The organism is Nocardia amamiensis NBRC 102102, assembly GCF_001612745.1.
GTDB classification, from domain to species: Bacteria; Actinomycetota; Actinomycetes; order Mycobacteriales; family Mycobacteriaceae; genus Nocardia; species Nocardia amamiensis.
Genome location: NZ_BDBA01000076.1, coordinates 1 through 54319, shown reverse-complemented (window position 1 = coordinate 54319; position 54319 = coordinate 1). Strand labels below are relative to the sequence as shown.

Sequence of the window (54319 nt, the reverse complement as noted above, 5' to 3'; positions counted from 1 at the left end):
GAGGCGGACGCGGCGCGGCGTGCCGCGGTGGCCACCGCGGACAACCTGCGTGCCGAGCACAAGGCGATGGGCAAGCTGATCGGAAAGGCGAGCAAAGAGGAGCGTTCCGCGCTGCTCGCGCAGGCCGGCGAGATGTCGGTCAAGGTCAAGGAGGCCGAGGCCGCACAGAACGCCGCCGACGCCGACCTGGACGCCGCGCACCGCGCCATCTCGAACGTGGTGCAGGAGGGCGCTCCCGCGGGCGGCGAGGACGATTACGTCGTGCTGCAGACCATCGGCACGCCACGGGAATTCGACTTCCAGCCGAAAGACCACCTGGAGCTGGGCGAGTCGCTCGGCCTGATCGACACCGAGCGCGGCGCGAAGGTATCGGGCGCCCGGTTCTACTTCCTCACCGGTTACGGTGCGCTGCTGCAATTGGGCCTGCTGCAATTGGCCGCGCAGCGGGCGGTGGCCAACGGCTTCACCATGATGATCCCGCCGGTGCTGGTGCGTCCGGAGATCATGGCGGGCACCGGGTTCCTCGGGCAGCACTCGGCGGAGGTCTACCACCTCGCCGACGACGATCTCTACCTCGTCGGCACCTCGGAGGTGCCGTTGGCGGGCTACCACTCCGACGAGATTCTCGATCTGAGCGGCGGACCGAAGCGGTATGTCGGCTGGTCGTCGTGTTTCCGCAGGGAGGCGGGCAGCTACGGCAAGGACACCCGCGGCATCATCCGGGTGCACCAGTTCGACAAGGTGGAGATGTTCGTCTTCACCACGCCGGACCAGGCCGACGCCGAACATCAGCGGCTGCTCGGCTGGGAGCAGGAGATGCTCGCGGCCATCGAGGTGCCTTACCGCGTGATCGACGTCGCGGCGGGCGATCTGGGCAGTTCGGCCGCGCGCAAGTTCGACTGCGAGGCGTGGGTGCCCACCCAGCAGACCTATCGGGAACTCACCTCGACCTCGAACTGCACCACCTACCAGGCCCGCCGGCTCGCCGTGCGCTATCGCGACGAGAACGGAAAGCCGCAGATCGCCGCCACTTTGAACGGCACGCTGGCCACCACCCGCTGGATCGTTGCGATACTGGAGAACCATCAGCAGGCCGACGGGTCGGTCCGGGTTCCGTCGGCGCTGGTGCCGTTCGTCGGCACCGAGGTCCTGCGGCCGCCGAACTGACGACGAGCGAATGACGGACAGGTGAATAGCTACCGGTTCGCCGTGCCGGATTCCCAGGATGTGGCAACCGGCGGGATTCCTTATGTTTAGGCTATTCCTCGTGCGAGGAATCGGGTCTCGCGGCGATACCCGGACTCGGGTGCGGGCCGCATCTGCGCTGGCGACAGCTATGGTCATGGCTCGGACCACCGGGGCGTTCTACGTCATGGGCGGCGTTCTCGGCCTGCTCATCACCGCGATCGCCCCTGGTGAGGAGGGTAATCGGCCTCTGGTCGGCGGGGCGGCGGCGGTAGCGCTGGTGCTCGGTCTGACGCTGCTCGCGTGGGGGCCGAGACTGCCGCATTCGATTCACCACGTCTACGTCGCGATCGCCACGGTGCTGGTGACCATCGCGGTGCACTCGTTCCCGAACACGGTCGGCGCGATCAGCCTGGCGTCGTTCTACGTGTTCGTCGCATGCGACGCCGCACTGTTCTTCGCCTGGTCGCAGGCGGCGGCCCACATCGCGTTCGCGTTGGCGCTGTGCTTATGGGTGCTGCCCGCCCGGCCGGTGACTCCGGGGCTGCCGTGGTGGTCGGGCTTGATTCCAGCCGGTGTGACCTTCGGCGTCGGCATCGTCGTCGGCATCCTGACCAGGATGGCGTCCGAGGCCGACATCGATGTGCTCACCGGCCTGCTCAACCGTCGCGGCTTCGATCGTGCGCTCAACACCGCGATCGAGCAGGCCACCCGGTCCGGGCAGGGCCTGGCTCTGGTGCTGGTCGATCTGGACCGCTTCCGCAAGATCAACGACCATCTGGGGCACCGCGCGGGCGACGCCGTCCTGCAGCGGGTGGCCGACACCTGGTCGAAACTGCTCGCCCCCGATCAGCGTCTGGCCCGTTACGGCGGGGACGCGTTCGCGTTATTGCTGCCGAACACGACCGAGCAGGCCGCGATCCTGCTCACCGAACGACTGCGCGCGGCGGTGACCACCGGCTGTTCGGCGGGTGTGACGTCCTGGCAGCCGGGGGAATCGGGCTCGCTGCTGGTCAGCCGCGCCGACGTCGGCCTGTACCGGGCCAAGCAGGCCGGGCGCAACCGGACGGTGCTGGAGTCCTCGCGCCAGTTGCCGCTAGCGGTGGAGCTGCGCGAGGCGATCGATCGCGGCGCGCTCGACGTGCACTACCAGCCGATCGTCAGCCTGACCGAGGGTGGCGGCAAAGCGGTCGGTGTGGAGGCGCTGCTGCGCTGGTCGTCCAGCGCGCAACCGGACGTCACGACCGAGGGCCTGATCCGCGTCGCCGAGGAATACGACCTCATCTCCGACCTCGACGAGCTGGTGCTGCGCCGGGCCTGCGCGGACGCCGCGCGGCTGCAGGAGACCTTCGCCCAGCTCGACTTGACCCTGAACGTGAACGTCAGCGGACTCGAGCTGGCCGAGGCCGGTTATGCCGACCGGGTGGCCGGCATTCTCGCCAGTACCGGCTGGCCCGCCGATCAGCTCGTGCTCGAGGTGACCGAGAGCGAGCTGGCGGCCGAATCACAGACCGCGATCACCAATCTGCACACCTTGCGCGAGCGGGGCGTGCGCATCGCCATCGACGATTTCGGCACCGGGTACTCCTCGCTCAGCAGGCTGGCCACTTTGCCGAGTGACATTCTCAAAGTCGACCAGTCCTTCGTCGCCGCGATCCGCTCGGACTCGCCCGCGCCGCCGCTGCTCGGCGTGATCGCCGCCCTGTCCAGCGCACTGGATCTCCAGGTGATCGCCGAGGGGGTCGAGACCGAGTACCAGGCCGCGGTGCTGACCGAACTGGGCTTCGCGCTCGCGCAGGGCTACCACTACAGCGACTCGCATCCGGTGTCCGAGCTGATCAGCGACCTCAACGAGAATCAAGGCCGGGTGGGTATCGGTACCACGGATCGGGAACTGGGCGACGGGGACTCGGTCCACGCCAACGGCTGGGTGCCGCTGCACTGAACCTCCGCTCCGGCTGACCTCTCCGCTCGCCCTGCCCACCTGATGCCGCTGTCCGGCCAGGCCATGGCGTCGTGCAGATCGGCGACGCCGCCAGCAGATGTCCTGACGCCGCGCTCGTTGTCGGGTGCCAGGGCTGATCCGATCGCCGCACCGACTTCTGTGACGCCGCCCGGTTAATTCCCTTGACGCCGCATGGCGATCGTGAGCATGCTGACGGCATGCGTTTGCTCATTTACGGCTATTGAGCCCCGGGATCGCGGCGCGCCCATTCAACGGGTAGCGCGCACTATCTCAGCCTGCGCTCGCTGACAGTTCGCGCCGTGCTCTTCACGAGCATCGGTGAGCTGATTCCGCTCTACGCGCTGTATGCCCTGCTGTTCGCCGACCACGGCATGAGCACGGGCCAGATCTCGCTGCTGTTCGCGGTCTGGTCGGCGACGGCGTTCCTGCTCGAGGTGCCCTCCGGGGCGTGGGCCGACACGGTCTCACGGCGCGGTCTGCTCATGCTGAGCGGTGTGTTGCTGACCGCGGGCTTCACTGTGTGGACCGTGGCGCCCTCCTTCCTGGGCTTCGCCATCGGATTCGCGCTGTGGGGTACGTCGGGCGCTTTGGCATCCGGCACGTTCGAGGCGTTGCTCTACGACGACCTCGCCGCCCGCGGCGAGTCCGCGGCCTACCCGCGCATCCTCGGCTACACCCGCGCGGGTGCGGAAGCGGCCGTCGTCGTCGCCATCGTCGCGGCGACCCCGCTCTATCTCTACGGCGGTTACGCGCTGGTCAGCTGGTCCAGCGTCGCCATCGCCGCCCTGCACACGGTGATCGCGCTGACGTTGCCCACCGCGCCTAAGGCGGTGTCCGCGGTAGACGTCGACGACCTGGAAGACGTCGTACCGGAGTCGTCCGGAGACGACGGCGCGGCGCGATCCGGTGCCACGCATACACCAGTGCCCCATACAGATCCAGCTGACTCAGCCTTCCGCGTCGATACGGTGTCGATCGAAAATGGCAGCACAGGTCCCGTGGACTCGGACCTCATGGTGGGCGCGGGTACGCGGGCCGCTGCCCGAGACGCCACCCACGGAACCCCTGCCGGTGGCACAAGCGATGCGGATCGGCCGGTAAGCCCTTCTGTTTCGGGTGTCGGTGAGCGAAATGCCTTGCCGGAGGGCGTGGTCGAGCAGCCGCGGCCATTTGCTCGATACCTCGGCATGCTCAAAGCCGGTATCGGGGAAGCAGTCCGGGTTCGGGCCGTGCGCTATGGCGTGCTGCTGGAAGCCTTGCTGTTCGGCATCACGGCTTTCGATGAATATTTCGCTCTGCTCGCGCACGAAGCGGGCGTCTCCACCGCGGTGGTGCCGCTGCTGGTCGGTCTCACCGTGCTCGGTTCGCTGGTCGGTTCCGTGCTCGGCGGGCGGACCGAAGGGATATCGGGCCGGACCATGGGGATCGCGATGGGTATCGCCGGTGCGCTGTTCCTCGGGGGCGCGCTCGTCGCGGGGCTCGCGGCCCGGCGGCCCGACGTGATGTATCCGCTGACGGCTCTCGGATTCACGGCAATCGGCATCTCCTACGGCATCGTGCACAACGCGGTGGTCATCGCGGGCGCCCGTCTGCAAGACGCCATCGAGGGCCCGGCCCGCGCCACGGTCACCTCCGTGTCCGGCCTGCTGAGCGAGGTGGTCGCACTCGCGGTCTTCGGCTTCGCCGCCGTGGTGACCATCTGGTACTCCATGTCCACGATGCTGGCCTTCCTCGGCGTCGCCATGCTCGCCATAGCCGCCCTGGCACCCCGCTGGCTCCCACGCCGCCGGTGAGCGGCACATCACGGAGACCGCTCTCGCGTTTTGCCGCAGTGAGGTGCCACTCGAGTTGGGCGTTGAGCTTGCCCCGGTAGCGTGCGGGCTATGACCGTGCAGGTGAGGCTGGGGCTGGTCTTCGGGTTCGGGATCGGCGCGGGTGTCGCGGTGCAGGGGAGGATCAACGGTGCGCTCGGTGCACGCCTGCAGGATGGGATCGCGGCGGCCACTATCAGTTTCGGTACGGGGCTCCTCGTGCTCGCGGTGGCCTTCGCGGTCAGCGGGCGACTGCGTGAGGGTGTGCGGCAGGTGCGGCGGGCGTTGGCAGAAGGTGCGCTGCGGCCGTGGCAGCTGCTCGGCGGCCTGTGCGGCGCGTTCTTCGTCGCATGCCAGGGTCTCACCGTCGCGGCCATCGGCGTCACCGCGTTCACCGTGGCCACCGTCGCGGGCCAGCTGCTCAGCAGCCTGGTCGTCGACCGTCTCGGTCTCGGCCCGGGCGGGCGCACGCCGGTCACCGCGGTGCGTCTGGCCGGTGCGGCACTCGGCGTTCTCGCGGTGCTGGTTGCCGGACTCGGTCACGGCCGCGCCGCAACGGGTGGCCTCTCCGTGCCGGAAGCGCTGCGCGATGCGCCGACCGCGCTGCTGATCGTGCTCCCCGCGCTGGCCGGAATCGGCCTGGCCTGGCAGCAGGCGGTGAACGGCAAGGTCGGCGCCGTCGGCGGTCCCATCTCGGCGGCCCTGGTCAATTTCTGCGTCGGTCTGTCCGCGCTGCTGGTCCTCGCTGTTACCGTGATCGCGACCTCCGGTGGTCCGGCGGAGCTCCCTACCGAGCCATGGCTCTACCTCGGCGGGATCATCGGCGTGGCGTTCATCGCGCTGGCCGCCCTGACCGTCCGCTGGATCGGTGTGCTGCTGCTCGGCCTCACCTCGGTGGCGGGACAACTGCTGTTCGCACTGGTCCTCGACCTGCTCACGCCGACAACGGCGGGCCTGTCGGCGACCGCGATCATCGGTTGCGTGCTGACCCTCGTTGCGGTCGGCGTCGCCACTCGATCTCGGTCCTGACAAGCCTGGTCGAGTCATTCATGTTCGAAGTGCATGACTGTGGCATGGTGCGCTCATGCTGATCGAATACGGGGTGTGGGTTTCGCGGCTCGCTCTGTGTGCCGTGTTCGGATTGTCGGCGTGGGGCAAGCTGGCGGATCGGAGCGCGACCCGGCAGGCGGTGGGGGACTTCGGGGTGCCGCTGCGCTGGGTGCCTGCCGTGGCCTGGGGACTGCCGGTCGCCGAGGCGGTGATCGCTGTCGTTGCGCTGCTTCCGTGGGCTTCCGGTGTCGCCGCGGTGGCGGCACTGCTGTTGCTCGGCGTGTTCACGGTGATGATCGCGCGCCTGTTGCGGCGTGGTGAGCGGCCTTCGTGCTCGTGCTTCGGAACCGCGAGCGCGGCGCCGATCGGGCCGAAGACACTGGGACGCAACGGTGTTCTGGTGGTGCTCGCCGCGGCGGTCGGTGTAGGCGCGCTGACGCACCCGCGCGTGCCGATGGGCTTGCCCGCCGACGACGCGATCGGTTGTGCGGTGGTCGCTGTGTTGTCCGCGGTGCTGGTGTGGATCGCGGGGCAACTGCGTGTGCTGCGTCGCAGGGTCGATGAGCAGGCGCTGTCCACATTGGGCGCGGAGGGCTTGCCGGCGGGCTCGATCGCGCCCGAGTTCGAACTGCTCGACGCCAGAGGCGGGAAGACCACGCTGGAAGGACTGTTGGCCGGCCAGCGGTGGGTTCTGCTGGTATTCGTGCATCCGGGCTGTGAGCTGTGTGCAGCACTGGCCAGGGAGCTGCCACGCTGGCACGCGCGCAACAGCGACATTCTGGCTATCGTGGCGGTCGGAAATGGTGACGCGGCGGAGCAAGCCGCGTGGGGCGTCGAAAACGGGCTGGGCGATATTCCGTCGCTGGTACAGCGCGGCAACGAAGCGGCATTGCGCTACCGGGTACGCGGTACCCCGTCCGCGGTGCTGATCGACCCGGATGGCCGGGTCGCCGCGCCGGTGGCCAGGGGTGCGATCGCGATCCGGGAGCTGATCAGCACCGCGAAAACCGCGCGCCACAGTCCCACCCCGGCGCACAGTGGGATCCCGGCGGGGATCTCCCGCTGAGTTTCGGGACTACTTCTCTTTTCGCCGCCCAGACCGACCGCCGATCAACTGCTGCACCGTTAGCAAATCTATAGCAAATATCCGGCTGAGTGCCGATACGATCGAGTCGCACCGGTGCCGAGTTCGCCATCCATGGACAACAGGACCCATCGACAAGAGGGGAAAGTCATGGCGCTCTTCGCATTCACCGACTACTCAGGCAAAGAATTCATCATCGAGCTGACCAACGAGCAGCGGATCGCCGAGGCCCGTCGCATCCTGTCCGGCGAGGAGCAGATGTCTGTCCACGTCATGGGGCGGATCCGGAAGTCTCCGGCGCCCTACAACCCGGGCTGGAACTTCTACCTGGACCCGGACACCATCACCTTCTTCACCGTGGCGATCGAGGTCTGCGACGCCAGCATCATCTACGTCGAGGACCACCTGGACGAGGCGTGCGGCGCGTTCCTGCCGGGCTGCATGTGGTGCCCCTGGTCGTCGAAGCTCACCCGCGAGATCACCTAGTCGCTTCCCCGGAACGCCTCCGGTCGACGCGGAAGATGCCGTCCGGAGGTTCAGGCGCTCAACTCAGCTTGCGTGAGCGCAGTTCGTGGCCCTTGGACGTCTTGCAGCGTCCCGATTCCAGATCCCACTGCCAGCCATGCAAGTTGCAGGTGAGTGTGTTGCCGTCCACCACGCCGAACTTCGACAGGTCCGCCTTCAGATGCGGACAGCGGCGCTGCACTTCCCAGGCGCCGAGTTCGGTGGAGGCGGAATCGTCGTGCGCCTCGGCGAACCAGCCGTCGGCGTAGGCGATCCGCTCGTCGGTGAGGCACTTGAAGAACGTGTAGAGGAACTCGTTGTACCCACCGATACGCCAGGCCTGGAAGCGGGTGGACAGGAAGATGGTGTTCACCCAGTCCGGCTCCTGGTCGCGCAGCACCGTGCGGACCAGTTCCGGTGCGATGCGGAAGCCGTAGCGGTAGCGGCCCTCGCCCTCGATGGGGCCGCGCACCGTGCGTTTGGGGAAGTCCAGCACCACGGTTTCCTCGCCGATCACCAGACCGACCGGGTAACCGATGCCGTCGCAGATCAGGTCGCTCTGCACCATGATCGGCTCGAACAGCTTCTGCAACGGTTCCAGCAGCGCGCCATCGCCGGTCGCCCAGGTTGCCTTCTCGGCTTCCAGCACGGGCGCGAGGCGCTGCGCCATCCGCTCGATGTACTCGGCCTTGTGCTCGTAGATCTCAGCCGGGTCGCTCGGATAGGTCAGCGTCAGCTCGGCGCCGCGCACGTCGGCGACCGAGCCCGGGATCATCAGGATCCCGCCCGCGTTGCCGTGGATCTCCATCTGCTCCAGGAACACCTTCTGGTCCGGGAAGATGTTGCCCTCGTCACCGCGGTCGTCGTTGAGGTAGCGCAGCTCGTCGTCCAGGAACACCGGCGGACCCGCCGACGGCACCACCCAGGTCGCGCCGACCTGTTCGATGTAGCTGCGGGCCCGGTCCATGCCACGCTGACGCTTCTGCTTGCCGAAGTTCGACTTGGTGCGGGCCGGGATGTCGTAGACCATCGGGTACCAGATCGCACCCGAGTACTGCAGCAGGTGGATGTCGACATGACCGAACGCGTCGTGCAGCACGTCCATGTCGACGGGCCGGGCGTCGTTCATGTTGAAGCAGGTGGTCTCGCCGTCGGAGACGACCAGCCCGGAATCGCCGATCGGGCCGTCGGCGGGCGCGCGCAGCGCGATGATCATGATGTCAAGGTCGCCACCCGGACCGGTCACCGTGTGCTTGACCGAGTCCTCGGTCTCGAAGAACTTGTGGAAGCCCAGGTGCTCGAGTTCCCGCTTCAGGTCCGGCACCGGATAGTCCGGCAGCAGCACGGTCGCGTCCTTGTTGACGTGCTCGGCCAGCGTCTTCGCGTCGAAGTGGTCGCGGTGCAGGTGCGAGACGTACAGGAAGTCGCATGCGCCCAGCTCGTCCCAGTCCAGCTGGGTGTTGTCCGGGAACGGGAACCACGAGCCGAAGTACGCGGGGTTCACCCAGGGGTCGCAAAGGATCGACCCGGCCGCGGTGCGGATGTGGAATCCGGCGTGTCCGACGCTGGTGATCTGCACTAGCTGCTCCTCCTGCTGTTACCAGCCAACCAGGGTAGTAGTTACGGCGAGACGTCGCCGATGCAGTAGCCGTCCGGCCCGGATCGCAGGGTGAAGGTACGGGTCTGCGTCACACCCGAGGAGTTTGTCACGGGGACGGGCACCGCAATGTAGTCGGTGTTCAGCTGCTCCGAGCGGATCTGCTGGTCGGCGAACTCGATGGTCCCGGTCAGCATGCCCGGGTTGCCGGCCAGCGGGGCCGGGATCGGGCGTCCGGTGGCCGTGGGGTCCCAGGTGGCTGACGCCTTGCAGACCAGCGGGTAGGTGCCCTCCTTGTCGGCCGGGTCCAGCGGAGACCCGATGAAGCGGGACAGGTAGCGGCGCACGGTGTGCCTGGCGTCGGCGTCGTTGTAGGCGATGTCCGCGCCCGCCGCGGCGACGCGCGGACAGGCGTAGCCGGTCTCGACCTCGGCGCGGTCGACGGCGACCGTGGTGGTTCTGCTCTGCCAGACGACGGCGTCCGTGGTCGCCGTGCCCGGCTGGGCCAGGGCGGCCAGGATGGACTGCAGGTCGCCGTACATGTCGGCCACGTTCTTCGGCGCGATGGTCCAGCACTTCTCCTGCATCTCGGCGATCGTGTGCGATTGCAGGTCGGCAGCCCAGCGCTGCACCGCGCTCGAAGCGGCGGGAAGTCCGGCGACCGCCCCCACCGGCGGAGCGTCATCGGGAACCGGCGGCACCGACGCTGTGGTCGGTGGTGTCGTCGCCGGGACGGCGGCGGGTGGCGTTGTGCGCGCCGCTGCCGGTGCGGCGCTGTCGTCCGGGATACCTGCCACGGAGTCGCAGCCGGTCAGCGCGCCCGCGCCGATCAGTGCCAGGCCGATCAGCGCTGCGCGCATAGGTGGTCGGGCGCCCTGGCGCCGAGTCGAGTGCGTGGAGATGCGGGTCGGTTGTCCCAGTGGCGATGGTTCCGGACCGATCAGCGTTGCTCGATCCGGTCGGGCGTTCGGGTGCCGGGGCGGGTGCGCGGCTGTGGATGGTTCCTCCGCGTTCGCTGCTGCCCGGATCCGATCGCGTGCTGAGCTGTGGTCGTATTCACGCGGTTCCGGTCGGGCGCGTTCCACTTCGACGATCCTCTTCTCTAAGGGCGTGCGGTTGGGCTGCTCAGGCGTCCTCGCTCCGGTGCGGCGGCGATCGCGGCGCACTGCCGGAGGGGACGGTCAGCGACTACGCTAGCTGACTTGTGGAACCCGTCTATCGGACGATCATCGGGCTGGCCCGTACCGTCTTCTTCCTCGAAGGTCTGAAGTTCACCGTCAAGGGCGATGAACATATCCCCGCGCGGGGTGGCGCCGTGCTGGCGGTGAACCACACCGGCTACATGGACTTCACCTATGCGGGCCTGCCGGTGCGCACCCCGAAACGCTACATCCGGTTCATGGCCAAGAAGGAGGTTTTCGACGACAAGATCTCCGGCCCGATCATGCGGGCGCTCAGGCACATTCCGGTGGACCGTTCGGCGGGTGCCGAGTCGTATACGGCCGCGGTGGAGTATCTGCGCCGCGGCGAGCTGGTCGGCGTGTACCCCGAGGCGACCATCAGCCGCAGCTTCGAGATCAAGGAATTCAAATCGGGCGCGGCGCGCATGGCCATCGAGGCGGAGGTGCCGATCATCCCGATCGTCATCTGGGGTGCGCAGCGGGTATGGACCAAGGGCTTCCCCAAACGGCTCGGCCGCACCAACACGCCCATCTCGATCGCGGTCGGCGAACCGATCCAACCCTTCGAGCCCGCCGCGGAACTCACCGCCAAGCTGCGCTCGACCATGCAGGAGATGTTGCTCGACCTGCAGAAGGACTACGCGCACGAGCCCGGCGCGTACTGGGTGCCCGCCCGGCTCGGCGGCGGCGCTCCTACCCTGGAAGAGGCGGACGCGATGGACGCCGCCGAGGCGAAGGAGAAGGCCGCTCGCAAGAACGCGGCGGAGCAGTAACGGGAGTTGCGATGGCGCGGGAACCGGTTTACGACGTTCTCACCGGCCTGGCCCGCACCATTTTCCTGGCGCAGGGTCTGCGCATCGACATCGAAGGCCAAGAGCACATTCCCCGCTCCGGCGGCGCCGTGCTCGCCGTCAACCACACGGCCTATCTGGATTTCATGGAAGTCGGGCTGGTCGGGCGCAAGTCCGGCCGCAACGTCCGATTCATGATGAAGGCCGAACTCGAACACGGCATCATCGGTTTCCTTATGAAGCACTGCAAGGCGATCGGCGTCGATCGCACCGCGGGCGCGGCGTCGTATGCCCGAGCGGTGACGGCACTGCGCGACGGCGAACTGGTCGTGGTCTACCCGGAGGCGACGATCAGCCGCAGTTTCGAGCTGAAGGAATTCAAGTCCGGCGCGGCGCGCATGTCCATCGAAGCCGACGTCCCGATCATTCCGCTGATCATCTGGGGCGCACACCGTGTCTGGACCAAGGACATCCCGAAACAGCTGGGCCGCCACAAGTTTCCGATCCACATCCGCATCGGCGCCCCGATCCCGCCCGCCGAACCGGCGGACGCACTCACCGCCACCATGCGCACCCGCATGAACGAGCTGCTGGAAAACGCCCAGCGGAACTACCCGATGCCCGAGGGAGCCCGATGGGTCCCCGTGCGGCTCGGCGGCACCGCACCGACTCTCGAGGAGGCTTTGGTCCTGGAGCGGGAGGAGATGGCCAGGCGCCGAGCCAAGGCCGCCGGTCGTACGCCACACCAGCCGTAGCTGTGCTGTTCCGCTGCTGGCCAGATCATCCCAGATATGGCTGGATTCGATTTTCGGCGTAATGCTGCAAGCGGAGCCGGACGGTGTTGTGTACTGGCTCGCTTCGGAGCTGTTCCGCATGAAGGAAACGAACGTCGGTGGACTCGTCGCTGACCAGTAGTTGGCCGCCGATCACCCGGCCGTAGTAGGTGACGTTGAATTCCTGCCGTACCTCGCCGTCGGAGTAGGCGATGACGTGCTCCGGATCGGTGTAGATACCGAGCAGGCCGGTGATTTCGATATCGAGACCCGTCTCTTCCTTCGTCTCGCGGATCACGCACTGTTCGAGCGTTTCGCCGATCTCCATCGTGCCGCCTGGTAGCGACCAGTTACGTGAATCGGCCCGGCGCTGCATGAGAATCGCACCGTCGCCGTCGACGATCAGGGCGGAGCCACCCGGAACGAGACTATTGGCCTTCGGAGCGTCCAGATCTCGATAGTAGTCACGTCGATTGCTCATTCTGGTCTCCCTGAGCAGGTACGGGATTACGGTCGGTTTTACAGGCAGCGTATTGAGGAGCTCATGCCAGCATTGCTTCGATTTCGGCGATTCGCCGATCGAGCCGGGTCGAGTGGGCGGTGTCTGCTGCGGACCGTGCCTCTTGGATAGTTGCGCGGGCTGCGTCCAGATCACTCGTCTTCAGGAACGACTCCGCGAGCCAAGTGCGGTACAGGGCTACTTCACGGACTCGGTCAGCGGATAGTTGCCCGATGGCTCTGGACAAAAGGGGACCTGCCTTAGCCGGATCGCCCATTTCGACAAAGCACCTACCCGCCATGACGTCTATCTCCGTGCGGTCCATCCAATACACCCACTCGGGCTCCGGAATATCGGGCGAACGGCGGTCGTACGCGTCATCCACCGCGTCGAGCGCTCGCCTCGCCTCCTCGCGATCGCGTGAGCGTGCGCATGCCCAGGCCAAGCGGTCTATCAGCAATGACCGGACTGTCGGCGGCGCATGAGGTGCTCCCTTGACAGCGGTTCGTGCGAGCAGCGCCGCCTCGTGCGGGTTGCTGACGTTGGCCATCTGGTAGCTCAGGCTCGAGAGTAGCTGCGCTGTCAGGACACGGTCTCCGGCGTCATCCGCTGCCGATGCACCGCTCAGGTACAAGCGCTGCGCTTCGCCGTACCTACCTGCGTCGCTCGCGACCCACCCGGCGAGTTGTGCGAGTTCACCGGCGACGATCCGCAGTCGCTTGCCTATCCGCTCGCCGTAGCTGCACTCCGTGACGACCTTCTGCGCGTTCTCGAACTCCTCCAGCACCAGCGGGAACAGATCCCTTCCACCCACGCTGTCATCCATATGCCGCAGCTCGACCACACGCTGTTCCATCTGGGTTGCGAGGGAATCGCCGACACGTCGACCAGCGGAACCAAGTGTCTTGGGCACCGAGTCGGCCACCAACCCTTCGTGTGCGAAACGGATCGGGTCCTGCGGTGGTGCCATTCGTTCCCCGCCCTATCTGATTACGGGATATCTGCCTGAACGCCAATCGTTTACGCGGCGCCGGATGCTGTCGACCATCGGCAATGAGTCGATCTCGGCCGGGGTGAACCATGCAACCTCGTGAGACTCGTCTGAGACGCTGAGCTTTCCGCCGACCGGCTCTCCGAGGAGGCAGATCGAGAATTCTTGTCTGACCTCCCCGTTATCGTATGCGAAGACATGGCGGGGATTCGTGTAAGTACCGATGATACCGGTGATGTGGATATCTATACCGGTCTCTTCTCTGGTTTCCCGGATACCGCAATCGGCAAGTGATTCGCCCAATTCCATCTTGCCGCCCGGCAATGCCCACATGCCGTTATCGGTTCTGCGTTGTAACAGGATTTGACCGGCCTCGTTCACTACCACCACGGATGCCGCTGGTACCAGGCTATTCGGCTGAGGTGCGTTCGGGTCGTTCTCGTAGTCACGCCGTCCCATGCTGCCCATCCTCCCAGATGCTGGCTCCCCGCGACCACAATTCCTCGACGTGGTCATTGAACCGATCGAACATCCCATCGTCCTGTTCGCGCCGGATATGCAGCATCGGGGAATCGTGGCCCACTCTTCGAGCAAGATTGGGAGTGACGATCATGTCGTTGTCGAAGCGGAACACGGACAGGCTGACGTGGTCTGTGCCGAATCTCGCTTCTATGTTGTCGGTTCCTCGCAGCTTCTGTAGTTCGCCAGTCGTGACGGCTATTCGCGTAGAAAGAGTCAGTGGGACATCTTCTTCACTCTCTCTTTCGCGGGTTGTCTCGCTCTCTGGGTCGCCAATCAAGAACCGGACTCGGCACCCGTTCGACGCTTTACGTCGAAGGGTATTTCCAAAGTTCGCGTGCTCCAGCCAAAGAAAATAATTGGTGTACCCTGCGAAAGTGAGTTCGCTTCTGGCGTTGGAGATCAGTGTCCGCCATAATGACGCCGGAGCGGCCGAGCGATAGGGGAATACTTGGACTATTTCCCGGTCGGGTCCGGTTTTGAGTGTCAGTCGTACTGCTGAAGGCCACAAATCAGCCTCCTCTACTCCTAGTGATCTACATACCATCCACCGGTGACGTGCATGAGGTGTGCGCGTCGGGTTCGTCACCCACCGATTCACTGTCTTGATATCCACACCACATTTTTCGGCAAGTTGTTGTTTTGTCACACCGGCTTTCGCCATAGCTTGCCGCAGCGCTTCATTCACCGTACTACCTCCGATGGCAGGGGGACAGTCCGAACCTTACGTGCAAACGTCCCAAAAGTCCTTGAAACGCAGTTGGAACGGCCCCGCGCCTGGTCAACGCTGGGATCGCGCCCGGTGGGGATGCTCAAACCCTGGCTGTTCACTCCCGTCCTGGTGACGCTGTCTCTATCGGGACCGGGCGCACGTCAGCCGACTCTAGAAGTGCGCGTGGGGGTTACGAATGGAAGCATGTGGGGATACGCCCCGTTCGCGGTGTCTGTTCTATCGGCGGGAGTGTGACCTGCCCGCGGTGGTTGACCCGCCCGAGAGTGGCCGGATTGTGGTGCGGGCCGGGTATGTGTGGGCGATGACGATGCCTACTCGGCTGGGGCAAGCGGTGAAGGCGCACCTACAGAGTCGAGGTGGTCAGCTGGGACCTGTTGTCGGACATCCGCGTTCGGGGCGGTGGACCTTTCTGATCAGGCCTGATCTGCCCGACGATGTGCGGCTGTTCGCCGAATTGTTCCGGCTGGATGTGTCGGTCGCGCGGGGCGGAGCGACTATCGCACTGCCGTCTCCTATCGCGTCGGTGGCCGCGATCCGCTGCTGGATTGTTCCTCCTCGCAATACCTTTCGACCGTCCGGGCAGGTGGTGGTCGAGGCTGTTCGTGCGTGGGCGGATCAGGTTCCGCCGAATCGCCGGGCTCAGGGGTGATGTCGTATGCCGGACGATCAGATCCCCACGCTCGGGCCGGGTGCGTGATGAGCGGCGATTCATCCCCGAGCCCGTCCGAGCCGGATGTGCGACTGAGTGTGTTCTGGCATGGGCTTCGGCTGGAGTTCGCGGCGTCCTTCACGGCGGCGATGACGTTCGCGCAGGAGTGGCGGCGTGCGCATTACCAGGATGCGGTAGAGATCTTGCCCGATGGCGCTGAGGGGCTGCCTCGGCTCCCTTGTGAGCGGTTGTATTTGGAGCCTGGCGAGAAGCGAGATCCAACTGGGCTATCGGTTCTCAGGCGCGAAGAGGGGACCCGCAGGGAGTAGCGGCCGGTACCTCACCCCGGAGAAATGACGTGGGTGGAACGCCCATCAGACTGCGGAAGTCGGCCGTCATGTGGGACTGGTCGTAATAGCCGGTGGTGACCGCGATGTCGGCCCACGGGGTGTCGCTGGCTCGGGACAGAACTTTGCGGACTCGGTCGATACGTGCGAAGTGCTTGGGTGAGACGCCGATTCCGCTGGTGAACAGGTTGCGGAGTTGGCGTTCGCTCACCGAGAGCCGGGCGGCGAGTGCGGGGACCGAAACGGGGTTGCCGTCGGCGATGGCGGCCACCGCCGCTGTGAGGAGGCGGCGGTGGGCACGCTGGGCCGGATCGTCGGCGGCGCGGCGTGGCAGCTCGTCCTCGAGATAGGGGACAACTTCGTCGGGCGAGAGCTCGACCAGCTCGGTGGCGAGGTGTGCGGCCGGGCCGGGGAGATCCGCCAACCGCGCGATCCGATCGGTGAGGTCCGCCGCGGGGACGCCGAGCAGCGAGCGGATGGCGCCGGGCGCCAAGCGCAGGCGGACGCAGCCCGCTGGCTTGTTCGCCCGCGAGTAGATCGCCTTGGTCTGCGGCCCGACCACGAGCGCGTCGCGCGGACCGTCGTGCTCGGCGCGCAGCACGATGGTGGTCGACGTATGCGGAACGTGCGCGAACGGTTCGGACAGATCGAGCACGGTCGGGATCCGGCCGAGTTCGGCCAGCCATGGTCGCAGCGACTCCGGCGCGGGCTCGGACGATTCGACCAGGTCGGCCGTCACGACGGGTGGGCGCAGCATGGTGGTCACCGCATCCACTGTAGGCAGTCCCGGCCACGGCGGGTGTGCCGAAATTTCCTAGAAGACCTGCGCTGATTCGCGGCACGGTGGTCCCCATGATCGTGATCACCGGTGCCACGGGCACCATCGGGAGTGAAATCGTCTGTCAGCTCGCCGAACGGGGTGTGCCGGTTCGCGCTGTCACCAGGGATCCGAGTCGTGCCGAGGTCCCTGCGGGCGTAGAGGTAGTGCGGGGCGATTACACCGACCTCGCGTCCATGCGGGCGGCCATGGACGGCGCGGAGGCCGCGTTCATCGTCGGTGTCCTCGGCCCGGAGTACGTGGAGTCCGACCGCGCGCTGATCGCTACGGCGCGTGACGCGGGCGTGGGCCGCATCGTCAAGCTTTCCGCCATCGGCACCGGGGATACCGAACTCGGCCGCGTCGGGACCTGGCATTTGCCCGGTGAGCAGGCCGCGCGCGAGAGTGGCGTCGACTGGACTATCCTGCGCCCCAGCTCCTTTGCCTCCAATACACTGAGCTGGGCCGATGCCATCCGCTCCGGGCAGCCGGTGCCGAATATGACCGCTGACGCAGCGCAGGGTGTCATCGATCCTCGCGACGTCTCCGCGGTCGCCGTCGAGGCGCTGGTGTCCGCCGAGCACGCGGGCAAGATCTACACCCTTACCGGCCCTGAGCTGCGCACCACCCATGACCAGGCCGCGACCCTGGCCGATGTCGTCGGGCACCCGGTGGAGGTCGTCGACATCGCGGAATCCGAAGCACGGGAGTTCATGCTCGCGATCGGCATGGCCGCCGAATTCGCCGACGGGGCGCTGGCAGGCCAAGCCTATGTGCGTGCGGGACGCAACGCGATCATCACCGATGACGTGCGCCGCATCCTCGGTCGTGCCCGCACTTACGCCGAGTGGGCTGCCGATCATGCGAGCGCGTTCGTGGCGGACGCGAGCGTGGCGACCCACTGACATTTGTGTGATTGACGTCACATAGAATTGCCGAACTGCGCACGCTGGGCAAGGGTGGCATGGCCAATGTGCTTACACGAAAAGGGGATATCGGATGCGTCGTCGGATCATGTCGGTCTTGATCGCGCTGACAGCGGGTGGGGCGGCCGCGGCGTTCGGCGGCGCGAGCGCCTCCGCGGTGGCGCTGAACCCGTTCCCCGGCGGCACCGAGGTCTACTTCGACCACGGTGAGTCCACCGCGATCGCGAATATGAACCTCGGACCGGCGCTGAGCCAGGTTGCGGTCGCCTGGTCGCCGCAGGCCAAAGCGTCGCTGGGACAAGGGATCACCGAGCACGCCCGGTGGGCGAGCGAGTCCCCGACCGGAGGTGTGTCGATCGAGGTGTACGGCATGTTCATCCAACCCTCGCTCGTTACCGTCACCACCCTCCGCGGCTGACCTCTTTTCCGTTTCGAATTCGGCTGCGCTGCGGGTACTCTCTCCCATGGCGTTATGCGCATGCGTTGCCGGAACCGGCGCCGCTCGCCCGTAGGGCTCGGTGTGCGGCTGCGAGCACGCATGCGCCGACGCATCGGGCTAACGCTCGCGTCGCCGGATGCCGCACCCCAACAGTGAACGCCGACATGAAGACCACCTGGCGTATACCCGGGCGGGACGACACTCCGTGTGCCGTCCCGTCCGGTGTTTGCGTTTATCGCGCCGTCGAGCGGAAGCTCCGCAGCCGCAGGCTGTTGCTCACCACGAAGACCGAGGAGAACGCCATCGCGGCCCCCGCGAGCATCGGATTCAGCAGGCCCGCCATGGCCAGTGGGATCGCGGCCACGTTGTAGGCGAACGCCCAGAACAGGTTGCCCTTGATGGTCGCGAGCGTCCGGCGCGAGAGGCGGATCGCGTCCGCCGCTGCCCGCAGGTCGCCGCGGACCAGGGTCAGGTCGCTCGCCTCGATGGCCACGTCGGTGCCGGTGCCCATGGCCAGACCCAGATCGGCCTGGGCCAGCGCCGCCGCGTCGTTCACCCCATCGCCGACCATGGCGACCACCTTGCCCTCGGCTTGCAGCCGTTTGACGGTGTTCACCTTGTCTTGCGGCAGCACCTCCGCGATCACCTCATCGATGCCGACCTGCGCGGCGATCGCTTCCGCGGCGGCCTGGTTGTCGCCGGTCAGCATGATCGGGGTGAGGCCGAGAGCGCGGAGCTGGGAAATCGCTTCGGCGGATGTCGGTTTCACCGAGTCGGCGACTACCAGCACGCCGCGTGCCGTGCCGTCCCAGCCCGCCGCGACCGCGGTCTTGCCCTCGGACTCGGCCGCGCGCATTGCCTGCGTCAGGCTGGCGTCCAGGTGCTGGGACCAGTCGGCGAGCAGGCGGGCCCGGCCGACCACGACGGCGTGACCGTCCACCACGCCCTGCACGCCCAGTCCCTCGATGTTCGCGAACTCTTCGACCGGCTTCAGCTCGCCCACACGCTCGCGGGCGCCCTTGGCGACGGCTTGCGCGATCGGGTGCTCGGACGAATCCTCCAGCGCTCCAGCCAGCTCCAGAATCCGGGCGACCTGCTCGCCTTCGGCGGGGATGACATCGAGCAGGGTCATCCGGCCCGCGGTGACGGTGCCGGTCTTGTCCAGCACCACCGTGTCTATCCGCCGAGTCGATTCCAGCACCTCGGGGCCTTTGATCAAGATGCCCAGCTGTGCGCCGCGTCCGGTGCCGACCATCAGCGCGGTCGGCGTGGCCAGCCCCAACGCGCACGGGCAAGCGATGATCAGCACGGCCACCGCGGCGGTGAACGCGGCCGCGACCGATCCGCCGGTGCCGAGCCAGAATCCGAGCGTCGCGACCGACAGAGCGATCACGATCGGCACGAAAATTGCGGAGATCCGATCGGCCAGCCGCTGCGCCTGAGCCTTACCGGTCTGCGCGTCTTCGACCAGTTTCGCCATCTGGGCCAGCTGGGTGTCGGAACCGACGCGGGTTGCACGCACCACGATCCGGCCGCCGACGTTCACGGTCGCGCCGACCACGGCGTCGTCGGGACCGACCTCCACCGGCACCGACTCACCGGTGAGCATCGAGACGTCGACGGCCGAGGAGCCCTCCACCACGACGCCGTCGGTGGCGATCTTCTCGCCCGGACGCACGACGAACCGATCGCCGACGGTCAACTGCTCCACCGGAATCCGCTGCTCGGTCCGGCTGCGGAGGACGGAGACCTCTTTCGCGCCCAGCTCGAGCAGGGCACGCAGCGCCGCACCTGCGCGCCGCTTGGCGCGCGCCTCGAAGAAGCGCCCGGCCAGGATGAACGTGGTGACACCGGCCGCCGCCTCCAGATAGATGCTGCCGGTGCCGTCCATCCGAGAGATGGTGAACTCGAACGGGTGGGTCATCCCCGGCGTGCCCGCGGTGCCCCAGAACAGTGCGTAGAGCGACCAGCCCAGCGCGGCGAGCGTGCCCATCGACACCAGGGTGTCCATGGTCGCGGTGCCGTGGCGCAGGTTGGTCCACGCCGCGCGGTGGAACGGCAGCGCGCCCCACACCACGACCGGCGCGGCGAGGGTCAGCGAGAGCCACTGCCAATTGGTGAACTGCAAGGCCGGGATCATCGCCATGGCGACCACCGGAATCGACAGCACCAGCGAGACCAGCAAGCGGGTCCGCAGCGCGGCGGCCGGATCCTCCTCGATAGCGGCGTCCTCCGACCGCTCCGGAGGGGCGGGCAAGGAGGCGGTGTAACCAGCCTGCTCGACGGTGGCGATCAGGTCGCCTGGTGAGACGTCACCGGTGATATCGACGCGCGCCTTCTCGGTGGCGTAGTTCACCGTCGCGGTGACGCCGTCGAGCTTGTTCAGCTTCTTCTCGATGCGAGCGGCGCAGGACGCGCAGGTCATGCCACCGATCACCAGCTCGACCTGCCCGGAGGGCGATGGTTGTGTCGCGGTGGTCATCGTGGGTGCTCCGTTCTGTGCGGGCGGTAGTGGATCGACGAGTCAGTGGCTGTGGCCGCCCGGCACCGGCTGCTGAACAGTGTGTTCGGTGTGCGTCGCGGTGTCTGCGGCGGGGGTGCCTTGAACAGTCAGGGTGAACTCCGCGGTGCGGACCACGCCCTCGTGCTGGAAGTCGAGGAACAAGCGGTAGTCGCCCGCGCTCGGCGCGGTGAGGGCGAAGGTGATGCCCGGTCCGGCCGGAGTCACGCCGTCGCCGGGGTGGCCCTCCGGGTGGACGTGCAGGTAACCGAGGTCGGCGGCGCGTAGTGCCACCAGGTGGCCGTAGGCCCCGAGATAGGGCTGAAGATCGGTGACCGGCTTGCCGCCGCGACGCACCGACAGGGTCACCGTCGAAGGCCGGCCGGGGACGACGATGCCGTTCAGCATGACGGTGTAATCGCCGACCGTCGCGGTGGTGGTCGCGGCCGGGAGTTGTTGCGGGTCATACTTACCCGCCACCCGCAGATCCGCGCCCAAGGTCAGGTTGTCGCCACCCTCGGGGGTGAAGTCGGCGAATACCCGATAGTCGCCCGCGCGGGTGAGATCGAGTGGGACGCTCCAGGTTCCGTCTGTGCCCAGTACCGGGTGCACATGCTGGAAGGCGACCATGTCGCGGCGCACGACGATCAGATGCAGATCCTTCTCGTGGCTGCGTACATAACGAGTGACGGCCGTCCCGTTCTGGTCCAGGATGCGAAAACGAAGCGGCACATTCGGTGCCGATGCGGCCTGTGCGGTGTCGAACCGCAGGGTGTATCCGCGGTCGGTCGCCATCATTCCTCCTGGTAGTGCTTCTGAATGGGCCTCGTCCTGCTGGACGGATCCGTTGTGTGTTCCCGGGTTGTGCGCGGGCTCGGCGGGATCCGGTCCGATGACCGCCCCGGTTGTGAGAGCGATCCCGAAGACCGCCGCGATTCCGAGGGCGAACCCGCCGAATTTGGTGGATGCGTTCATCGGTGTGCTCCGTTCGGTGCTCAATCGGCGACCGCGTAGCCCGCGCGGACCACGGCGGCGGCGAGTTTCTGCGTGCTTCTGCCTCTACCATACCCCCCTAGGGTATTAATCCGTCAAGAGTGGCCCGGCACACATGACGAAGCCCGGTCCGCGACTTCGCGCGGACCGGGCTGGTGTGCGGGCGGGTGCCGAGACCTTGACGTGTGCCGCGCGAGTGGCACAAGGTTGCGGCGAATCACGAGTAGACCCCTCCGTGGTGTGCCACTCGCGACCGCTTCAGGGTCAGGCCGAGTGCAGGTTGCGGGCGGTGGGGGAGGTTTCTGTCGTGGCCGGGTCGGGGTAGGTGCCGAAGAGGCGGTCGGCGGTACCGGAGGTGGTGACCGTGAACCAGTAGTGCTCGTTCTTGTAGTGGTGGTGGCGGTGGTTGCGCCAGACCGCGCGGTAGAGCGAACGTTTCGGCTTGTAGTCGGTGTGGATCAGGTAGTGCGTCCACTCGTAGCCGAGGCCGAGCAGTGTGACGGTGATCAGGAAGGTCAGGCCGAGGCCGAGGCGCGGGAAGGCGAACCCCGCCAGGGCGATCAGTACGACGACCAGCACGGACAGCGTCTTTGTCGGGATGAAGATCAGCGGGATGTTGCGTGGATCGACATGGTGCTCGCGGTGTTTGCGGGCCAGCTCGCTGTCGAGAGCGATCGGGCCGAGCCGCCGTGGCCGCCAATGCAATACGGTGACGTGCACGATCCACTCGAAGACCGGGAAGAACGCCAGCATCACGGCGGGTACGAGCAGGTCGGACGTTTGCCAGTCGCCGACGATGACCCGGCCGATCACCGCGCCCACGAGCGTGGTCGCGATCATCCACGGCGAGGGGTGCCGGAGGAATTCGCCGAACGCCTGGCCGAGAGTCAGCCCGCGGCGCAATGCCCGCTCGTCCCGGCGCACCCTCGCGCGCGCCTGCTCGGCGACCGTATCCGGTTCTGCCTTGGATTTCGTCATGGTTGTTCCTAGGTGATGCGTGATCACGGCCCGCCGAGGACCTCGATCAGAGCGGTGGTCGCCGGCTCGAGCAGCGCCCGAGCGCTAGTGGCGGCCTTCTGCGGCCTGCCCGCCACGATGGCGGCGGCCAGTTCGCGGTATGCCTCGACGTTGCCCACCTCGGCGGACATGATCGGGGCCAGCGCCGCGAGCGCCGGTTCATAGGCGGCGCGCAACATGTTGAACATCAGCCGGAACACGATGGAATCGGCCGCGTCCACGACGTGATCCCAGAACTCCATCGCAATCCGCTGCTGCGAGATCGGATCCTGTTCGGCGGCAAGCGCTTCGACGGAGGTATCGAGCAGCGTGCGGATCTCCCCGGCGCCGGTCGCGCCGACCCGGCGTGCGGCCAGTTCCGCCACCTTCGGCCCGTTGTGCAGCCGTGCCTCCAGAATGCTGCGCGCCACCGTGGGGTCCAGCTCCCCGGCTTGCACCAGCAACCTGGGCAGGACCTCGAGCCCGGCACCGCGCCGGTAGTCCAGCACGGTGGTCGCGTCCCCCTGACGCACGGAAACGAGTCCGGCTGCCGCGAGCCGCTGCAGCGCCTCCCGTACCGCGGGCCGCGAAACCCCGAGGGCCTCCGCCAATTGCCGCTCGCTGGGCAGGGTCGCCCCTGGCGCCAGCTCCCCACTGAGCACATCCGCCGCGATCTGTTCGAACACGTCCGCCGACACCGACCGCTTGACCACAGGTTGCAACGCCATGCGTCTACTGTGCGCCCGATTGGTCAGGAGGTCAAGTGGTCATACCAATTCGCCCGAGATCGCAGCGCTCGGCGGTCTGCGCCCATATGCGGAGTAGGTCCGAGCTTTTCCGGAGTAGAGCTTCGAGTCCCGCACTGACCAGCAGGCTCGTGTGGTGTGAGGCACGGCCGGAATCCCAATACCGCCATTGAGTGCGGTGTATTTCTTCGGTACGGTACAGATGATCTATACGGTGCCGTATAAATGGAGGCGAACCATGTCGCGACTCGCACCGACCACCTACACCGATCAACCGTGGCGCATCCACGAATTCACGAAGGACTTCGAGGTCGAGGACGTGTGGTCGTACCGCACGCCGGGAGCCGGGCCGGACGACTTCCCGGCGATGGTCGCGGCGCTGCAAGCGGCCGGCGGACCGGCGAAGCAGACCTTGCCGGTGCGGTTCTTGTTCGCCGTTCGGTGGAAGCTCGGTGCACTCCTCGGCTGGGACAAACAATCAGCGAGCGTCGGTGCGCGGGTTGCCTCGCTTCGCGACCGTCTGCCCGCCGACCTCCGCGACGCTCCCCGCGGAGTGGACAACGACCAGATGCCGCTCAAAGCGGTTTACGAACTCGATATGGAGTCCGCTCGCGAGCTTGCGAACAAGACCGTGCACACCGTGATGCATCTCGGCTGGGTTCGTGGCGCCGACGGCGACTATGAGCTGCGGATGGCCGTCCTGGTCAAGCCCAACGGCTTGTTCGGGCGGCTGTACATGGCCGCCATCAAGCCTTTCCGATACCTCATCGTCTACCCGGCGCTGACCCGCCAATGGGAACGCGCCTGGCTGGACCGCAACGATGCCGAGGCGGCGTCCGAAGAAGGAAGGTCACGATGAACTCCGGAAAGCGATTGCTCCGCTGGGCAAGCGGGATCATGCTCGTGCTCGGAATGGGGCACCTGATCTTGCTGGCGCTTGCCGCTCGAGACGAGATCACCGGCTGGGTGGACCTGGGGATATGGGCGGCCGTGCCGCTCAATCCCGGAGACGCCGTTCAGTCGGTGGAATCGCTGGAGAGCAAGGTCACTTTCTGGGCCGGTCCGGGAAGCTTTGCCGTGCCGCTGATTCTTTTGGGATTCCTGACCTGGCACCTCGCTGGGCGCGGGGTGGCTGTGCCCGCCGGAATCGGCTGGGGCATCGCGGCGTGGTGCGCACTGAGTGGCATCCTTCTCGTGCCTTCCCCGTTCTTCGCCGGAATCATCCCCGGGGCACTCATCATCCTGGCGGCGCGGAAGGGAGAGCGGTCGCAAGCAGCCCCGGAACGGCAGATGGACCTGGCGTGACCGAAATCTGAACTGCAGTTCAGGTCAAGGGATCGCCGCCGTGGCTGATCAGGTGGGGTCGGAGCCGCGGATGGCGGAGAGCCAGATGGTGGCAGCGGCCGCAATGGTGGTGGCGGCCAGGAAGGCGGGCAGGCCGCCGCCGTCGATGTAGACCCACAGCAGCGCCGCGAAGGGGGCCGCGATGGTCGATTGTGCGTCGAGCAGGAGGCGGCGGCGCAGACGGGTAGCCGCCACGGTGTGGGTGGGTGCGTCGGGGTCGGGGCGGCTGGGGTTGTCGATCAATCGGCCCGGTGGTTCGACGTCGCGGATGTGCCCGGAGGGGTAGAGGCGTCTCCCGGCGAGGTGAATCGTGCGGTCGGTCACCTCGGCATCGGCTTCGGTGAGGGTGGTCAGCACAGGGTCGAAGTAGACCGGAAGCCAGCGCGGCCGACCCGTTCCGCCGACCTGCAACCAGGAACGGCTGACCAGGCGGTGCTGTTGGCGGACACGGGTGACCCGCACGGTCTGCGCGGAACCCGAACGCCAGAACGGAAACAGCCCATACGCGCCGCCGAGTCGATACCCCGTATACCCGAGAATGCCGAGCACGACCGCCGCGATCGCCGCCACCTGATCCAGAGTGCCGAACGGCGCCCAGGCGGCACAGACCGCCAGGGCGCCGATCGTCACCGTGAGCGGATAGGCCAGCGGGTGGCCCGATCCGAAACTCACTTCAAGAAACCGATTTTCGTGTAATCCAGGGACGCGAGTCCGGCGGCGCCGTAGTTCGCCAAGTCGGCGCGCACCCCGACATTGCCCGCCGACTGCATCAGCGGCAGCGAGTGGCCCTCCTCGAACACCGCGCGGTCGACTTGATTGGCGAGCTCGATCGCCTTTGCCGGGTCGAGTTCGGAGATCGTCTGCTCGATCAAAGCGTTCAGTTCCGGCGAGCCGATGCGGCCGTAGTTGCCCTGCAGATCGTTCGGGTTGTAGCCGTAGATCTGGTTGAGGCTGCCGAGCGGGAACGGGTCACCCACCCAGGTCCACTGCGCGACGTCGAAGTTGCCCGGCTGGATCACGTCGGTGAAGAAGCCCTTGCCCGGCTTGGTCTCGATAATGAGTTTGACGCCGACCGCGGCCAGGTTCTGCTGGATGATCTGCGCGATCTGCACCCAGGTGTCGTCCTGGTACATGACGTCGCGGATCTCCAGCTTGCGCCCGTCCTTCTCGCGGACGTCGCCGACCAGCTTCCAGCCCAGGTCATCGAGCTCCTTGGCCGTGGCGGCCGGGTCGAAGCCGAGGCTGTTGTCCTGGTATCCCTTCTGCCCCTGAATGAAAATGTGGTTGTTCAGCGGTTTCGGGTTCTCCACCAGGCCGTTCTGGATGGCCGTCACGATGCCCTGGCGGTCGATCGCCTTCGAGATCGCCACCCGCAGCTTCGGGTCGGCGAGGATGGAGCCGGGGGCGCCGTTGAACGTGAAGTGATTCCAGCTGTTGCCGGGCGCGCGGCGGATGGCGATGCCTTGGGTGTTCCGCGCGGTCCGCAGTTCGTCGCGGGTGCCGAGACCGACGGCGTCGATCTCGTTGTTCTGCAATGCGGGCAGTTGAGCCGAGGAATCGAGCACGCTGAAGGTGATCGTGTCGAGCTTCGGGGTGTCGCCCCACCACTTGGGATTGCGGCCGAGCACGATCCGCCCCTGTGCCCGGTCGGTGGACTGCACGAGGAACGGTCCCGCGGTCAGCACGATGCCGTCGACGAGGCTCTTGTTGAACGCCTCGGGGGTAGCGGTGACGGACTTGGGGAACAGGAAGGTGTTGCCCGCGAACTGTCCGCGCCATTCGGCGAAGTGCTGCTTGAACGTGATGATCGCCTGCCGGTCGTCCACGCCGCGTTCGACCTTCTCGACCCGATCGAACCCGCTGTTGTTGGCGATCAGAAACGCCTTGTCCACGCCGCTGAGCGCGTTGGCCTGCGACTGGATGTCCTCCCAGGTGATCGGGGTGCCGTCGGACCACACGGCCTTCGGATTGATGGTGTACGTCACCTGCTGCGGGTTGGTGTTCGTCAGCTGGATGTCGGTGAAGTAGTCGGTGTTGATCGAAAGCTCACCCGCCGCGTTGGTCCGGAAGGCGCGCGGCATCATCGGCCGCTCCAGCGCGCCGGTCTCCGCATCGTTCCCGTCGTTGGACAAGCTGTTCCAGTTCGCGGGGAACGACGAGATCGCCAAGCGCAGGTTGCCGCCGTCGCGCAGCTCGCTGACATCGTGCGGGTTGATGTCGTTGGTGGTGCCGAGCTCGGCGGCCGAGCCCGCGGGCGCGCCCTCGTCGTCCGAACTACACCCGGAGGCCACCAATCCGATCGCGACAGCGGCGATCGCCAGTCGTGTCGTCAGTGAACGAATCCGCATGGTTCGCTCCTTCCCGCAGCGCCGCTGCGTGTCTACTTCAGGAAACCAATTCTGGTGTAGTCGTATGAGGCGAGCCCAGGGGACCCGTAGTTGGCGATGTCGGCGCGGATACCGACGTTTCCTTCGGACTGGGTCAGCGGCAGCGAGTGGCCCTCCTCGAAGACCGCGCGGTCGACCTGGTTGGCGAGCTCGATCGCCTTGGCCGGGTCCAGCTCCGAGAGGGTGCGGTCGATCAGGGTGTTCAGTTCCGGCGAGCCTATGCGCCCGTAGTTACCCTGCAGGTCGTCGGGGTTGTAGGCGTAGATCTGCGGGATGCTGCTGAGGGGGAACGCGTCGCCGGCGAAGATGAACTGTGCGGCGTCGAAATCACCGGGCTGGATCACGTCGGTGAAGTAGCCCGCGCCCGGCCGCGTGTCGATCACCAGCCCGACCCCGATCGCGGCCAGGTTCTGCTGGACGATCTGCGCGATCTGCACCCAGGTGGGGTCGTTGTACATGACGTCGCGGATGACCAGCTTGCGGCCGTCCTTCTCGCGGACGTCGCCGACCAGCTTCCAGCCCAGATCGTCCAGTTCCTTCGCCGCGGCCGCGGGGTCGTAGCCGAGGCTGTTGTCGCGGTAGCCCTCCTGTCCCTGCAGGAAGACGTGGTTGTTCAGCGGTTTCGGGTGCTCCACCAGTCCGTTCTGCGTGGCGGTGGCGATGCCCTGGCGGTCGATGGCCTTGGAGATGGCCACGCGCACTTTCGGATCGGCGAGGATGGAACCGGGGGCGCCGTTGAACGTGATGTGCCGCCAGCGATTGCCCGGCGCTCGGCGCACGATCAGCCCTGAGGTGCTGCGCACGGTCTTGACGTCGTCGATCGTGCTCAGGCGCACCGCGTCGAGTTCGTTGTTCTGCAGCGCGCCGACCCAGGCCGCGCGGTCGAGCACGCTGTAGGTGATGGTGTCCAGCTTCGGCTTGTCGCCCCACCAGTTCGGGTTGCGGGCCAGCACGATGCGGCCCTGGGTGCGATCGGTGGACTCGACCACGAACGGGCCCGCGGTGGGTCCCATGTGGTCGGCCAGGCTGTGGTTGAACGAGTCGGGGTTGGCGGTCACCGACTTCGGGAACAGCGCCATGTTCCCGGCGAACTGGCCGCGCCACTCCGCGTAGTGCTGCTTGAAGGTGATGATCGCCTGCCGGTCGTCGACGCCGCGCTCGACCTTCTCCACGCGATCGAAGCCGCTGGTGATGGCGATCAGGAAGCGCTTGTCGGCGCCGCTGAGCGCGTTGGCCTGGGAGCGGATGTCTTCCCAGGTGATCGGGGTGCCGTCGGACCAGACGGCCTTCGGATTGATGGTGTAGGTGACCTGCTGCGGGTCGGTGCCGGTCAGCTGGACGTCGGTGAAGTAGTCCTTGTTGACGGTGAGCTGCCCGGCGGCGTCGGTGTTGAACGAGCGTGGCATCAAGGGCCGCTCGATGTCGCCGATCTCGGCCTCGTGCCCATCGTTGGACAGCGTGTTCCAGTTCGCCGGAAACGAGGTGGTGGCCAAGCGCAGATTGCCACCTTCGCGCAGCTCGTCCGGGAGTTGCGGATTGATGTCGCTGGTGGTGCCGATCGCGTCGGACAGCCCCTTCGCCGATTCGGCGTCGTCCGCGCCGCAGCCCGCGACCGCGAGCCCGAGCGCGACGAGCGGAGCCGCCCAGCGCACCGGCCGCGGGCGGGTGTTTCGGGTGGATCGGATCCGCATCGGGCTGTCCTTCCTAGCGGCTGACCACAGGTACCGGCACGGCATCGATCAGCGCACGCGTGTACTCGTGCGCCGGCGCCGCGAAAATCTGTTCGGCGGAGCCATATTCGACGATCTTGCCCCGATACATGACCGCGATGTGGTGGGCCAGGTTCCGGACCACCGAGAGGTCGTGGGAGACGAACAGATAGGACAGCCCGCGCTCGGTCTGCAGATCGCGCAGCAGGTTCAGCACACCTGCTTGGATCGAGACGTCCAGCGAGGACACCGGCTCGTCCAGCACGAGCAACTCCGGATCCAGCGCGAGCGCGCGGGCGATGCTGATGCGCTGCTTCTGGCCGCCGGAGAAGTCGGCGGGGTAGCGATCGGCGTGTTCCGGGCGCAGCCCGACCTGCTCGAGCAACTGGGGTACCCGCCGGGCGATCTCGGCCCGCGGACGCCCGTCGACGCGCAGCGGCTCGGCGAGCGCGTCGAAGATCGGCAGGCGTGGGTCCAGCGAGGCGGTGGGGTCCTGGAAGACGATCTGCATCTTCCTGCGGATCTCCCGCCTGCGCGCCCTGCTCAGCGACGCGACGTCGCTGCCCATGATCTCGATGGTGCCCGCCTGCGGGCGAACCAGATCGAGGATCTGGGTGAGCGTGGTGGACTTCCCGGAGCCGGACTCGCCGACCAGCGCCAAGGTTCGTCCGGCCCGCACCTCGAAGCTGATGCCGTCCACGGCCCGGATCTCGCCCTTGCGGCGGCGCAGCACCACACCGGAGGTAATCGGGAAGACCTTCACCAGGTCGGAAACCCGCAGCACCACCTCGGAGTCCACCTCGGCCTCGGCCTCCGGCGCGGAAATCTCGCTGCGGTAGGCCTCGAACAGCGCGTCCGTGCCCACCTCGGCGGTGCGGATGCAGGCGGCGGAGTGCCCGGGATCGGTCGGCTCCAGAGGCGGTTCGGCAGCGCGGCACTCATCGATCGCGACCGGGCAGCGCGGCGCGAACGTGCAGCCCGGCGGCAGCGCGTGCATGGCGGGCGGCGCACCGACGATCGGGATCAGCGGACGGCGCGGGGGACCGTCCATCCGCGGAATCGAGCCGAGCAACCCCACCGTGTAGGGCATTCGCGGCGCGGTGAACAGCTCCGCGGTGGCGGCGGTCTCGACGATCCGGCCCGCGTACATCACGGCGACGCGGTCGGCCAGCGTGGCGGCGATGCCCATGTCGTGGGTGATCATGATGACGCCTGCGCCGGTGATGTCCCGCGCCTTGCGCAACAGGTTGAGGATCTGCTTCTGCACTGTCACGTCGAGCGCCGTGGTCGGCTCATCGCAGATGATCAGCGCTGGATCGTTGGCGATCGCCATCGCGATGACCACACGCTGGCGCTGGCCGCCGGAGAACTCATGTGGAAATGCCTTGGCCCGCAGCTCCGGGTCGGGGATGCCGACCAGGTCGAGCAGTTCCACCGCCCGTTTCGCGGCCTCGGACTTGCTCATCTTGCCGTGCGCCAGCAGGGCTTCCGCGAGCTGGTCGCCCACCCGGTAGACCGGGGTGAGCGCGGACAGCGGGTCCTGGAACACCATGCTGATGGAACTGCCGCGCAACTGGGACAGTTGCCGGTCGCCGAGCCCGAGCAGTTCGCGGCCGCGGAACCGGATGGAGCCAGTGATCCGCGCCTGCTCCGGCAGCAGCCCCATCACCGCCAGCGACGACACCGACTTGCCCGAGCCGGATTCGCCGACGATGGCGAGCACTTCACCGTCGGACACCGTGTAGGTGACACCGCGGACCGCGTCGATCCGGCCTTCCTCACTCGGGAAGGAGACGTGCAGATCGGTGATCTCCAGCAGCGGTGTGGTCGAGTGGGTCATGCTTTCGCCTTCTTCTTCGACCGCGCTCGCTTGGCGCCGGGATCGAACGCGTCGCGCAGCCCGTCGCCGACCAGGTTCGCGCACAGCACGGTGGTGATCAACAGACCACCCGCGAACAGGAACAGCCACGGATAGGTCAGCGCCGACTTGGTGCCGGTCGCGATCAGCGAGCCGAGCGACACGTCCGGGGGCTGCACGCCGAAGCCCAAGAAGCTCAGGCCGGTTTCGGCCATGATCGCCGAGCCGACGGTGAGCGTGGTGTCGATGATCAGGATCGAGGCGATGTTCGGGATGATGTGGCTGAGGATCACCGTCCGGGTGGGCGCGCCCATATACCGTGCGGCGCGGACGAATTCGCGATCGCGCAGGCTCAGCGTCAGGCCGCGCACGATCCGCGCGGAGATCATCCAGCCGAAGCAGGACAGCAGGATGATCAGCAGCAGAATGGATCCGCTGCCCTTGGTGCGCGGCGCGAACAGCGCGATGATGATGAAGCTCGGCACCACGAGCAGCAGGTCGACCAGCCACATGATCGCGCGATCGGTCCAGCCGCCGAGCAGCCCGGCCAGCGAACCGGCGGTCGCCGCGATCGCGGTGGAGAACAACGCCACGCACAGGCCGATGATCAAGGATTTCTGCAGGCCGCGCAGGGTTTGCGCGAGCACGTCCTGACCGATCTGCGTCGTGCCGAATGGATGCTCGAGGCTCGGCGGCTGCAGCAGCGCGGTGTAGTCCAGCTGCTGGTAGTCGTACGGCAGCAGGGGTGGGAGCGCGAAGCTGGCGACGAACAGCAAGATCAGCACAATGCCACCCGCGACGGCAGGTTTGTTGCGCAGGAAGCGCCGCAGCACCAGCTTGCGCCGTCCGGTCGCGGCGACTTCGGGAGCGCCTTGGACGATGATTTCGGCTTCGGTCATGCTGCCCCCATGGTGGGATTCGCGGGCCCTGCGTGGTTACGCGGGCTGCCTCCTACGGGCCTGTCGCTCATCCCACACGCACCCTGGGGTCGAGAATCGCGTACACGATGTCGGAGAGCAGGCCGGACACCAGCACGACCAAGCCCGCGAACGCGGTCACCGTCACCACTACGTACAGATCCTGAGCATTGATCGAATCGACCAGCCATTCGCCGACACCGTGCCAGCCGAAGATCTTCTCGGTGAAAGTCGCTCCCGTGATCAAACCGCCGAGGCTGTAGGCGAACAGCGTCGCCATCGGGATCAGGGCGGTGCGCAGGCCGTGTTTGTACAGCGCTCTGCTGCGGGTGAGGCCCTTGGCGCGGGCGGTGCGGATGAAATCGCTCTGCAGTACGTCGAGCATCGCGTTGCGCTGGTAGCGGCTGTAGCCCGCCATGGCACCGAGTGCCAGGGCCATCGTTGGCAGGATCAGGTGCTGGACACGGTCGAGCAGCTGCGCCCAGAAGCCATCGATCCTGGTGGCCGAGGTCTCGCCGGTGTACAGGAAGATCTGCTCGCCGCTGACCGAATTTACCTCCAGCGCACCGTATTTCAGCAACGTCGCGAGTAGGAACACCGGCGTGCTCAAGACCAGCAGCGACACCACCGTGGTGAAGTAGTCGCTGAATTTGTATTGCCGGATCGCTCCCGCCGCGCCGATCAGAACCCCGAGCACGGTACCGACCAGCGAGCCGACAACCAGCAACCGCAGACTGACCGCCACCCGCCGCGGCAGTTCCGCGCTCACCGGCTGACCGGCCAACGTGGTACCGAAATCACCCTGCGGGATGCCCTTGATCCAGGTCAGGTATCGCTCCGGAATCGGATCGTTGAGGTGCAACTCCTCGGCCTTGGCGTCGATCACTGCCTGCGGCGGTCGCGGATTGCGTTGTTCGAGACTGTCCAGGGGCCGGAACGTCAGGGACGCCAGGCTGAACGTCAGGAACGAAGCCAGCAGCAACAGCACGACATAGTTGAGCGCGCGTCGTAGCAGGAAGCCGGTCATCAGTCCTCTGGTCTTTCGGCTGGACGAGCCAGCGTCGGTATTAGCCCCCGATCATAAGGACGTGCTTGCCCGCGCGCGTGCCACGTGACGTTCGGGCATGTCCGACCCCGATCCTGCGACGGACCGGGCGGTCGACAGGAGTCGTCCGGCAGGATGGATGAGGTGAGGCCCTTGCACCTGCCCAAACCGAAGATGGTCGCCACCGATGTGGACGGCACGCTCATCGATCACGACGAGCGGGTGACCGCGCGGACCAAGGCCGCGGTGGGCGCGCTGATTGCGGACGGTGTGCCGTTTGTGCTGGCCACGGGGCGTCCGCCGCGCTGGATCGCGCCGGTGGTGGAGGGCCTGGGGTATGCGCCGCTGTGCGTGTGTGGCAACGGCGCCGTGGTCTACGACAGCGCGTCCGATCGGGTACTGGCCAGCAGGACGTTGGACGTGGCGACGCTGACCTGGCTCGCCGATGTCGCCGAGCGGGCGCTGCCCGGCTGCGGGCTCGCGGCGGAACGGGTGGGTGAGAGCGCGCACGACGCGGTGACGCCGCAATTCGTCAGCTCACCGCAGTACGAGCACGCCTGGCTCAACCCGGACGACACCTCGGTCGCCCGCGAGGAAGTCGTCGACGCACCGGCCATCAAGATGCTCATCCGGCTACCCGGCGCGCGCAGCTCGGATATGCGCACGGTGCTCGCGCCGCTGATCGGGGAGCGCGCCGACATCACCTACTCGACCGAGCACGGCCTCATCGAACTGTCCGCGCCCGGCATCACCAAAGCCTCGGGTCTCGCGGTGGTCGCCCAGCGTCTCGGCGTCGACGCGGCCGCCATCGTCGCGTTCGGCGACATGCCCAACGACGTCCCCATGCTCACGATGGCCGGGCACGGCGTCGCGATGCGCAATGCGCACCCTGAAGCCCTCGCGGCCGCCGACGAGATCGCCGAATCCAACTCCGATGACGGAGTCGCCCGCGTTCTCGAACGCTGGTGGGTCTGAGTTCGACAATGGCGGCGCCGAGTCACCTTGCGACGGAAACGTGCTCGGAGCCACTGGACGATGCGGCACCGGCCTGGTCCGGGACGTTCGCCGGAGCCGGGCCCGCGGCCGGGCTGTTTCGGCGCGGTTCCTCCCGGTGGGTGTCGTTGTGAGTCTTCAAGATAGTGGTGACGATGTTGGTGAGCTGGTTGAGGATCAGTGAGCCGTGCTGGAAGTCGGCGCGCAGGCCGTCCGGGACGGGATAGGCGCCGCGCAGCGGGAGCCCGAGGATGCCGGTGTCGGCCCCGAGCTGCAGGAAGCGGTCCCGTATGGTGCCGAGCACTTCGACGACTTGGCCGTCCGGCACGGTGTAGACGTAGCCATTGGTGAACTTCGCGTATTGCTGGCCATGCGCTGCGGGAAGTACCTCCGACTGCGCGGCGCCGAGCGGTCCGTTCGGTCCGCCGGATTGCGACCAGTGCCTGGCGATGATGTTGTCGTGCACCATGTTCAGGAGCTTGGTCGTCAACTCGGCGAGGGCGGCCACGTCGAGCTCGGTGCCCGGTGGCGTCTGCGGGTGGTATCCGCCGGGGGCGCCCGGCGCGCCTGCGGCGATGTCGCGGATTCGGTTCATCAATGCGTACGCGGCGTCGCCGGGGCAGTTGGTGCTGCCGACATCGCGGTGTGCGAAGACGATCGGCAGCCGCACGGCCTCACCCTGGGGATACGGGGTGAACGGCGTCCCCTCGGAATACATCGTGGTGTAGCCCTTGGGATTCAGCCCGGCGACCTTGGTGCGCCAGCCGACGAAAGCGCCGATAGCGTCGATCGACTCCTGCGTCGGTTGGATGGATTCGTAGTCGCCCATCAGCGCGACACCGGAGGTGTTCTCGTTGAACCCACCCGCGTGCGCGCCCTGCACCGGTCGGTCGAGGCCGCCGAAGCGTCCTTCGAAGACCTGGCCGTACTTGTCGACCAGCGCGTTGTACCCGATGTCGCACCAGCCCAATGTTTTCGCGTGGTAGGTGTAGATCGCGCGGACGATCCCGGCCGATTCGGACTTGCTGTAGTCATTGCGGCCGGCGGTGTGGTGCACGGTGACGCCGCCGAGGCCGTCGTCGTAGGTGGGTTCGTCGCAGCGGATCGATTCGTCCGCGCCCCACTGGGCCCGGGTGATGACGGCAGGCCCGCCGCCGGGCAGTGCCGCGGCCACGTTGTGCAGTAAACCGTCGATGGTGCCGCGGCCGGGATCGATGAGCACTGCGGTCAGGTCGGGGATCAGCTGGGCGACATCGTCGGAGCGGGGCTGCGCAGGCTCGCCTGGGCGGGGGTCGGTTTGTTGGGCGGGGTCGCCGGGTTGCGGGTCGGTCTGTTGGGCCGGGTCGCCGGGGTGTGGGCCAGTCTGTTGGGCCGGGTCGCCGGGTTGCGGGTCGGTCTGTTGGGTGGGGACGCCGGGGTGTGGGTCGGTTTGTTCGGCCGGGTCGCCGGGCTGCGCGTTCGTCTCCTCGGGAGGTTCGCCGGGCTGCGGGTCGGTCTGTTGGACCGGATCCTCCGCGATCGCACCCGGCTGCGCCACTGGCTCGACCTCCGGCGCCGCGGCTTGGTTCCGCGTGACCAGCACCTGCACCGCGTTCGTGTTGCCGACGTAGATCGGCTCGGTTCCGTTGGTCGCGCCGGGGCCGGAGTGGTCAGAACGGTGGGTGTCGACCGGTTCGGTCTCGTACCACGGGCCCCAGGTGCCGTTGGATTGCCGGGCTCGGATGGTGGCCTTGGTGTTCGCCAGTTCCTTGGCGGTGAGCGCGACCATGCTGAAGGGGGTGTCGCGGGAGAGTTCCTTCACCTGCGCCCCCACCTGGCTCATCAGTTCGGGGGTCAGTGCGCCGGGTGATAACGCTGGAGTGTCGGGCGTGGTGCCGGGGTGCAGCCGGTCGGGGTCTGCGATGAAGCGCACGCTGCCCGGGGCGATTCCGGCATTCACCGGAGCGGGCGAATTCGGGCTGTTGGATGTCTGACCTGGGATTACATCGAGGCCGGAGGTTTGGCCGGAATTTATTTCGGGTAGGGGTATTCGTTCGGGTAACCGCACGCCGGGTGGTAGCGGTAGTCCGTCCGGCACCGGAATGGATTCCGGAATCGGCAGCATGCGCAGGTCGGAAAGGCGCAGATCAGGCAGGTCCAGTCCGGTGAGCTCGCGCAGCGGCAGCACGATGTCGGGTGCTCTGGTGAGCGTGACCTCGGCGAGTTGGGCCGGTACTGCGGCCGGTTGGCTGTCGTTGGCGGTTTGGTAGTCGGTCGAATCACCGAGTGTGAGCGTGACGAGCGGCGCCGCTACCGCGAGGGTGGTGACAACCGGGAGCACGTAAGAACGTTTCGGTTTGCGGTACCGCACGAGCGTCTCCAATCAGGTCGAACCAGTGAGCATGAGCAATTCGGGTTACTACCTGATGTATCAATGGTCACAATAGCCACAATTGTCACAGTCTAAACCTCTACTTGAGAATTATGATTGCTTGAATGTAGCTCTCGGATTGTGAGCGGCGGGGGACGACATGCCGACCGGTATCGAATCACCGGTCCCGGAGACCCTGGGAGTGAAGCGATGCACCGCAATACAGCAGCGCGGAGGTTGGCCGAATGCGTGGTGCGAACCATCCGCGGTGCCGAACCCCGCGCAGTGCGTGGCCGGCGGGAGCTCATGCGGTCGACGCTGCGGCCGGTGCCGATCGGCGGCGCGGCGCTGCTCACCGGCGCAGTGCTGGTGCTGTCCGGCTGGCAGGGTGACGCGCAGTATCGGACCGTGGCCGGGCCGGGACATGGGCGCGGTATGAGCCAGGTCGGCGCGTTCGATAGCGCCCGCAACGGGTGGGCGGCCGAACGCATCCTCACGCACTACTACCCCGGCGCGGTGTTCGGCACCGTAGCGCCCACCGCACTCCGGGTCCGCCTCATGGCGCGGGACGGCTCGTCCCTGGACGCCTTTGCCGCCGCTGGTTTGCGAGTGGCGGGCCGCGAGGTGGCACCCGGTCACGTGGCGCATCTGACGCCGCTGCCCGGCGGCGGTGCGAACGTCGTCGTGACGATCGGCTGCGACGGTGAGGTGCTGTGGCAGGCGGCGACCGACGACCCGTGGATCCACCCACTCGATGCCCGGCCGAATCGCTCTGCGGCCGAACATCTCACGCTGTGCGGGGGACCTGCGTATCGCGGTGCGCTCGGCGTCGCCGTGGAGGACGGCGCGCCCCGTACGGTCAACCAGGTGGCCGTCGAAGACTATCTGCTCGGCGTGGTCCCGGCCGAAGTGCAGGCAAACTGGGCGGACAAAGGCGGGGCTGAAGCATTGCGGGCACAGGCGATCGCGGCACGCTCGTACGCACTCGCCGAGCAGCGTTATTCGTACGCGCAGACCTGTGACACCACCGACTGCCAGGAGTACCCCGGCACGGCGAGGGAGGATGCGCGGGCGGCCGCCGCCGTCGCCGCCACCGCGGGCACCGTATTGCTGCGCGACGGCCGGATTCTGCGCACGGAATACTCCGCGGCGCCAGACGGTGGTGAACCCGCGGACATCTACACCTTCGACGTCGGCCCCGCGCCGCACGAACTACTCGCAACCGCACCGCCCGAGGATCCCCAGACGCAGACGTCCGGCGCCGCATCGGCAATCGAGGCCGAGTACCGCCGGATCGGCGGTGCGACAAGCGCGGTCGGCACGCCGCTCGGACCGGAGATGCTCCTTCCGCAACGTGCGGGCACCTACCGGCTCTACACCAACGGCGTCATCATCGCGACGCCGACGCTCGGCGCACAGGTGGTCGACTTCACGACGCTGTTGCAGTTGGTGCCGGATTCCCCTGGCGCGCAGGCGTTTCCGTCCACCGCGCAGGCTGATGGCGCGCCCGGCGCTGACGCTGCGCATCCGTCAGGAGGTGTGCCGGAGGTTGCGGGTGTGCCGGAGGTTGCGGGTGTGCCGGACGCTGCCGGTGTGCCCAGTGCTGCCGGTGTGCCTTCGTCTGGTGCCGTGCCTTCGTCTGGCGGTGTGCCTGCGTTTGGTGATGCGGACCCGCCGTCCGCCGCGACTCCGCCTGCTGCATCAGCGCCGCCCGTGGCCCTGCCGCACGCGGAGTCCACATCCTCTGTGGGTGCGGTTCCGCCCAGCGGTATCGCCCCGGCGGGTTCGGTTCCGCCTATGGGTACCGCGCCTGCCGGTTCGGTCCCGTCTGCCGCTTTGCCACCTGTCGAGTAGCGCCCGACCCGGGCTCGTCCCAGTCGATGGCGGCCTGCGTACTCGGTGGCCTTCCTCGGCATGCTCAGCCCGTTGTCCGCCGCGGTGATCGGATGGTCGCGCTCGGGCAGGCGCTCACTGCGCTACAGGTGCTCGGCATGGTGATCGCGCTGGGCGGGACCCTATTTGGCCAGACGGTAGGTGCTCTCCGGAGGCCGCGGTCCGGCTCGTCGCGTCCCCGGCCTTTCCCGAGTCCGCTCCGGCGCGGCGCTGACCGGCCGGGACCTCGGCGAATAAGCTTGACTTTAACGTAACGTCAACTTGCATGCTGGTTGCACCGACGAGACAAGAAGGGAGAACGCGGTCATGACCATGGTCACCGGGGAATGGTCCATTCAGGATCTGGCGAAGGCGGCCGGTACCACCAGTCGCACGCTGCGCCACTACGGGCAGCTCGGGCTGTTGCCGCCCAGCCGGATCGGCGCCAACGGGTATCGCTACTACGACCAGGACTCCCTCGTGCGGCTGCAACGCATCCTGCTGCTGCGAGAACTCGGCCTCGGCCTGCCGGTCATCGCCGAAGTCCTTGCCGGAGAACGGGACACCGCCGCCGCGCTGCGCACGCACCTGGACTTGCTACGGCAGGAACAGGATCGGATCCGGCGCCAGATCGAGTCGGTGCACTCCACGCTGCACAAGACGGAGAGAGGTGAACAACTCGTGGCAGCAGAAGTTTTCGACGGCTTCGACCACACGAAGTACAAGGACGAGGTGATCGAACGCTGGGGCAAGGAGGCCTACGAGAGCGGCGACCGCTGGTGGCGCTCGATGTCCGACGCGGACAAGAAGGCCTTCCAGCAGACCCATCTCGACATCGCCGCCGACTACGGCCGGGCGTTCGTGGGCGGGCTCACCGTGAACAGCGACGAGGTGCAGGCCATCGTCCAACGCCACTACGACTGGATCGGCGTCGGCTGGCAGGGCAGGCCGCTGGTGAAGGAAGCCTTTATCGGCCTGGGCGAGATGTACGTCGCCGATCCGCGTTTCGCGGCGAACTACGACGTGCACGAGGCGGGTACCGCGGTGTTCGTGCGCGACGCGATGAAGGTCTACGCCGAGCGGAACCTGTAGAACACACTGAACGACGGCCGGTACGCGGAGTATGCGTACCGGCCGTCATCCGTCGAAGCCAGTCCGGCTACCGCGCAAGCTCCCTGCTGGGCACGATCCGACCGTGATCTACGAGCGTCCAGTACGCGGCGTACTTCGCCCCACATGAGTCCGTGTCGCAGTTGATTCGTTCGCGGAACACTCGGTGCGCGTCGGCGAGGCTGTACGGCTCCTCTGGCGCACGGTGGCACCGGTCCCGAGCGACGCGGGTGAGAATCTCGGCCGTCGTGACCGAGCTGTCGCCCTGGATCGGGCGATCAATGAGATAGGGCAGTACGTAGAAGATCACGACGCCGAGCACCAGTACCGCCGAGGCACCGGCGAACACGGTTTGCGTCGGAGACACCGTCATGCCCCCTTGGCAGGCCGCGGGAAGAAATACCGGCCTCGAGTGGTGATCACAGCGCGCCCGCGCGCTGTGATCTGGTATCGGCCCGTCCGCCATCCGCACCCGGCGACGACGAGGCTGCGCGAGCGCAGCGCCGATATCGCGGCCCGTGCTCGGTACTTCGTCAATTCGCCGTCGCGCGCGAGCTGCTCGATCGTGAGGAATCCGCCTGGCTCGAGCACTGCGAGCACAGCGGCTTGTGATTCGTCCAGTCTCCCCGTCATAGCCCGGCCCTCCCTGATTATTACTAGTCCGGTTACCGGACTAGGCCCCTAGTCCGGTCGCCAGACCATACCTCTGATAGACCGATTCTGTGTCGAGAACCGCGTATCGTCGCTGATAATTGACAGGACCGCCGACCAGACCAGGGGCAACGAATGGTGGAAATTGGGTCGATCATCCGAGACCGGCGCAACGCGCTTGGACTCGGACAAGCCGAGCTCGGCGAACGCGTCGGCGTCACCGAGCGGCAGGTCGGCCGGTGGGAATCCGGAAGCCAAGAACCGGCGGCGACGAGCTGTCTCCACCTTGCGCACGCGCTCAATCTGTCGCTCGAGCAGCTGTTCGGCGTCGTGCCGATCGGCCTGGACCTTTCTGGCCAATGGTTCGCCGCATGGGACACAACGCGCGACCGCAAGCCGGTGATCGACCGACACACAATCACCGCACAGCACAGGGGCGCGTCGTTCACGTTCGCTGCGGATGGTGACTACCTGTGGACCGGCGACCTGCGAGTGGTCGACGGCTCGCTAATGGGCACCTACCTCGCGACCGAGCGTGACCACCTGTACCGGGGATCGCTCTACTTCATGCTCGGACCCGAGTCGGACGCCGGGCTCGGCCGATGGTCCGGGCTCTGGGCCGATGGTCTGGTCGGCGGTGGTTGGGGCGTGCTTGCCCGCGACGAGGACCGGGCGGGTCGACTGATGGACTCCGTCATGGCGCATGAGGGGCCGCTCACCGAGTGGCCGAGGGAGGACTAGAAAATGCTCATTTACCGCGCTTTCGACACCGATCATGTCTACTACGCGACGACCGTTGGTGCGATTCGCGCCGGCTGGCGGCGCGAGGGTCGGCGCGTTGCTGTGATGAGCCTCGATGACAGCGACCGCGATGAACCTGCGCGCCGATGGCCGGATGAACCACTGGACCTCCCCCGGGGGCACATCGCATTCGGACCTGATCCGTATCCAACCCTTGACGAGGTACGCGAGCTGTTGCCGCAGTACGACGTGCTCTGGGACGCGGTCACCGAGGAGTACCGCGAGTCGTTGTCTGCGCCGAGGACGCCGGACGGTGCCTCCGTGCAGCACGCGCGTTTCTTCGACATACCCGGTTAGCAGCGTCCGATTGGAGCGCCACTGCGTGCCGACGGCCGCTGCGCCTGCCATCGTGCGAGCGTGCGGTTTCCTCGGCTGGAGGAGGTCGGCCGTGACGCGAACACCGTGCACACTGGACCGGCAGGGCAGTAAACCGCAGGTCGGTTGCTGTCGAACCCCCATTTGGCAAACATCTGGCGAAATCAGGAGGTCGCCGGTGTGAAACCAGGCCGGGGAGCAGTGCCGCCCAGCACAGGTTCCGACTCCACCAGGACACCGCGGGGACTTCCGATACTCTGGGCTCCCGTGACCGTCGCATCGTCCCCGGGTAACTCCGTCAATTCCGCCTCACAGTTCGATCTGATCGTCGTCGGCTCCGGATTCTTCGGGCTGACCGTTGCCGAACGCGCCGCCACCGTGCTGGGTAAACGGGTTCTGGTGATCGAGCGCCGCCACCACATCGGCGGCAACGCCTACTCCGAGCCGGACCCGGAAACCGGGATCGAAATCCACAAGTACGGTGCGCACCTGTTCCACACGTCGAACAAGCGGGTCTGGGACTACGTCACGCAGTTCACCGAGTTCACCGGGTACCAGCACCGCGTGTTCGCGATGCACAAAGGGCAGGCCTACCAGTTCCCGATGGGCCTGGGTCTGGTCTCCCAGTTCTTCGGCCGCTACTTCTCGCCGGAAGAAGCGCGCACGCTGATCGCGGAGCAGGCGTCGGAGATCGAGACCAAGGACGCGCAGAACCTCGAGGAGAAGGCCATCTCGCTGATCGGCCGCCCGCTCTACGAGGCGTTCGTGCGTGACTACACCGCCAAGCAGTGGCAGACCGACCCCAAGGAACTGCCCGCGGGCAACATCACCCGCCTGCCGGTCCGCTACAACTTCGACAACCGCTACTTCAACGACACCTACGAGGGCCTGCCCCGCGAGGGCTACACGAAGTGGCTGGAGAACATGGCCGCCTCCGACCTGATCGAGGTGCGGCTGAACACCGACTGGTTCGAGGTCCGTGCGCAGTTGCGTGCTGAGAACCCGGACGCGCCGGTCGTCTACACCGGCCCGCTGGACCGCTACTTCGACTACAGCGAGGGCGAGCTGGGCTGGCGCACCATCGATTTCGAAACCGAGGTGCTGCCGGTCGGCGACTTCCAGGGCACCTCGGTGATGAACTACAACGACGCGGACGTGCCCTACACCCGCATCATCGAGCCGCGCCACTTCCACCCGGAGCGCGACTACCCCACCGAAAAGACCGTGATCATGCGGGAGTACTCCCGGTTCGCGCAGACCGGCGACGAACCGTACTACCCGATCAACACCCCCGAGGACCGGGCGAAGCTGCTGGCCTACCGGGAGCTGGCCAAGAAGGAGACCGAGACGGCGAAGGTCGTCTTCGGCGGGCGGCTCGGCACCTACCAATACCTGGACATGCACATGGCGATCGGCAGCGCTCTGAGCGCGTTCGACAACGTGCTGCGTCCGCACCTGGAAGACGGCGCGCCGCTGCTGGCCGGCGAGGAGGCGTAGGAGCAGAATGACCTCCCAATCCATCTTGGCCGAGCAGACCACCGAGACCCGCGCGAAGTCGCTGCTACAGCGCATCATCCTGCCGCGCCCCGGCGAACCACTGGACGTGCGCACCCTCTACGTCGAGGAGTCGGCCACCAACGCGCGGCGCGCACACGCCACCACCCGCACTTCGCTGTCGATCGGCGCGGAGTCCGAGGTCTCGTTCTGCACCTACTTCAACGCGCTGCCGGCGAGCTACTGGCGGCGCTGGAGCATCCTGTCGTCGGTGGTGCTCCGGCTGGAACTGGCCGGTCACGGCCGGGTCGACATGTACCGCTCCAAGGCCGACGGCTCGCGCATCCACGTGCAGGGCAAGGAGTTCGCGGTCGCGGGCGGCGCCGACTCGGTGGTCGTGGAATTCGAGACCGACCTGGCCCCGTTCGAGGACGGCGGCTGGATCTGGTTCGACATCACCACCGACACGGCGGTCACGCTGCTGTCCGGCGGCTGGTACGCACCGGTCGAGGCACCGGGCGACGGCAGCATCGCGGTCGGCATGCCAACCTTCAATCGGCCCACCGACGCGGTGAAGACCTTGGCCGCCCTCGGCTCGGACCCGCTGGTGCTGGAGAAGATCAAGGCCGTCATCATCCCCGACCAGGGCACCAAGAAGGTGGTGGACGAGCCCGGTTTCGCGGAATCGGCCGCGGCCCTCGGCGGCAGGCTGGCCATCCACGACCAGCCCAACCTCGGCGGTTCCGGCGGCTACAGCCGGGTCATGTACGAGGCGCTGAAGACCACCGACGCCGAGTACATCGTCTACATGGACGACGACATCGAGATCGAGCCGGACTCGATCCTGCGCGCGTTGGCATTCGCCCGGTTCGCCAAGTCGCCGGTGCTGGTCGGCGGCCAGATGCTCAACCTGCAGGAGCGCTCGCACCTGCACGTGATGGGCGAAGTCGTGGACCGCGGAATTTTCATGTGGACCGCGGCGCCGAACGTCGAATACGACCACGACTTCTCGAAGTACCCGCTCAAGGACCGGGACAACTCGAAGTTGCTGCACCGGCGCATCGACGTCGACTTCAACGGCTGGTGGACCTGCGTCATCCCGCGCCGCGTGGCCGCGGAACTCGGCCAGCCGCTGCCGCTGTTCCTGAAGTGGGACGACGCGGAGTACGGCCTGCGCGCCCGTGCCGCCGGATATCCTACCGTCACGCTGCCCGGCGCGGCCGTGTGGCACATGGCCTGGAGCGACAAGGACGACGCCATCGACTGGCAGGCGTACTTCCACCTGCGCAATCGCTTGGTTGTCGCCTCGCTGCACCTGCCCGGCAACGGTCGCGGCATGGTCGTCAACACGGTCAAAGCGACCTTGAAGCACCTGCTCTGCCTGGAGTATTCGACGGTCGCGATCCAGAACCTGGCCATCCGCGACTTCCTCGCCGGGCCCGAGCGGCTGTTCCAACTGCTGCCGAGCGCCCTGGGCGCGGTGCATGAGCTGCGCAGACAGTACCCGGACGCGGTGATCCTGCCCTCGTCCACCGAACTTCCGCTGGCCAGTCACATCGGCGTCGGCGCGGTGGGCGAACCCGCCAACCCGATCGCCAAGGTGGTCCGGCTGGCCAAGGGCCTGGTGCACAACGTCCGCCCCGCGCGCGTCGAGCATCACGCGACTCCGCAGCTGAACGTGCCGACGCTGGACGCGCGATGGTTCCTGCTCTCGCAGGTCGACGGCGTCACCGTCACCACGGCCGACGGTCGCGGCGTCGTCTACCGCAAGCGCGATCCGCGCCAGGCACTCGGTCTGTTCAAAGAGGCCATGCGCCTGCGCAAGGAGCTGGCGGCGCGCTTCCCGGAGATGCAGCAGCGCTACCGCGCCGCCCACCCGCAGCTGACCAGCACCGCGGCGTGGGAGAAGGTCTTCGGCATCGACACGAAGGATGGACAGCAGTGAGTCTCGGAGCGAGCGCGGCCGACGACGCGGCGGTGCACCTGCCACCGCAGAGCGCGAACGGTCACGGCGGCCCGGCGTACGCGGAACCCACGCAGGCGCCGACCGCGCCGCCCGAGGTGGCGGTGATCAACGCCGTGCAGGCCACGCTCGGGAGCAAGCCCGCCGTGGTGTCCGCGGCGCGGGGCATGTCGCACTTCGGCGAGCACGCGCTCGGCTGGGTCGGCATCGCGGCGGCCGGATGGTTGCTGGACAAGCAGCGGCGCAGGCAGTGGGCCGGTGTCGCGGTCGGCGCGGTCGGCGCGCACGCGGCCTCGATCGTCATCAAGCGCGTCGTCCGGCGGCCGCGTCCGAATGACCCGTCGGTGCAGGTCAACGTGGGAACACCGAGCAAACTGAGCTTCCCTTCCTCGCATGCGACCTCGACTACGGCGGCGGCCGTGTTGCTCGGCAGACTGACCGGGCTACCCTTGCCTGCGGTGCTCGTTCCCCCGATGCTGCTTTCCCGAGTGGTTCTGGGGGTGCACTATCCCTCCGACGTGCTCGCCGGTTCCGCGCTCGGTGCCGCGTCCGCAGCCGCCCTGCTTGCCGCCGAAAAGAGACTCGACAGTGACCGGACAAGAAAGAGCCTTGGTTGACATGAGTGAAGAGCCGACCGGCGCCGATCTAGCCGAGGCCGTTGTCAAGGGCCCGCCCAAGACGCTGGCCGGTGGTCTGTTCAAGGCGGTCCGTCCGCGGCAGTGGGTCAAGAACGTCCTGGTGCTGGCCGCGCCGCTGGCCGCGGGCACGATCACCGACGTGGACGTGCTCGCGCATGTGGGCGTCGCCTTCGTGGTGTTCTGCATGGCCGCCTCGGGCATCTACCTGGTCAACGACGCGCTCGACGTCGAGGCGGACCGGGCGCACCCGACCAAGCGGTTCCGGCCGATCGCCGCGGGCGTCGTCCCGGTGAACATGGCCTACCTGCTGGCGACGGTGCTGCTGGCCGGATCCATCGCGGGATCGTTCCTCGCGTCGTGGCATCTCGCCGTGGTGATGGCGGTGTACATCGGGATCCAGCTGGCGTACTGCTTCGGCCTCAAGCACCAAGCCGTGCTGGACATCTGCATCGTGTCCTCCGGCTTCCTGCTGCGCGCCGTGGCGGGTGGCGCGGCCGCGAACATCGACCTGTCGCAGTGGTTCCTGCTGATCATGGCCTTCGGCTCGCTGTTCATGGCGGCGGGCAAGCGCTACGCGGAACTGCAGATCGCAATGGGCACCGGCGCCAAGATCCGCAAGTCGCTGGAGTACTACACGCCGACCTACCTGCGCTTCATCTGGACCCTGGCCGCGACGGCAGTCGTGGTGTTCTACGGGTTGTGGGCGTTCCAGCAGGACAGCTTCAAGCACACCAACTGGTTCGCGATCTCGATGATCCCGTTTACCATCGCAATCCTGCGTTATGCGGTCGACGTCGATGGTGGCGAGGCCGGTGAGCCCGAAGAGATCGCGCTGGGGGACCGCGTCCTGCAGTTCCTCGCAATCGCCTGGATCGGAGCGGTAGGTGTCGCTGTCTATCTCACCTGACGAGATGCTGGTAGCGGGGCGAACGGAATACGCGGGGGAGCGACCGGCCGATGAGGCGGCGCTGTCGCGTTTCACGCGCCTATCCAAAGCCACTTTCGTCGGTGGGATCGCACTCACCGTCGTCCTTTTCGCGATCGGAGGCTGGCAGCGGCGCTGGATCGCCGACGACGGTCTCATCGTGTTGCGCACCGTGCGCAATCTGCTTGTGGGCAACGGCCCCGTCTTCAACGCAGGCGAGCGCGTCGAAGCGAACACCAGCACGGCGTGGACGTATCTGGTGTGGTTCTTCAGCTGGCTCACCCAGGCGCGGCTCGAGTACGTGGTGCTCGCGGTCGCGCTCACGGTGTCGCTGGCGGCGGTCGTGTTCGCCATGCTCGGCTCGGCGCGGCTGTGGGGCGGGACCCGAGCCGGACTGCTGCTCCCCGCGGGCGTGCTGGTCTACATCTCGCTGCCCCCGGCCCGCGATTACGTCACCTCCGGACTGGAGAGCGGTCTGGTGATCTGCTGGATCGGCCTGCTGTGGTGGCAGCTGATGCGGTGGAGCCAGGCGAAATCCGTTCGCCTGCCCGGTCTGCTCGGCCTGGTCTTCCTCGCCGGGCTCGCCCCGCTGATCCGTCCGGAGATGACGCTGGTCGGCGCCTTCGCACTGCTGATGATCTTCCTGGCACCCATGCCGGAGAGCAGGCTGCGCCCGATCGTGCTGCGTGCGGTGATCGTCGCCGTGGCGGGGCTGGTTCCGATGGGTTATCAGATCTGGCGCATGGGCTACTACGGCCTGCCCTACCCGAACACCGCCGTCGCGAAGGACGCTGGCGGCGCCAAATGGGGCCAGGGCTTCATCTACCTCTGGGATCTGGTCGGCCCGTACTTCCTGTGGGCCCCGCTGCTGGTGTTGTCGATCGCCGGTGTGGTCGCCGCCCGCACGCGGGCGAACCGGACGAGGAAGGCCGAGCATGACGAGGCGCGCGGCTGGTCCATCGGCCGGGTCAGGAATTGGCTGCGGTCACCGGGCGCGGTGGTCACCATGGTTCTGGTCAGCGGATTCCTGCTGACGGTGTACGCGCTGCGGGTCGGCGGCGACTTCATGCACGGCCGGATGCTGCTTCCGCAGCTGTTCCTGTTTCTGCTCCCGGTCGCGGTGCTGCCGATCCGGTTGCCTGTGGGCGGCGTGCGCGCGACGAAAGCGGACTGGTCCTTCGCGGTGCTCGCGATCGCGCTGGTCGGCACGGCGGGTTGGGCGCTGTTCGCGGCGGGCACCACCGCCATCAAGACCGGTACCAAGATCACCTCGACCGGCATCGTGGACGAGCGGATCTACTACGTGCTCAACACCGGTCACGACCATCCGATCCTGGCCGAGGACTACCTGGACTACCCGCGCGTGCGCGCGATGGTCAACGACATCACGGCCAGCCCGAACGGCGGTCTGCTGCTCAACTCGCCGTCGTTCATGTTCTGGTACATCGCTCCGCCGCCGCAGCCCATTCCGGCCGGCGGGGCCGGGCACACGGTCTACTTCCTCAATCTGGGCATGACCAGCATGAACGTCCCGCTGGACGTGCACGTTATCGACCCGATGGGCCTGGCCTACCCGCTGGCAGCGCACACCGATCGGCTTGCCGACGGCCGGATCGGGCACGACAAGAGCCTGTTCCCGGACTGGGTCGTGGTGGACGCAGGCATGGTGGACAAGAAGCCGTGGATGCCCTGGTACCTGGACGAGAAGTGGGTGACCCAGGCGCGCACCGCGATGTCCTGCCCCGACACCCAGGCACTGCTGATCTCGTCCCGGGACCCGCTCACCTTCGAGCGTTTCCGGCACAACCTGCGCAATGCGCTGCGGTTCGCGAAGTACCGCATCGACCGGGTGCCGAAGTACGAGATCCAGCGCTGCGGGCTGGTCGATCCGTTCCCGCAACCGGTCGCGCCGCGCTGAACTGCCGAGGATGGGCCCGATCCAGCGCGCTGAGCCGGGCCCGTCGTGGGAGTCGGATAAAGTGGTGTACGCCGCTTTATCTCTTTTTGATAACGTCCGCGCGTCGATACCGATATACGCTACGACCGTAGGCCCGGCCGTGGCGTCCACCGGTCGTGGGCACAGGCGGGTTCGACCGTGTGGACGGCTTGCCGCTGTCGCTTGTGGAACGAAAGGTTGAAACTGATGCGAGGCGTTATCGGGCGTCGTCTGAATACTCGAAGAGCAGGCTTCTGGCTCAAGCGGTCCATGCTGGTATCGCTGGCTGTTCTGCTACCGCTCGGGGTGTCGGTGGCAGGTCCTGCCGCCCCGGCGTCCGCCGCGTTCAATCCGGACGGTTTCGACTTCTGGGTCGATTCCGAAATGGGGCCGATCAAGTCGCGCATCTTCCGTGCCGCCGACGGCAACACCGGGCGCGTGGTGTACGCGCTGGACGGCATGCGGGCGCGGAACGACCTGAGCGGCTGGGAGATCGACACCGAGGTCGCGCGCGAGCTGACCAAGTGGAACATCAACGTGGTCATGCCGGTCGGCGGTCAATCCAGCTTCTACGCCGACTGGAACGGTCCGAGCGACTTCTTCGGTCTCGGCAGTGCGGGCTCCTCCTCCAGCGGTTCGGCGAACTCGGGTTCGGGCCTGCTGACCGGCTCCGCGGGTGGCCCGGGCAAGACCAGCACCTACAAGTGGGAAACCTTCCTCACCAAGCACCTGCGCTGGGCACTGCGCGACCGGCTCGGCTTCAACCCGAACGGCAACGGCGTGTTCGGCCTGTCCATGGGCGGCAGCGCCGCGCTGACGCTGGCGGCCTACCACCCCGACCAATTCCGTTACGCCGGTTCGTACTCCGGGTACCTGAACGTCTCCGCGCCGGGCATGCGCGAGGCGCTGCGCGTCGCCATGCTGGATGCGGGCGGCTACAACATCGACGCCATGGCGCCGCCGTGGGGCCCGCAGTGGCTGCGGATGGACCCGTTCGTCTTCGCGCCGCGGCTGAAGGCCAACAACACCCGCCTGTGGGTTTCCGCGGGCAGCGGCCTGCCGAGCGCGGCCGACGGCCTGAGCTTCAACACGCTCAACGCCATGGGGCTCGAAGCGTTGGCGCTGGCCAACACTCGCGCGTTCCAAGTGCGGATGCTGACGCTCGGCGCGGGCAATGTCACTTACGACTTCCCGGCCGTTGGCGTGCACAACTGGAACTACTGGGCTGATGAGGTCTATCGGATGATCCCGGACCTGTCCGCGAACATCGGGTAGGTATCCGGTAAGCGAACCCCGACCGCTCTGTGCCTCTGGTGCAGGGCGGTCGGTCTTTTTCTGGAGGCGTCCCGGATTTCCCGTGCAACGAATACGAAGACGAAACGCCTCGGTAGTTGTGCACCGGATCACTATCCAGCAACATGAAGGCATTCGTTTCCGATTGATACGTGAACAACATGGATCGAGGTAGATTCGTCCGTTTCATGACTGACGTCGGTATCGGAGTCCGACGAGGGCGCCGGTGAAGGTCGCTAGATGTTTGCCGAGCATGTCGCACGAGGGAAAGGTCGGATGTGATGGGAAGTGCGCGCTGGAAACGCGGTCCCGGTAGGTCTCGATCCACCGGTTCGTGGTTGCGGCGGTTCGTTCTCGGTGTCGCTGTGGCAATGCTGCTACCGCTCGGAACGACCATCGCGGGTATCGGCGCCTCGGCGTCGGCGGCATTCAACCCCGCCGCCTTCGACTTCTGGGTCGATTCGCCCATGGGACCGATCAAGTCGCGGATTCTGCGCGCCGCGGACGGCAACACCCGTCGAGTCGCCTACGTGCTGGACGGCATGCGGGCCCCGGAGCACCTGAACGGCTGGGAGATCGAGACCAACATCCCGGACGTCCTGGCCCGGAACAACATCAACGTGGTCATGCCGGTCGGCGGCATGTCGAGTTTCTACGCCGACTGGAACGCGGCGAGCGAATTCTTCGGCGTCCCGGCCGGCTCTGGTTCGAGCACCGGCTCCGGAATACTCGACGGGTTCGCCGGCGGACCGGGCAAGAGCTACCGGTACCAGTGGGAGACGTTCCTGACCGACAACCTGCGCCGGGCGCTGCGCGACCGGCTCGGGTTCAACCCCAACCGCAATGGCGCGTTCGGTCTGTCGATGGGTGGCAGCGCCGCGCTCACCCTGGCGGCCTACCACCCCGACCAGTTCAGCTACGCCGGTTCGTTCTCCGGCTACTTGAACATCTCCGCGCCCGGCATGCGTGAGGCGATTCGCGCGGCCATGATGGACGCGGGCGGCTACAACGTCGACTCGATGGCGCCGCCGTGGGGCCCGCAGTGGCTGCGGATGGACCCGTTCGTCTTCGCACCCAATCTGGTTCGCAACGGCACGCGGCTGTGGATCGCGGCCGCCAGCGGCCTGCCCTCCGTGACCGACCTGCCGAGTTTCAGCACCCTCAACGGCATGGGCCTGGAGACGCTCGCGCTGGCGAACACCCGGGCATTCCAAGTCCGGATGGCCACGCTGGGTGGCGGCAACGCTGTCTACTCTTTCCCGCCCTACGGCATTCACGCCTGGAACAACTGGGCGGACGAGGCAATGCGGATGATTCCGGACATGTCGGCGAACATCGGCTGAGCTGTGTTTGATTTGCGGCGCCTGCGGCGCCGCGTGTTCGCGGCCCCCTTGTGGCTCGCGTCTGTGCGACCGCCGCTTGCGACTTCGTCGCGTGCGTGTCGGCCGATCAGACGCGAGCCGGGCCGCGAACGATCAATGCTTGTCTCGCTGCGCTCGAAAATGACGGTTGGGCCACCGCTCGAGCGGCCGCCGCAGGACTCTTGGCCTGTGGTGTCCGGCGCCAGCTGACCGCAAATGGCAGCCAGCCTCGGCATCACCAGTTGACTGAAGAGTTGCTGCTGGGTGGGCGCGGCATCGGGTTCTTGGTCGCGCATCTGTTCACAGCGGCTATCACAGCAGATCACGGGCTTGATCACGGTTGCGTCTCGTGGCGATGAGCCTGGTTTTGGCTGATGGTGCGCCTTCGGCCCGCCTCCTCGAGGTCGAGAGCCGCCGCTCCGGCAACACCGCGGGTTGGTGACAGTTCCGGCCAGGCACCTGAAATATCCTGGCTTTCAACACGACATCGCCCTCTGAACGCGATATGGTCACCGCACCATTACCTTGTGTGGACGGACGGATTTCGACTACTGGAAAGACCCGACCTTGCTAAAGCGAGGGGCGTCGAATATCGTCCAGCGAGCGCAAGTGTGACCAGATCGTTGTAGCGCCGTCACAGGACCGGATAGTCGGGACCGTGCCCGTGATATGCGTCTCGTTGGCAACACGGGTGCCGCTTCGCCCCTACGGGCGCCGAGTGGCACCACAACAGCAGAAAGAGAGCAGGATTCATGCGTTTCGGCAGGGCGGCCGCGCCGAAGAGAACACAGTCGGGACGGCGAGGCGCGCCTCGCGGTTGGCGTAATCGAATTCTGGCTGTCGGTGCCGCCGTACTGGCGCTACCGACCGCCGCCGGACTGGCGACCCCGACCCTCGCCACCGCAGCACCATCGGCGCATGCGCCGGTGTTGCGGGCACCCGCGGGTGGTTTCGAGGACCTGATGGTTCCCTCGAGCATGGGTCCGATCAAGGTCCAGGTGCAGTGGGCCTCGCGCGGCGGCAACGCGGCGCTCTACCTGCTCGACGGCCTGCGTGCCCGGGACGACCGCAATGCCTGGTCGTTCGAGACCAACGCGTTGCAGCAGTTCGGCAACGACAACATCACCCTGGTGATGCCGGTCGGCGGCCAGTCCAGCTTCTACGCCGACTGGTACGCGCCGTCGAACCTGAACGGCCAGAAGACCACCTACAAGTGGGAGACCTTCCTCACCAAGGAACTCCCGGCCTTCCTGGAGGGCTACGGCGTTTCGCGCACCAACAACGCGGTCGTCGGCCTGTCCATGGGCGGTAGCGCTGCGCTGGCGCTGGCGGCCTACCACCGCGACCAGTTCAAGTTCGCTGCCTCCTACTCGGGCTACCTGAACATCTCGGCGCCGGGCATGCGCGAGGCGATCCGCATCGCGATGCTCGACGCGGGCCGCTACAACGTCGACTCGATGGCGGCGCCGTGGAGCTCCCAGTGGCTGCGGATGGACCCGTTCGTCTTCGCGCCGCAGCTGCGCGGCCTGCCCATGTACATCTCGGCGGCCAGCGGCCTGCCGGGCCAGCACGACCAGCCGAACTCGGCGGTCGGCGTGTACAACACCGGCAACGCGATGGCACTGGAAGCGCTTTCGCTGGTGAACACCCGGGCGTTCCAGGCTCGCCTGAACTCGCTCGGCATCCCGGCCCGGTTCGACTTCCCGGCCGCGGGCACCCACTCCTGGAAGTACTGGGAGGGCCAGCTGTTCGCCTCGCGCAACATGATCCTGGACGCCACCGGCGGCTGGTGATCTGATTCGCTCCTGACGCGTTCAGGCCGCACCGATCTCGGTGCGGCCTGAATTGCGTTTGGGGGGCTCGACCGAAGCGGACAGAGTTTGCTGTGCAGCGCGTGTCTCGCATGAACCCCGCCGTAACCGGAGTACAAAGCTCATGTGACAGGGATAACGCGCGGTAGCTGGGGCAAATTCGAGCGCCTCGTCGCTCGTTCGGCACGCAGGCGGCTCGCGCTGCTCGCCACCGCTTTGGTGGTCCCGCTAGCCGCCGGCCTGTCGGTTGCCCCTCCCGCCGTCGCGCAGCCCGCCGCGGTGTCGGCCGCGCCGGTCGTGCAGAAGGTTCACTGGCTCAGCGACCGTCGCGTCGCGCTGTGGGTGATCTCGCCGTCCATGGGCGCGCCGATTCAAGTGCAGCTGCTGCTGGCCAGGGACTGGAACGCAAGGCCGGAGGCCCGTTTCCCGGTCTTGTTCCTGCTCGACGGGCTGCGCGCCACCGAGGACGAGAGCGGCTGGACCAAAGAGGCCGGGGCGGTGGAGTTCTTCGCCGACAAGAATGTCACCGTGGTGCTGCCGGTCGGTGGCCAGTCCAGTTTCTACTCCGACTGGCTGGAGCCGAACAACGGCCGCAACTACAAGTGGGAGACCTTCCTGACCAAGGAGCTCCCGCCGCTGCTGGAGGGTCAGTGGCGCGCATCGGATGTGCGGGGCATGGAGGGCCTGTCGATGGGCGGCACGGCCGCCATGTTCCTCGCCGCGCGCAATCCCGGATTCGTGCGGCACGCCGCGTCCTATTCCGGTTTCCTGACCACGACCACGCTGGGCATGCCGCAGGCCATCCAGTTCGCCATGCGTGACGCGGGCGGTTTCGACTCCGCCGCCATGTGGGGCCCGCCGACGAGCACGGAATGGGAAGCACACGACCCGTACGCGCTGGCCGACAAACTGCGGGGCGTCAGTCTCTACGTGTCCAGCGGCAGCGGTGCGATCGGTCCCTTCGACCAAGCCTCGTCCATCCCTGGGGTGAGCACCAACTTCGCGGGCATGGGCCTGGAGATACTGTCCCGGCTCACGTCGCAGAACTTCGTCACCAAACTGGCCAACTCGGCCATTCCGGCGCAGGTGAACTACCGCCCGTCCGGCACCCACTCCTGGCCGTACTGGGATTTCGAGATGCGCCAGTCCTGGCAGCAGGCCGCGACCGCGCTCGGCGTCGACCTCGGCAAACCCGCCTGCCAGGCGGGCGGCGCGATCGGCGCGGTGACCGGGGCGGCCGGCTGGCTCGGCGAGTGCCTCACCGGCGAATACCCGGTGGCGGGCGGCGTTGCCCAGGACTTCAAGGGCGGCCGGGTCTTCTTCGTGCCGGGCAGCGGTGCCTATCCGGTCGGCGGCATGATCGGCGCCGGTTACCAGGCCGCCATGGGCCCCGGCGGCCCGCTGGGGCTGCCGACGGGCGACGAGCGCGCCCTCGAGGACGGACGCGGCAGGCTGCAGACCTTCCAGCACGGCTCGCTGTACTGGACACCGCAGACCGGCGCCCAGGTGGTCCGCGGCGCGATCCTGGAGGAATGGGGCAAGCAGGGGTTCGAGCGCGGCCCCGCAGGCTATCCGTCCGCGCCGGAGATCAAGACGCCGCACCGAGACGGCGTTGTGCAGGCGTTCGAGAACGGCCCGTTCTACTACAGTCCGGCCACCGGCGTGCACCGCGTCCAGGGTTTGATCCTGGGCAAGTACGCCCATCTCGGCTACGAGAACAGCCCGCTCGGCTTCCCGGTCGCCGAGGAGCAGCCGCTGAAGGATCTCGGCCGGTTCAGCCGCTTCGAGGGCGGCAACATCTATTGGAGCCCGCTGTCGGGAGCCTGGGCGGTCCGCAACGGTCCGGTACTGGATGCCTGGCACGAGACCGGTTACGAGAACGGCAAACTCGGCTATCCGATCAGCGACGAGTTTCCCATTCCTGGCGGCATCCAGCAGAACTTCCAAGCCGGATTCATCACGGTGCGCAACGGCAAACCGGAAGTTCACGGTCTCTGAGGCCCGCAGCCACACCACCCCGGTTGTGAGCGACGCGAGGCGGCGCCCCTCCGTTCGCGGCCGCGCTGGTCCTGGAGGGGGCCGGAAGCGCGGATCCGATCGAGTCCGTACTCTTCAAGGCTGAGCCACCAACCGCTCGATTCCAAGACGTGTCAACCCCGCCGGGTGCGAGTCTTACGAGCACCGTTCGCGGCCCGGCTCGTGTCCGGGCGGGCGAAGCGCATGCGCCGTTGGCGCGAGTCTCGCCCGCTCGAACACGAGCCATGAGAGGGCCGCGAGCACGCAGTGCCGCAGGCGCTGCAAAATTAGACACAGGAGGACAAGAATTCATGCATCGGACCCGTGGAAAGGTATTCGGCGTGGTTGCGGCGATCGCCGCAACCGGCCTGCTCGCCGCGTGCGGCGGCAATGATTCGACCGCGACGAGCACGCCGACGCCCGCCCGCACCAC

Annotated in this window: 47 protein-coding genes; 26 read left to right on the top strand and 21 right to left on the bottom strand. The window is 67.0% G+C overall.

Annotation, left to right across the window (positions count from 1 at the left end):
* The 6 genes from serS to NA4_RS15920 all read left to right on the top strand — a co-directional run.
* A partial coding sequence (serS, locus tag NA4_RS15945) for a serine--tRNA ligase (protein WP_067470420.1) occupies positions 1 to 1167 on the top strand: 1167 nt, incomplete at its 5' end.
* A gap of 169 nt (positions 1168 to 1336) precedes the next feature.
* On the top strand, positions 1337 to 3130 hold the full coding sequence (locus tag NA4_RS15940) for a putative bifunctional diguanylate cyclase/phosphodiesterase (protein ID WP_067470410.1): 1794 nt from the start codon (positions 1337 to 1339) through the stop codon (positions 3128 to 3130).
* 320 nt (positions 3131 to 3450) lie between these two features.
* Positions 3451 to 4944: an MFS transporter gene (locus NA4_RS15935; RefSeq protein WP_084497125.1), complete on the top strand. Its 1494-nt coding sequence runs from the start codon at positions 3451 to 3453 to the stop codon at positions 4942 to 4944.
* A gap of 90 nt (positions 4945 to 5034) precedes the next feature.
* Complete coding sequence (locus NA4_RS15930) at positions 5035 to 5991, top strand: DMT family transporter (RefSeq protein WP_067470408.1); 957 nt, start codon at positions 5035 to 5037, stop codon at positions 5989 to 5991.
* Between the two features lie 55 nt (positions 5992 to 6046).
* The gene (locus tag NA4_RS15925; RefSeq protein WP_067470407.1) at positions 6047 to 7078 is read left to right on the top strand and encodes a peroxiredoxin family protein; all 1032 of its coding nucleotides are present in this window, start codon (positions 6047 to 6049) and stop codon (positions 7076 to 7078) included.
* 168 nt (positions 7079 to 7246) lie between these two features.
* The gene (locus tag NA4_RS15920; protein ID WP_067470406.1) at positions 7247 to 7582 is read left to right on the top strand and encodes a BP74-related protein; all 336 of its coding nucleotides are present in this window, start codon (positions 7247 to 7249) and stop codon (positions 7580 to 7582) included.
* Between the two features lie 58 nt (positions 7583 to 7640).
* Here NA4_RS15920 and NA4_RS15915 read toward each other — a convergent pair whose 3' ends face one another.
* Both NA4_RS15915 and NA4_RS15910 read right to left on the bottom strand, forming a co-directional pair.
* Entirely contained in the window at positions 7641 to 9179 is a 1539-nt protein-coding gene (locus NA4_RS15915; RefSeq protein WP_067470405.1) for a Rieske 2Fe-2S domain-containing protein, read from the bottom strand.
* A gap of 41 nt (positions 9180 to 9220) precedes the next feature.
* Positions 9221 to 10057 carry a hypothetical protein gene (locus NA4_RS15910; RefSeq protein ID WP_067470404.1) on the bottom strand — a complete coding sequence of 279 codons (837 nt, stop codon included), beginning with the start codon at positions 10055 to 10057 and terminating at the stop codon, positions 9221 to 9223.
* A gap of 344 nt (positions 10058 to 10401) precedes the next feature.
* On the opposite strand from NA4_RS15910, the gene NA4_RS15905 reads away from it, so the two are divergent.
* Together NA4_RS15905 and NA4_RS15900 are read left to right on the top strand one after the other, a co-directional pair.
* Positions 10402 to 11151: a lysophospholipid acyltransferase family protein gene (locus tag NA4_RS15905; protein ID WP_067470403.1), complete on the top strand. Its 750-nt coding sequence runs from the start codon at positions 10402 to 10404 to the stop codon at positions 11149 to 11151.
* A gap of 11 nt (positions 11152 to 11162) precedes the next feature.
* Positions 11163 to 11924 (top strand): lysophospholipid acyltransferase family protein, encoded by a 762-nt coding sequence (locus tag NA4_RS15900; RefSeq protein WP_067470402.1) that lies wholly within the window; start codon positions 11163 to 11165, stop codon positions 11922 to 11924.
* Between the two features lie 25 nt (positions 11925 to 11949).
* On the opposite strand, the gene NA4_RS15895 is transcribed toward NA4_RS15900, so the two are convergent.
* The 5 genes from NA4_RS15895 to NA4_RS15875 all read right to left on the bottom strand — a co-directional run bounded on the left by NA4_RS15895 (position 11950) and on the right by NA4_RS15875 (position 16437).
* Positions 11950 to 12423, bottom strand: coding sequence for an NUDIX domain-containing protein (locus NA4_RS15895; protein ID WP_067470401.1), 474 nt, complete (start codon positions 12421 to 12423; stop codon positions 11950 to 11952).
* Positions 12424 to 12484: 61 nt separating this feature from the next.
* Positions 12485 to 13411: an NsdA family TPR-like regulatory protein gene (locus NA4_RS15890; RefSeq protein ID WP_157129045.1), complete on the bottom strand. Its 927-nt coding sequence runs from the start codon at positions 13409 to 13411 to the stop codon at positions 12485 to 12487.
* A gap of 12 nt (positions 13412 to 13423) precedes the next feature.
* The gene (locus tag NA4_RS15885; protein WP_067470419.1) at positions 13424 to 13891 is read right to left on the bottom strand and encodes an NUDIX hydrolase; all 468 of its coding nucleotides are present in this window, start codon (positions 13889 to 13891) and stop codon (positions 13424 to 13426) included.
* Positions 13878 to 14639 carry a helix-turn-helix domain-containing protein gene (locus NA4_RS15880; RefSeq protein WP_067470399.1) on the bottom strand — a complete coding sequence of 254 codons (762 nt, stop codon included), beginning with the start codon at positions 14637 to 14639 and terminating at the stop codon, positions 13878 to 13880. Before NA4_RS15880 ends, NA4_RS15885 begins: the two co-directional genes overlap by 14 nt.
* A gap of 991 nt (positions 14640 to 15630) precedes the next feature.
* Positions 15631 to 16437, bottom strand: coding sequence for an AraC family transcriptional regulator (locus NA4_RS15875; RefSeq protein WP_067470418.1), 807 nt, complete (start codon positions 16435 to 16437; stop codon positions 15631 to 15633).
* 95 nt (positions 16438 to 16532) lie between these two features.
* Here NA4_RS15875 and NA4_RS15870 point away from each other — a divergent pair, with 95 nt between their 5' ends.
* Both NA4_RS15870 and NA4_RS15865 read left to right on the top strand, forming a co-directional pair.
* Complete coding sequence (locus NA4_RS15870; RefSeq protein WP_067470417.1) at positions 16533 to 17402, top strand: NAD(P)H-binding protein; 870 nt, start codon at positions 16533 to 16535, stop codon at positions 17400 to 17402.
* Between the two features lie 109 nt (positions 17403 to 17511).
* On the top strand, positions 17512 to 17841 hold the full coding sequence (locus NA4_RS15865; RefSeq protein ID WP_067470398.1) for a hypothetical protein: 330 nt from the start codon (positions 17512 to 17514) through the stop codon (positions 17839 to 17841).
* A 253-nt stretch (positions 17842 to 18094) separates the two neighbouring features.
* Here NA4_RS15865 and NA4_RS15860 read toward each other — a convergent pair whose 3' ends face one another.
* The 4 genes from NA4_RS15860 to NA4_RS15845 form a co-directional block, all read right to left on the bottom strand.
* The gene (locus NA4_RS15860) at positions 18095 to 20344 is read right to left on the bottom strand and encodes a heavy metal translocating P-type ATPase (protein WP_067470397.1); all 2250 of its coding nucleotides are present in this window, start codon (positions 20342 to 20344) and stop codon (positions 18095 to 18097) included.
* A 42-nt stretch (positions 20345 to 20386) separates the two neighbouring features.
* Positions 20387 to 21337, bottom strand: coding sequence for a DUF8832 domain-containing protein (locus NA4_RS15855; protein WP_067470396.1), 951 nt, complete (start codon positions 21335 to 21337; stop codon positions 20387 to 20389).
* A 282-nt stretch (positions 21338 to 21619) separates the two neighbouring features.
* Positions 21620 to 22333: a sterol desaturase family protein gene (locus tag NA4_RS15850; RefSeq protein WP_084497122.1), complete on the bottom strand. Its 714-nt coding sequence runs from the start codon at positions 22331 to 22333 to the stop codon at positions 21620 to 21622.
* A 23-nt stretch (positions 22334 to 22356) separates the two neighbouring features.
* Positions 22357 to 23079, bottom strand: coding sequence for a FadR/GntR family transcriptional regulator (locus tag NA4_RS15845; protein WP_067470395.1), 723 nt, complete (start codon positions 23077 to 23079; stop codon positions 22357 to 22359).
* A gap of 256 nt (positions 23080 to 23335) precedes the next feature.
* Here NA4_RS15845 and NA4_RS15840 point away from each other — a divergent pair, with 256 nt between their 5' ends.
* Positions 23336 to 23956: a DUF2867 domain-containing protein gene (locus tag NA4_RS15840; protein ID WP_067470415.1), complete on the top strand. Its 621-nt coding sequence runs from the start codon at positions 23336 to 23338 to the stop codon at positions 23954 to 23956.
* Complete coding sequence (locus NA4_RS15835; RefSeq protein ID WP_067470394.1) at positions 23953 to 24402, top strand: DUF6463 family protein; 450 nt, start codon at positions 23953 to 23955, stop codon at positions 24400 to 24402. Before NA4_RS15840 ends, NA4_RS15835 begins: the two co-directional genes overlap by 4 nt.
* Before the next feature lie 48 nt (positions 24403 to 24450).
* On the opposite strand, the gene NA4_RS15830 is transcribed toward NA4_RS15835, so the two are convergent.
* From NA4_RS15830 to NA4_RS15805, 6 genes are all read right to left on the bottom strand, one after another.
* The gene (locus NA4_RS15830) at positions 24451 to 25113 is read right to left on the bottom strand and encodes a hypothetical protein (protein ID WP_245671398.1); all 663 of its coding nucleotides are present in this window, start codon (positions 25111 to 25113) and stop codon (positions 24451 to 24453) included.
* Entirely contained in the window at positions 25110 to 26789 is a 1680-nt protein-coding gene (locus NA4_RS15825) for an ABC transporter family substrate-binding protein (RefSeq protein ID WP_067470393.1), read from the bottom strand. Before NA4_RS15825 ends, NA4_RS15830 begins: the two co-directional genes overlap by 4 nt.
* Positions 26790 to 26821: 32 nt before the next feature.
* Entirely contained in the window at positions 26822 to 28519 is a 1698-nt protein-coding gene (locus tag NA4_RS15820) for an ABC transporter family substrate-binding protein (protein WP_067470392.1), read from the bottom strand.
* 13 nt (positions 28520 to 28532) lie between these two features.
* On the bottom strand, positions 28533 to 30377 hold the full coding sequence (locus tag NA4_RS15815) for an ABC transporter ATP-binding protein (RefSeq protein ID WP_067470391.1): 1845 nt from the start codon (positions 30375 to 30377) through the stop codon (positions 28533 to 28535).
* A complete protein-coding gene (locus NA4_RS15810; RefSeq protein WP_067470390.1) occupies positions 30374 to 31294 on the bottom strand; it encodes an ABC transporter permease in 921 nt (306 codons plus the stop codon). Before NA4_RS15810 ends, NA4_RS15815 begins: the two co-directional genes overlap by 4 nt.
* A 67-nt stretch (positions 31295 to 31361) precedes the next feature.
* Entirely contained in the window at positions 31362 to 32339 is a 978-nt protein-coding gene (locus NA4_RS15805) for an ABC transporter permease (protein ID WP_067470389.1), read from the bottom strand.
* A 153-nt stretch (positions 32340 to 32492) separates the two neighbouring features.
* Between NA4_RS15805 and NA4_RS15800 the strand changes: the two genes are divergently transcribed.
* Positions 32493 to 33332, top strand: a complete 840-nt coding sequence (locus NA4_RS15800) for a Cof-type HAD-IIB family hydrolase (RefSeq protein ID WP_067470388.1) — start codon at positions 32493 to 32495, stop codon at positions 33330 to 33332.
* Positions 33333 to 33354: 22 nt separating this feature from the next.
* On the opposite strand, the gene NA4_RS15795 is transcribed toward NA4_RS15800, so the two are convergent.
* Entirely contained in the window at positions 33355 to 35700 is a 2346-nt protein-coding gene (locus NA4_RS15795) for an N-acetylmuramoyl-L-alanine amidase (RefSeq protein ID WP_067470387.1), read from the bottom strand.
* Between the two features lie 306 nt (positions 35701 to 36006).
* On the opposite strand from NA4_RS15795, the gene NA4_RS15790 reads away from it, so the two are divergent.
* Together NA4_RS15790 and NA4_RS15785 are read left to right on the top strand one after the other, a co-directional pair.
* Positions 36007 to 37554 (top strand): SpoIID/LytB domain-containing protein, encoded by a 1548-nt coding sequence (locus NA4_RS15790; RefSeq protein WP_084497128.1) that lies wholly within the window; start codon positions 36007 to 36009, stop codon positions 37552 to 37554.
* 345 nt (positions 37555 to 37899) lie between these two features.
* Positions 37900 to 38664 carry a MerR family transcriptional regulator gene (locus tag NA4_RS15785; protein WP_245671396.1) on the top strand — a complete coding sequence of 255 codons (765 nt, stop codon included), beginning with the start codon at positions 37900 to 37902 and terminating at the stop codon, positions 38662 to 38664.
* Positions 38665 to 38731: 67 nt separating this feature from the next.
* Here NA4_RS15785 and NA4_RS15780 read toward each other — a convergent pair whose 3' ends face one another.
* The gene (locus NA4_RS15780; RefSeq protein WP_067470386.1) at positions 38732 to 39055 is read right to left on the bottom strand and encodes a hypothetical protein; all 324 of its coding nucleotides are present in this window, start codon (positions 39053 to 39055) and stop codon (positions 38732 to 38734) included.
* The gene (locus tag NA4_RS15775; protein ID WP_067470385.1) at positions 39052 to 39315 is read right to left on the bottom strand and encodes a hypothetical protein; all 264 of its coding nucleotides are present in this window, start codon (positions 39313 to 39315) and stop codon (positions 39052 to 39054) included. Before NA4_RS15775 ends, NA4_RS15780 begins: the two co-directional genes overlap by 4 nt.
* A 153-nt stretch (positions 39316 to 39468) precedes the next feature.
* On the opposite strand from NA4_RS15775, the gene NA4_RS15770 reads away from it, so the two are divergent.
* The 9 genes from NA4_RS15770 to NA4_RS15730 all read left to right on the top strand — a co-directional run bounded on the left by NA4_RS15770 (position 39469) and on the right by NA4_RS15730 (position 50041).
* Positions 39469 to 40074 carry a helix-turn-helix transcriptional regulator gene (locus NA4_RS15770; protein WP_067470384.1) on the top strand — a complete coding sequence of 202 codons (606 nt, stop codon included), beginning with the start codon at positions 39469 to 39471 and terminating at the stop codon, positions 40072 to 40074.
* 3 nt (positions 40075 to 40077) lie between these two features.
* On the top strand, positions 40078 to 40431 hold the full coding sequence (locus tag NA4_RS15765) for a hypothetical protein (protein WP_067470383.1): 354 nt from the start codon (positions 40078 to 40080) through the stop codon (positions 40429 to 40431).
* A gap of 285 nt (positions 40432 to 40716) precedes the next feature.
* Positions 40717 to 41946 carry a UDP-galactopyranose mutase gene (glf, locus tag NA4_RS15760; RefSeq protein WP_067470382.1) on the top strand — a complete coding sequence of 410 codons (1230 nt, stop codon included), beginning with the start codon at positions 40717 to 40719 and terminating at the stop codon, positions 41944 to 41946.
* 7 nt (positions 41947 to 41953) lie between these two features.
* Positions 41954 to 43888 carry a glycosyltransferase gene (locus NA4_RS15755; RefSeq protein ID WP_067470381.1) on the top strand — a complete coding sequence of 645 codons (1935 nt, stop codon included), beginning with the start codon at positions 41954 to 41956 and terminating at the stop codon, positions 43886 to 43888.
* A 116-nt stretch (positions 43889 to 44004) separates the two neighbouring features.
* Complete coding sequence (locus NA4_RS15750) at positions 44005 to 44523, top strand: phosphatase PAP2 family protein (protein WP_067470412.1); 519 nt, start codon at positions 44005 to 44007, stop codon at positions 44521 to 44523.
* A gap of 1 nt (position 44524) precedes the next feature.
* Positions 44525 to 45451, top strand: coding sequence for a decaprenyl-phosphate phosphoribosyltransferase (locus NA4_RS15745; protein WP_067470380.1), 927 nt, complete (start codon positions 44525 to 44527; stop codon positions 45449 to 45451).
* Positions 45452 to 45455: 4 nt separating this feature from the next.
* Entirely contained in the window at positions 45456 to 47387 is a 1932-nt protein-coding gene (locus NA4_RS15740) for an arabinofuranosyltransferase AftB family protein (RefSeq protein WP_157129047.1), read from the top strand.
* A 225-nt stretch (positions 47388 to 47612) separates the two neighbouring features.
* Positions 47613 to 48680: an alpha/beta hydrolase gene (locus tag NA4_RS15735; RefSeq protein ID WP_245671395.1), complete on the top strand. Its 1068-nt coding sequence runs from the start codon at positions 47613 to 47615 to the stop codon at positions 48678 to 48680.
* Positions 48681 to 48979: 299 nt separating this feature from the next.
* Positions 48980 to 50041, top strand: coding sequence for an alpha/beta hydrolase (locus NA4_RS15730; RefSeq protein ID WP_067470377.1), 1062 nt, complete (start codon positions 48980 to 48982; stop codon positions 50039 to 50041).
* Here NA4_RS15730 and NA4_RS40420 read toward each other — a convergent pair.
* Complete coding sequence (locus NA4_RS40420) at positions 49972 to 50397, bottom strand: hypothetical protein (RefSeq protein WP_157129043.1); 426 nt, start codon at positions 50395 to 50397, stop codon at positions 49972 to 49974. The two genes, NA4_RS15730 and NA4_RS40420, sit on opposite strands and share 70 nt — an antisense overlap.
* A gap of 414 nt (positions 50398 to 50811) precedes the next feature.
* Here NA4_RS40420 and NA4_RS15725 point away from each other — a divergent pair, with 414 nt between their 5' ends.
* Complete coding sequence (locus NA4_RS15725; RefSeq protein WP_245671393.1) at positions 50812 to 51852, top strand: alpha/beta hydrolase; 1041 nt, start codon at positions 50812 to 50814, stop codon at positions 51850 to 51852.
* 144 nt (positions 51853 to 51996) lie between these two features.
* Entirely contained in the window at positions 51997 to 53868 is a 1872-nt protein-coding gene (locus NA4_RS15720) for an alpha/beta hydrolase-fold protein (protein WP_067470376.1), read from the top strand.
* Positions 53869 to 54319 lie beyond the last annotated feature (451 nt).

Excerpts from the sequence above, each read along its gene's own strand:
- NA4_RS15850 (WP_084497122.1), bottom strand. The coding sequence starts at position 22,333 with ATGACGAAATCCAAGGCAGAACCGGATACGGTCGCCGAGCAGGCGCGC.
- NA4_RS15840 (WP_067470415.1), top strand. The coding sequence starts at position 23,336 with ATGTCGCGACTCGCACCGACCACCTACACCGATCAACCGTGGCGCATC.
- NA4_RS15885 (WP_067470419.1), bottom strand. The coding sequence starts at position 13,891 with ATGGGACGGCGTGACTACGAGAACGACCCGAACGCACCTCAGCCGAAT.
- NA4_RS15725 (WP_245671393.1), top strand. The coding sequence starts at position 50,812 with ATGCGTTTCGGCAGGGCGGCCGCGCCGAAGAGAACACAGTCGGGACGG.
- NA4_RS15800 (WP_067470388.1), top strand. The coding sequence starts at position 32,493 with ATGGATGAGGTGAGGCCCTTGCACCTGCCCAAACCGAAGATGGTCGCC.
- NA4_RS15895 (WP_067470401.1), bottom strand. The coding sequence starts at position 12,423 with ATGAGCAATCGACGTGACTACTATCGAGATCTGGACGCTCCGAAGGCC.
- NA4_RS15730 (WP_067470377.1), top strand. The coding sequence starts at position 48,980 with ATGGGAAGTGCGCGCTGGAAACGCGGTCCCGGTAGGTCTCGATCCACC.
- NA4_RS15745 (WP_067470380.1), top strand. The coding sequence starts at position 44,525 with ATGAGTGAAGAGCCGACCGGCGCCGATCTAGCCGAGGCCGTTGTCAAG.
- NA4_RS15930 (WP_067470408.1), top strand. The coding sequence starts at position 5,035 with ATGACCGTGCAGGTGAGGCTGGGGCTGGTCTTCGGGTTCGGGATCGGC.
- NA4_RS15780 (WP_067470386.1), bottom strand. The coding sequence starts at position 39,055 with ATGACGGTGTCTCCGACGCAAACCGTGTTCGCCGGTGCCTCGGCGGTA.
- NA4_RS15755 (WP_067470381.1), top strand. The coding sequence starts at position 41,954 with ATGACCTCCCAATCCATCTTGGCCGAGCAGACCACCGAGACCCGCGCG.
- NA4_RS15855 (WP_067470396.1), bottom strand. The coding sequence starts at position 21,337 with ATGAACGCATCCACCAAATTCGGCGGGTTCGCCCTCGGAATCGCGGCG.
- NA4_RS15740 (WP_157129047.1), top strand. The coding sequence starts at position 45,456 with ATGCTGGTAGCGGGGCGAACGGAATACGCGGGGGAGCGACCGGCCGAT.
- NA4_RS15790 (WP_084497128.1), top strand. The coding sequence starts at position 36,007 with ATGCGGTCGACGCTGCGGCCGGTGCCGATCGGCGGCGCGGCGCTGCTC.
- NA4_RS15785 (WP_245671396.1), top strand. The coding sequence starts at position 37,900 with ATGACCATGGTCACCGGGGAATGGTCCATTCAGGATCTGGCGAAGGCG.
- NA4_RS15770 (WP_067470384.1), top strand. The coding sequence starts at position 39,469 with ATGGTGGAAATTGGGTCGATCATCCGAGACCGGCGCAACGCGCTTGGA.
- NA4_RS15835 (WP_067470394.1), top strand. The coding sequence starts at position 23,953 with ATGAACTCCGGAAAGCGATTGCTCCGCTGGGCAAGCGGGATCATGCTC.
- NA4_RS15875 (WP_067470418.1), bottom strand. The coding sequence starts at position 16,437 with ATGCTGCGCCCACCCGTCGTGACGGCCGACCTGGTCGAATCGTCCGAG.
- NA4_RS15805 (WP_067470389.1), bottom strand. The coding sequence starts at position 32,339 with ATGACCGGCTTCCTGCTACGACGCGCGCTCAACTATGTCGTGCTGTTG.
- NA4_RS15775 (WP_067470385.1), bottom strand. The coding sequence starts at position 39,315 with ATGACGGGGAGACTGGACGAATCACAAGCCGCTGTGCTCGCAGTGCTC.
- NA4_RS15825 (WP_067470393.1), bottom strand. The coding sequence starts at position 26,789 with ATGCGGATTCGTTCACTGACGACACGACTGGCGATCGCCGCTGTCGCG.
- NA4_RS15735 (WP_245671395.1), top strand. The coding sequence starts at position 47,613 with ATGCGAGGCGTTATCGGGCGTCGTCTGAATACTCGAAGAGCAGGCTTC.
- NA4_RS15910 (WP_067470404.1), bottom strand. The coding sequence starts at position 10,057 with ATGCGCGCAGCGCTGATCGGCCTGGCACTGATCGGCGCGGGCGCGCTG.
- NA4_RS15900 (WP_067470402.1), top strand. The coding sequence starts at position 11,163 with ATGGCGCGGGAACCGGTTTACGACGTTCTCACCGGCCTGGCCCGCACC.
- NA4_RS15860 (WP_067470397.1), bottom strand. The coding sequence starts at position 20,344 with ATGACCACCGCGACACAACCATCGCCCTCCGGGCAGGTCGAGCTGGTG.
- NA4_RS15890 (WP_157129045.1), bottom strand. The coding sequence starts at position 13,411 with ATGGCACCACCGCAGGACCCGATCCGTTTCGCACACGAAGGGTTGGTG.
- NA4_RS15815 (WP_067470391.1), bottom strand. The coding sequence starts at position 30,377 with ATGACCCACTCGACCACACCGCTGCTGGAGATCACCGATCTGCACGTC.
- NA4_RS15810 (WP_067470390.1), bottom strand. The coding sequence starts at position 31,294 with ATGACCGAAGCCGAAATCATCGTCCAAGGCGCTCCCGAAGTCGCCGCG.
- NA4_RS15925 (WP_067470407.1), top strand. The coding sequence starts at position 6,047 with ATGCTGATCGAATACGGGGTGTGGGTTTCGCGGCTCGCTCTGTGTGCC.
- NA4_RS15870 (WP_067470417.1), top strand. The coding sequence starts at position 16,533 with ATGATCGTGATCACCGGTGCCACGGGCACCATCGGGAGTGAAATCGTC.
- NA4_RS15845 (WP_067470395.1), bottom strand. The coding sequence starts at position 23,079 with ATGGCGTTGCAACCTGTGGTCAAGCGGTCGGTGTCGGCGGACGTGTTC.
- NA4_RS15765 (WP_067470383.1), top strand. The coding sequence starts at position 40,078 with ATGCTCATTTACCGCGCTTTCGACACCGATCATGTCTACTACGCGACG.
- NA4_RS15820 (WP_067470392.1), bottom strand. The coding sequence starts at position 28,519 with ATGCGGATCCGATCCACCCGAAACACCCGCCCGCGGCCGGTGCGCTGG.
- NA4_RS15940 (WP_067470410.1), top strand. The coding sequence starts at position 1,337 with ATGGTCATGGCTCGGACCACCGGGGCGTTCTACGTCATGGGCGGCGTT.
- NA4_RS15920 (WP_067470406.1), top strand. The coding sequence starts at position 7,247 with ATGGCGCTCTTCGCATTCACCGACTACTCAGGCAAAGAATTCATCATC.
- NA4_RS15865 (WP_067470398.1), top strand. The coding sequence starts at position 17,512 with ATGTCGGTCTTGATCGCGCTGACAGCGGGTGGGGCGGCCGCGGCGTTC.